Consider the following 51,096-nt stretch of genomic DNA (forward strand, 5'->3'; position numbering starts at 1 on the left):
AGCGGACTGGTACTAATCGGCCGAGGGCTTGATTTTAGAGTAATTACTTCGAAGTGAATCTAATCTTCTTTCTGTGTGGAGTTTTGAGGGAGCATGCAAATGCAAACTCAGTAAGACAATCCGGTGACGATAGCTGTGGGGTTCCACCTGTTCCCATCCCGAACACAGCAGTTAAGCCCACATACGCCGAAAGTACTTGGCTGGAAGCGGCCTGGGAGGATAGGTAGTTGCCGGTTAATCAAAAAGAAAAGCATCCGTGAAAACGGGTGCTTTTCTTTTTGGTTGCCGGGGCATCTAAGCGAACTAAATGAGTTGATATATGGTAAGATAATATTTTTTAAGTCTATCGTACATAAAGCTAGTTTATAGCAGCGTCCTTCCCTGACATCCGCGTCAAAACAAGAGCTCGCTCAGCTCCTGCGCAGCCAGCTGAAAGGGAAATACGGAAACTCGCTGCGCTCAGACAACCGTATTCCTAATCCTTCCAGCTGGCCACGCAGGCCCTGCGGACCGCTTCGCTCGCAAAAGTTTTGCCGCGGACGCCGAGGCGCGGACGTTAGGCATAGCATCCGGTCTCCTCTGAAAACAGCCATGGATGGCAAAGCGAAGGACGGGAGGGATAGGTAGCGGGACATCTAAGCTGACTAGATGAGTTGATATATGGTATGTTAATATTTTTTAAGTCTATAGTACATAAAGCTAGTTTATAGCAGCGTCCTTCCCCGTCATCTGCATCAAAACAAGAACTCTCTCAGCTCCTGCGCGGCCAGCTTCGCTCGCAAAAGTTTTGCCGTAGACGCCGGGCGCGGACGTTAAGCTGCAGTCTGTGAATTGATATGCCTTCCTTGTTAAAAAGGGGTGCGCGAAGCGACGGTGAGATTGAATGTTGTTTGGCTTGTTCTAGTTTGTGACGTTTTTGTTACAAACTATAGATAAAGAAGGTGTTTGTAAAGCTGTCCCGAATTATATATAAGTCATAGAGTTATCATATTGGCAGACGGAGTGGTACCGTGAACAAGCTAGAATATATTCGAGAGCAACTGCAAGAAGGGCTACGACAGCGAGAGGTAAAGTTGTTGCAAAAAGGTTATTTTCGCGCGGCCGTGGTGGTACCGATATTGGAAATGCATGGTGAACCAGCGGTTCTCTTTCAGGTGCGCTCTAGCCAAATGGCATGGCAGCCAGGGGATATATGTTTTCCCGGCGGGCGAGTGCAGCTGGATGAGACGCCTTGCCAAGCGGCTCGGCGAGAAATGGCGGAAGAGCTGGGCATAGATGAAGATTGTCTAGATTTAGTAGGTGAGCTTCCGGAAGTGGCGAGCCCAATTGGCGTATGGCTGCATCCTTATGCGGGGGTGCTTCAAGATTGCAAGGAGTTGAAATTGCAATCAGAGGAAGTAGCGGAGACCTTTTGCATACCGCTTGCCGAACTGTTGGCAATGACGCCGGAAGTAGGGCGGATGGAAATGGCTACAAAACCGATGCCTGGGTTTCCGCATCATTTGTTGCCGGAGTATTCCAAAGAGTGGCGGCGTCGGGGAGAGTATGACGTTTATTTTTACGTTTGGAAGGAAAGGGTCATCTGGGGCTTGACGGCGCAGGTGCTAAAAAACTTTCTGGATGTGTACCGTAAAGCGTTGGTATAAAAATAAAACCGCCGCGAAAGCGGCGGTAAGTTTCTTAGGGATGCGATGGTAAAGTTGCAATTTGCCAGTCTTGGCCGTGAATGAAGTCGTTGTAGATTTCTGTGAGACTTTCAAAGACAGAGGCGCGTTTGATAGTTCGTTTTCTTGTGAGAACAGCAAATTTGAACCAATTTCCTTCGCGGGATAGCTGGACCAAGGTTTGGTTGATGCGCAACAAAATGCTTTTGCTGGGAGACTGCAAGAGGGCGTCTTCCAACTTACGGACGGCAGGTCCGTCAAGAGGCGGGAGCACGCGGGCTGTAGTTTCTTTCATGACGCATGCACTTCCTTATTTCATATTGGGAACCTCGTATATTGGTTCCGTAAGGCTTGGAAGTATTATACCATAGCAGCGCATTTCTTTCATTTGAGAAAAACGTTGCGAAACGAAAGAGCAAGGATGTTGATTGAGAATAGCACAGCTAGAGAGACGCTGTTTAATTTTCAGATAAAATAGATTTTTAGAGTATAATTCATGATAAGTGTAAAAAATGCAGAGTCTGAGGAGGTAATTAAATGCAAACAAAGGTGATCGTAGTAGAGGGGATGAGCTGTGGTCATTGCCAGCAGGCGGTGGAAACAGCGGCCTTGGCTGTTGCAGGCGTTCAGAAGGCGGCAGTGAATCTAGCGGATAAAACGTTGACAGTGACGTATGACGAGGGAAAATTTCAGCTGACCGAACTTGTTTCGGCAATTGAAGACACAGGGTTTGAAGTGGGACAATCTTGACGGTGATGAGGCTTTTTTGATATAGTAAGGGAAGCCCCCGCGCGAGGGGGCTTCTTTTGTAATGGAATTTGCAGACAGCGCCGAAAGGAGGATTTGCTTCGTGCCTAATCTGGAGCAACGGTTGGAGCAGCGGCGTGTATCGAAAAATAGAGAGCAGAAAAAGAGTTTGATAAAATGGGCGGCGCTTTTTTTAGCAGTCTTTTTTCTTACGTTAGGAGTTGCCTTTCTCTGGTTTTCTTCTGGAGCCTTAAATGGAAACAAACAGAAAAAAGCAGATGACAAGTTTTTGGCATTTCAAGATAAGATCAATATTATGGTCATGGGTGTGGATGAACGGGCTGATGATGTAGGGCGTTCGGATACCTTGATGGTCCTGACAATTGATACGAAAACCAAGGGAGTTTCGATTATATCGATTCCGAGGGATTCACGTGTGAAAATCCCAGGACATGGCTATGATAAGATTAATCACGCCTATGCTTTGGGAGGACATTCCTTATCAAAGCAGGCGGTAGAACTGCTGTTGGGGGTCCCAATTGATCATTATATTATTGTCAACATAGCCGGGTTTAAGCGGATTGTAGACGCCGTGGGCGGCTTGGATATTGATGTAGAAAAACGTATGTATTACAGCGATCCCTGGGATGATGACGGCGGCCTGTTTATTGATTTGCAGCCGGGGATGCAGCATTTGGATGGCAAAACAGCGATTCAGTATGTACGTTATCGTGATGAAGAGGGGGATATTGGCCGTGTGGAGCGGCAGCAGCATTTTCTGCGCGCCTTATTGGATCAACTGGCAAGTCCTGGGGTGATCCCTCGCATTCCAGGGATTATTCAAAGCGTTAGCAATGCGGTAAAGAGCGATTTGTCGACAGCGGAGATGTTGAACTTGGCCAAAATTATCAAGGATGCTAAAGCGCAAGGGCTGCAATCCTATATGGTTCCCGGCAAGCCAGCGTATATTGAAGATATCAGCTATTGGCTGCCGGATATTGTCGCTGTGCGGCAGCATATGGCGCAGGTTTTGGGCGCTTCCGCCAGCGAACGTTATCAAGCGACTACGCGACAGGAAGCTGATGAATATGCTGGAACCTTACCGAAAAATGTAAAAGTAGTGGATGCACCGAAAAATCCAACGAGACCGAATGATACAACAAGAGCGAACGAGCCTGTGAGTCCGAAGACTCCGGCGGCGACTGGACGACTTCGTGTTAGCGTAGTCAATGGCAGCGGCAGTGCCGCTGCTGGAGATAGAATGGCGGCTCTCTTGCGGCGGCAGGGATTTGACGTAGTTGGCGTTTCTACGGGGACGTCCCGAGGTAACACCGTTGTTATCAGTAATTCAAATGACAACAGCGTTATAAATAGGTTAAATAGCTTGCCATTTGATTATGCGCTACAAATTAGCCGCAATGATGGTGGCAGCACCCAAGCGACAGTGATTGTCGGTAAGGATTTTGCCGAACGCTGATGGCTTCGGGGAGGTGTAGGACCATGGTTTTATACCCGATTAATCTGCAGTTGACCGATTGTCAGGTTCTGGTAGTTGGCGGAGGTCAAGTGGCGGAGCGAAAAATAAATACCTTGGTGGCTGCTCAAGCTGCCGTTACCGTTATCAGCCCGGAGCTTACGCCCGGGCTGCAGGTGTTGGTAAAAAGCGGAACGATTCGGTGGTGTCAACGCACTTTCGTGGCTGGCGATACAGAGCCTTTTTTTCTTGTGTTTTGTACTGCCAATCGGCGCGAGGTAAACCAAAGCGTGGCTAGGGAGGCTCGGGAACGAGGCAAACTCGTCAATGTCGCAGATGGGCCCGAGAAAGGAAATTTCAGTCTTCCGGCACAGGTGCGCCGCGGAGATTTGCTGCTGACTGTGTCAACAGGGGGGCAGAGTCCTGCCTTGGTGCGCAAGCTGCGTCAGGAGCTTGCGGAGCGCTACGGACCTGAATACGAAGAACTGCTTTTGTTGTTAGGACGCATTAGAGAAGAGATGAAGGAGCATTTTGCCACGTCTCGTGAGCGTGAGCTTTTTTGGCGCTCGGCTTTGACTGACGAGGTGCTTGACGACTTAAGGTCTGGAAATTTGAAAGAGGCGGAGGAACGAATTCGACATGCAGCTAGTGGTATTGGGACTCAACCATAAGACCGCACCTGTTGAGGTACGGGAATGTTTTTCTTTTTCCGAGGAGCAATTGCGCCTTGCTTTAAGACGCCTTAGGGATCAGGAGATAGTCGAAGAATGCGTGTGGCTGTCTACTTGTAACCGGACAGAATTATACGCCGTAGTCGAAGATGCGGAGGAAGCCTATGAGCCTCTGAAAGAGGTGATGACGCGTATGGCTACGGGGCAGCAACGCCCGGATGATTATGTCTTTTATCATTGCGATCAAGACTGTATTAATCATCTCTTTCGCGTGTCCTCAAGCTTGGATTCGCTGGTGATCGGCGAAGGGCAAATTTTGAGCCAAGTAAAAAAAGCGTATTCTATGGCGCGAGATGCAGGCACCACTAGTACGGTGCTGAATACGCTGTTTCACCGGGCGATTACGGTTGGTAAAAAAGTGCGGACTGTGACTCGCATTGCTTATAATGCCGTATCGGTAAGTTATGCTGCTGTAGAAATGGCGAAAAGCGTTTGCGGCGAGATGGAGAAAGTGAAAGTCTTGTTGTTGGGCGCGGGGGAAATGGGAGAACTGACCGCGAAACACTTAGTGGCCAGCGGCGTACAGACTGTATTTGTGTCGAATCGCCGTTATGAGCGGGCGGTGGATTTGGCGAAACGCTTTCATGGTGAGGCTGTTCCTTTCGAGTCCTTTTTGCAGCGAGCCGTTGATGCGGATATTATCATTACGTCCACAGGGGCGCCGCATTACATGATTCGTGCTTGGGATATGGCGCACATTATGCCGAAGCGACAAGGGCGGCCGATTGTATTAATCGATATTGCCGTGCCGCGGGACGTAGAGCCAGAGACAGCGGCCATTCAAGGGGTAACTTTGTATAATATCGATGATTTGGAAGCGGTTGTCGAATCCAATCTGCGCCTAAGAGAACAAGAAGCGAAAGCTGCTGAAGAAATTATTGAAAAAGAGCTGACTGAGCTTGTATCGAAGTTCCGCTATCTGTCCTTTCAGCCTGTTATGGCGCGTTTAGCGGACAAGGCGGAGCATATTCGTCAGCGGGAGATGAAGCGCGCCTTGACGAAGCTGCCGGATTTGCCACAGGAAGAGATGAAAATCATGGAGAGTATGTCGCGGATGATTATTCGCAAGATGCTGCGCGATCCCATGGTGCGTCTCAATCAGGCTGCTGGCAGCGAACAGGAAGAATACTATCTGGAAGCCATTCGGGAATTATTCAAATTGGACGCAATAGGAGAGGGGAAACATTGTGAGGCAAAGGCTTGTTATCGGTACGCGCGGCAGTAAGTTAGCTCTTTGGCAGGCGGAACACATTGCAGAACGTCTGCGGCAGGAGCATGCCGGGCTGGAAGTAGAATTAAAACGAATTGTTACGACAGGCGATAAAGTATTGGATGTGCCTTTGGCCAAAATTGGCGGCAAAGGCTTGTTTACAAAAGAGCTGGAAGTGGAAATGCTAAGCGGTCAGATCGACTTGGCAGTACATAGCTTGAAAGATATGCCGACAGAGCTGCCGGAAGGCTTATGCCTGGCGGCCATTACCGAAAGGGCTGACGCCGGCGATGCCTTAGTCAGCCGTGAGTATACGTCATTGGAAGCCTTGCCGCAAGGAGCCACGCTCGGAACGAGCAGTCTGCGGCGCAAAGCGCAGCTTTTGCGGTTGCGGCCGGACTTGCAGATGGTTGACCTGCGGGGCAATTTGGACACGCGATTGAAGAAAGTGCAAACAGGAGAGCTGGACGCCATTGTGCTGGCGGCAGCCGGACTGAAGCGTTTGGGCTGGGAGCAGGAAATCGCGGAAATATTAAAACCGGAAGTCTGTTTGCCTGCAGTGGGACAAGGCTGTCTGGCGGTGGAAGCGCGGGCTGATGATGCTGAGGTTTTGTCTTTGCTGGCATTTTTAAATCATAAGCCTTCGAGAGTGGCTGCAGAAGCAGAACGGGCTTTCTTGCGCGAAGTGGAAGGCGGCTGTCAGGTGCCTGTGGGCGTATATGCTCAGGAAGAGCAAGGAACGCTGACGGTTACGGCGGTTATTTTGACCTTGGATGGCAAAGAATGCTTAAAGGCCCAAAAATCGGGTTGTAACGAGGATGCAGCGCAGTTAGGCGTTGCTTTGGCCCAGCAATTATTGGCCGCCGGGGGCAAAGAGATTTTAGCGGAATTGATGCAAAGCGAGGGAGTATAGATGACACAGCCAACAGTGTATTTGGTCGGAGCCGGCCCTGGAGATTATAAATTGATTAGCGTGCGCGGTCTGGAACTCATTCAGCGAGCGGAAGTGCTGGTGTATGACCGACTGGCTGATGAGCGCCTGCTGGGGCATGCCAGAAAAGATGCGGAATTTATTTATGTGGGAAAAGCTTCCAGTAATCATGCCATGCGCCAGGAGGATATCAATCAGCTTTTGGTGGACAAGGCGAAGGAAGGCAAAGTGGTAGTCCGTCTTAAAGGCGGCGATCCTTTTGTTTTTGGACGCGGCGGCGAAGAAGCGCTGACCTTGCGCGCTGCCGGCATTCCTTTTGAAATTGTGCCTGGCATTACTTCGGCTATCTCGGTTCCTGCTTATGCGGGCATTCCGGTTACCCACCGAGGTATTGCCACTTCCTTTGCAGTAGTGACTGGTCATGAGGATCCTACTAAAGGGGAATCTTCTATGCGTTGGGATAAATTGGCTACAGGGACAGATACGCTGGTCTTTTTGATGGGCGTAGAAAACCTGCCTCATATTACGGCCAAGTTGATGGAACATGGACGCAGCGGTGAAACGCCGGCAGCGGTCATTCGCTGGGGTACTAAAGCGGAGCAGGAAGTGTTGGTGACGACTGTGGCGACGGCAGCAGCCGATGTGGCGGCAAAGGGTTTGACGCCGCCAGCTATCTTTTTGGTAGGGGATGTTGTTTCTCTGCGGGACGAATTGGCATGGTTTGATCAGCGCCCTTTATTCGGACAGAAGGTGTTAGTGACGCGGGCGCGCGAGCAAGCCAGCTTGCTTACGGCACGCTTGGAAGAATTAGGCGCTCAATGCGTAGAGGCGCCAGCTATTCAAATTCAACCGCCTGAAAGTTATGAGCCAATGGATGCGGCTATTCAGGAACTGCAAAGTTATGACTGGCTTATTTTTACCAGCGTTAACGGCGTAGAGTACTTCTTCAATCGTTTGGCGGAGCAGGGGAAAGATACGCGGGCTTTGGCAGCCGCCAAGGTAGCGGCTATTGGCGTAGCAACGGCGAGCAAGCTGGCGGCTTATGGAATTCAAGCGGATGTAGTGCCGGTGGAGTTTAGGGCGGAAGGTATTATTGAAGCCCTAGAGGGAAAAGTGAAGCCAGGTATGCGCGTGCTGATCCCCAGGGCTACCGTAGCCAGGGAATTGCTGCCGGAGCAGTTGCGCGCCCAAGGATTATCGGTGGATGTGGTCCCTGCGTACCGTACGGTAACCGCGAAGGCGGACGCTGAAGGTCTGAAAGCTTCCTTGGAAGCGGGAGATTTTCAATGGGTGACCTTTACAAGCTCTTCTACAGTAACGAATTTGTTGAAGCTATTGGGCGAAGATGGCGCAGCCTTGCTGAAAAAAGCGAAGGTGGCTTGCATCGGCCCGATCACGGCGGAGACTTGTTTGGAACATGGCATTGAACCGGACGTTATGGCCGGAGAATATACGATCAAAGGACTGGCGGAAGCCATTCTTACATTTTACGGCAAGGAGATGTAATTCATGTACCATCCGTATTTGCGTCCTCGGCGACTGCGCGTCAGCGAAGGCTTGCGCGCTATGGTGCGGGAGACGGTGCTTCACGTAGAGGATTTGGTATATCCGTTGTTTTTAGTACCTGGAGAGAAAATTAAAAAGGAAATTCCTTCTTTGCCGGGGCAATATCACTTATCAGTGGATCAAGCGGTGCTGTTGGCGCAAGAGGCATGGAATTTGGGGATTCGCTCGGTGCTGCTTTTTGGGCTTCCGTCTTATAAGGACGAGCAGGGCAGCAGCGCCTGGGACTTGCAGCAGCCGGTACAGCAGGCCATGACGGCGATTAAAAAAGCGTTGCCGGAGATGGTGGTTATTGGCGATGTTTGTCTTTGTGAATATACCAGCCACGGTCATTGCGGGCTGCTGGACGGCGAAACCGTGGATAATGACCCGACCCTGGCTCTTTTGGCCAAGGTAGCGGTCAGCCAGGCTCAAGCCGGTGCGGATATTGTCGCTCCTTCAGATATGATGGACGGTAGGGTGCAGGCCATTCGCGAGGCCTTGGATGACGCTGGCTTTGCGCAGGTGTCGATCATGAGTTATGCGGTGAAATATGCTTCCGCCTATTATGGGCCATTTCGGGACGCTGCGGATTCAACGCCGCAATTTGGGGACCGCCGCAGCTATCAAATGGACCCGGCCAATGCCAGGGAGGCGCTGCGCGAAGCGGCTCTAGATGCGGAAGAAGGAGCAGACTTTCTGATGGTCAAGCCGGCGTTAGCGTATCTGGATATTGTGCGTCAGGTCAAAGATACGTATTTGCTGCCTTTGGCAACCTATAATGTCAGCGGGGAATACGCTATGGTTAAGGCCGCAGCGCAGCAGGGCTGGATTGACGAAAAGAAAATTGTTTTGGAAACGCTGGTTTCGATGAAACGAGCCGGCGCTGATATTATTATTACGTATCATGCGATGGATGCAGCCAAATGGCTGCACGAGAATCAGTAAACAAAGGAGCGATAGTACCATGAGCTTTTCGTTGCAGCGATCCCAAGAAGCCTTTGTCGCCGCTAAAGCCTGCATTCCCGGAGGGGTAAACAGCCCGGTGCGTTCCTTTCGCAGCGTTGGCGGGGTGCCGCCGTTTATTGCGCAGGCGCAGGGCGCTTATATTGAAGACATTGACGGCAATCGGTATATTGACTACATTGGCTCCTGGGGACCGATGATTTTGGGTCATGCTCATCCGCAGGTTACCGAAGCGTTGGAAAAAGCAGTGCGAAAAGGAACCAGTTACGGCGCGCCGACGCTGCTGGAAACAGAACTGGCGGAAATGGTGCGGCATTGCGTACCGTCCATGGAACTGGTGCGCATGGTCAATTCCGGCACGGAGGCGACGATGAGCGTGCTGCGTTTGGCTAGGGCTTTTACCGGACGTAGCAAAATAGTTAAATTTGCCGGCTGCTATCATGGACATCATGATAGCCTGTTGGTCAAAGCGGGCTCTGGCGCGGCTACCCTGGGGGTTCCTGATAGTCCGGGAGTGACTGGCGAAGTGGCTGGTAACACGCTGACTGTAGAATATAATGATCTGCAGGCGCTGACTGCCGCTTTTGAAGCCAATCCGCAGGAAATTGCAGCTGTCATTATTGAGCCGGTGGCTGGTAATATGGGCATGGTGCTGCCGCGCGACGGCTATTTGCAGGGCGTGCGGGATTTAACCAGCAAATACGGCGCCTTGTTGATTTTCGACGAAGTCATGACCGGTTTCCGGGTGGCTCTGGGCGGAGCGCAAAGCGTCTATGGAATCAAGCCGGACTTAACTTGCTTAGGGAAAATCATTGGCGGCGGCTTGCCTGTTGGCGCATACGGCGGTCGCAAGGATATTATGGAATGCATTGCTCCGGCAGGGCCGGTTTATCAGGCTGGTACGCTGAGCGGCAATCCCTTGGCGATGACCGCCGGCATTGCCACGCTGCGTTTGCTGATGGAGACAAAAGGCTTTTATGATGAATTGTCCCGAAAGACGGCGACCTTGGCGCAAGGCCTCTATGGTCGAGCTGCCAAATATGCGCTGCCTGTGAGTACCTGCCATTTGGGCGGGATGTTCGGTCTCTTTTTCCATGCAGGACCGGTACTGGATTATCGGACTGCCCAGCAGGCTGATTTGGATGCCTTCTGCACGTACTTCCACACGCTGTTGGCGCAAGGAATTTACGTGGCGCCTTCGCAGTTTGAAGCGGCTTTTGTATCAGCGGCTCACAGCGAAAGCGATCTGGAACGGACGCTGAATGCAGCGGAGCACGCCTTTGCGGCGGTGATGGCTGTAAAAGATCATTTTCAGCCGTAAGAAGAAAGCAAGAAGAACTGTGAAAGCCTCGCAAGAGGCATCACAGTTCTTTTCTTATCTAAGGAGGAAACGTAATGAAAACAAGAGGAGAGTCGGAGGGCTGTCTGGTATTTGTTTACGGAACTTTGCAGTCTGGGCAAGCTAATGAGGCAGTAGTGGCTTCGTATGTGCAAAAGAAGTGGCGAGGGCACATTAACGGGAGGTTGTACCATCTTGCAGACCGCGGTTATCCGGCGGTGCTTCTTGAAGAAGAAGGCGTAGTTTGGGGAGAATGCCTGCAGCTTAAGAATCCAGAGAAGGCCTTGCAGGCGCTAGATGCGTTGGAAGAATATTTTGGAGAAGATGATACACGTAATGAATATGACCGCCGCCGCTGCCTTGTGTGCAGCGACGACGGTCAGGAATGGGAAGCCTATGTGTATGTCTGGCCTGAGAAGAAGGCCTTGCCCCAAAAGACGATTGTTTTGCCTGAAGGACGTTGGCCGGCTAAAATATAAATTCAGCGTCCGCCAACATGCCGGACTTGAAGGGAGAAGGAGTTTCGTTTGGGAGGGACACCTTAATTGGCTGGCGTTGTCCGGTTGCTCCGGCAGCGGAGGTTTCCAGCACTTCACCAGTGAAGGTTTGCCCCGGCAAATCACGTAGGACGAAATTTACGCTTTGACCGGTTTGCAGTCTGGGGGCGTCGCTTGTATCGACTCGGACGGTGAGCCAAAGTTCGGTATTGGAGATGACGGCCAGCAAAGGTTGACCGATGGCAACATTATCCCCGGCGCGAACGCTAAGTAAGGAAATAGTGCCGCTAGTTGGAGCAGTGACAATTTTTTGCTGTTCTAAAGCCTGTAAGGCCGCTAATTTCTGTTCCGCTTGCTGGATTTGCTGTTGAGCCATGCGAACTTCGTTAGGATCCGGGGGCTGATTAGGGGTTGTGATCATGGCCGGAGCGGCGCTGGCTGCCTGGCGGGCTTGTTCATAGGCGCTGGCGGCGCGATCACGGGCGGCGGCGCTGATGCCTCCTAGGGCATATAAATCCTGCATTTTTTGGTAATGCTGGGCGGCTTGTTCCATGCGCGCTACGGCGCCGCTGTCAACACTGCCGCCGGTTTGCAGCGGTTGACCGCGGCGGCCTTGGCTGACTTGCGCATAAAGTGCCCGAGCGGCGACAAGGGCGGCGGAAGCGTCTTCTTTTTGCTTATCTAATTCCGGAAACTGCAATGTGAGCAAGGGGGTTCCCTTTTCGACAACATCGCCGTCTTTGACGAGAACTTCTAAAATTTGTCCAGACGCCCGGGCTGTCTGGCTATAGAGAGCTCCTTGAATACGAGCGTCCGAGCTTTTTAAAGTAGAGGTGTTTTGGTACCAAAAATACACTCCTAAGGCTAAACCCATGGCTAAGAGAACAATCGTAAGCACCCGCAAAGCGAAAGCGGCGCGTGGTGACAATAAATCATCGCTATTGGTGTCTGACATGTAAATGCTCCTTTACTTATGCTGAATCGATGAATATAGAGTAGTGCGGCCTGTCCAATCTTTTGATTTCGGCGTAGCTTAGGCAGTTCCTGCATACAGGGTAAAAAAGTCATGATTTCGACACAATGCGGTGAAAGTATTGCTAAGAAGAGGCTCTTTAGCAGGGTTCATGTTATAATATAATAAGAACGAAAGCGTAAGCAGTACACCACACCGTGCTTGATTTTGCAGGCGTGCATGCGGAAATGAGGCGATACCTGCCATGTGGGTGAAAGTGCAAGACGACGTGGAGGCGGTTATGAAGCAAGCCCGAAAAATTCTTGAAGCTTTGACCCGGGAAGGCTGGCAAGCGTATATGGTAGGCGGTGCAGTGAGGGATTTGTTTCTCGGCGTTAATCACATTGACGTTGATATCTGCACGAATGCCAAGCCGGATGATATTCGCGCGGCGGCCCTCAGACATGGGTGGAAGACCAGTGACGTAGGAGCGAGATTTGGCAGTGTGCTGGTTATAATTTCAGGCATTCCTTATGATGTCACTACTTTTCGCCGGGAAGAATACGGGGAAGACAGTCACCGGCCTAAAAAAGTCGAATGGGGTGATTCGCTGCTAGAGGATTTAAGCCGCCGTGATTTTACAATTAATACTTTGTGCCTGGATGTTCACGGCGATTTATTTGATCCTTTTGACGGGCTGCGGGATTTGCGGTTAGGACGTATTCGGGCGGTAGGAGAAGCGAATGTTCGTTTTGCCGAAGATGGGTTGCGCATGTTTCGGGCCGCTCGCTTTATGGCGCAGCTAGGGTTTTCTTTGGATGCGGATATTTTTCCGGCGATTGTAGCCAATCGGGAGCGAGTGAGGGGCTTGTCCGTAGAACGGGTGCGCAATGAATTAGAGAAGACACTGCTGGCTAGGCATGCAGCGAAGGGCATTCATGTCTTGCGCATGACAGGGTTGCTTGACGAGACTTGTCGTGCAAAAGACGAAGGCGTGGAGCAGAACGTGCCTATTTTGCCCGAACTGATGCACCTGTATCAATTGCCGCAAAATCCCAAGCATCATCGTTTGAATGCTTGGCGTCATGTCCTGGATACTGTGGAGCGGATTGAACCGCAGCTGGCATTGCGCTGGGCGGCGCTGCTTCATGATGTAGCAAAGGGGCTGCCGGGAGTGCGAGGGGTAAACGCGCAAGGCGAGTGGACTGATCATCGCCATGATGTAGTGGGAACGGAACTTACAGACAACATAGTAAAACGATTGCGTGTAGATCCGCAGGTGGCTAAACGCGTAGTGTGGCTGGTTCGCAACCATATGCACGCGCCGGATTTATCACGCAAATCCGTGGTTCGCTGGCTGCGAAAAAGGGCGGCAGCGTTTCGAGACGTAGAGGAGTTGCGGCAAGCGGTAGAGCAACTGTTTGCTTTGTATTGGGCGGATGCGACAGCGACGCGCACTAAGCCGAACGATTCGCTAGAACAGTTATTGCAGCAAGTGGAGCCCATTTTGCAAGATACTCCCTTTTTTGTTTCGCAGTTGGCTATTTCCGGTGGCGATATTGCTGCGGAATTAGGTAGTGGACCGCAAGTAGGGGCGTTTCAGAGAAATTTGCTGTTGCGCATTCAAAGTGGAATGCTGAAAAATGAAGCGAACTCTTTGCGGCAGGCTTTGTTGTTGCGCAAGGAACGGCAAAAGCAATTGCAGTGATCTTCAGAGATTGCTATAATATAAGAATGAGATTTGCCAAAGAACAACAATGATGATGGTTTAAATAGTAGGAAGGACAGGTGCGAAGCATGGAGACAGCCTGGCTTCAGGATGGAGTCGCCTTTTTTCAAACATATGGGTTATGGGGGCTGCTGGCCGTGGCATTCCTGGAGTCTTTTATTTCACCCATTTTGCCGGATTTGCTGCTGATTCCCATGGCGCTGTCCAATCCGGATCAGGCGATTTGGTATGCCGTCTGGACAACCCTTACTTCAGTTTTAGGCGGTTTTATCGGCTATTACGGCGGGCACCGTTTTGGGGAGCCTGCTTTGCGGCGGATTGTTCCCGAGCGTCATTTAGAGACGATTCGCTGCTGGATGGAGAAATATGGCGCATTGGCAGTGTTTTTAGCAGCGATGTCGCCCATTCCTTATAAGTTTGTTTCAATTAGCGCTGGCGCTTTTCGCGTGAATTTAGGTTTGTTCTTCGTTTTTTCTTTTCTAGGACGAGCTAAACGCTTCTTGGTGGAAGGGTTGTTAATTTACTATTACGGCCCGCAGGCGCTGGCCATGTTTGAGAAGTACAAGACCGAAGCTATTGTTGGCTTCGTGCTGGTAAGCGTTTTGATGGTTCTTGGAGTGTATCTATTTCGCCGGCATAAAATGCAGGATCGTGTGGCAGTATCAGCAGAAGCTAGGAGGCAGGAAATATGAAGATTGACATAGGCGAAACAGCACTGCAGGGACGTGAATTGGATGCGGCGGCAGCCGTGGCTAGCGGCGCTTATTGCTGGGTTACGCATACCTTGCAGTTTAGCGCGGAAATGGCGGTAAAATGGCTGATGGCGAAAGAATCGCTGACTGCTTTTAAGGGCATGTACCGTCCTATGCGCGAAGAAGAATGGGATGATCTGAAGCATCGCCAAGACTATGCGGAAGAAGTGCCTTGCTTTTCTACGGATGAAGCGGCGGCGGAGAAGTTGGTTCTTCTTTTGCAGCAACAAGGACGGCAAATAGAAAGAAAGAACGTGGCTGAGGGAGTGGCTGCTATTTGCGGAGAAGTAGAAAGCGTTGCTGCTGCTTGGCCGGAAGCGGTGACTCGCTTAGCGTTGCATTTTAAAATTGCTGATTAATTTAATAAGGGAATATTGACGCAATTCAAGTCTTTTGCTAATGTTTAAATGAAAGAGTTGGACAAGCATGGCTGTTTGATGACAGTTCGGCTTGAAAGACTACCTTCCTTAGTTTGGACGTTTTTGACGTACAAACGAGGAAGCGGCGGCGCAAGGCAGCTGTTTTGACAGGCTAACCTGTTTCTTAGTGACGTGTTGTGCAGCACCTGAGCCAGGCAGGACTGCAACCAAGACGTTAGCATGGCTGTACGGGGTCGCAAAAAAAGCATTCGCAGAAGATGAGGTTCTGCGAATGCTTTTTTTTAAGCAAGGGAGAAGGAAAGAACAGGGAGGCCAAAAATGGACGCTAGCGCAACAAAATTGGATGCGAAAATGCTTGACTCGATTGTAAAACGAACCGTGGAAGCCATTGAGGAAAGCAAAAGCGAGATATATGAAGTGTATGAAGCAGCTTGCGGCGAGGTGGAAAAGCTGCGCCGGGATTTGCTGCGCCTGAAAGAAGAAGCGGCAACAACTATTGAGCGTGTGGATAAACTAGAGATCAAAGAGAAGCAAGCCCGCATTAACTTGATGGAGGTTAGTAAAAGTTTTCGCCAGTTTAGTGAAGAGGATGTTCGCAAAGCGTATGATATGGCGCGAGACTTGCAGGTAGAATTAGCGGTAGCTAGAGAATGCGAGCTGAATTTGCGCTTGCGCCGGGACGAAATGGAGCTGCGCTTGCGAACTTTGGAGTTGACGGCGCAAAAGGCGCAGCGTCTGGTTTCACAAGTTGGGGCTGTCTTAGGTTATCTGGGAACGCAGATGGATGATGTAGTGGAGCATATCGAATCCTTGCAGCAGACCCAGCGTTTGGGAGCGCAGATTATTCACGCTCAGGAAGAGGAACGGCGCCGCGTGGCCCGGGAAATTCACGACGGTCCGGCGCAGACGATGGCAAATTTGGTATTTCGTACGGAAATTTGCGAACGCATGGTAGATCGAGATAGTCAGCGAGCGAAAGCGGAGCTGGCGGATTTGCGGGAGCAGGTTCGTGGCTGCTTGCGGGAGGTGCGCAAAATTATTTGCGATTTACGCCCGATGTCCTTAGATGATTTAGGCTTGGTAGCGACGTTGAAAGGACTTTGCCAGAGTTGTCGGGAGCAGAGCGGCGTAGAAGCGCAACTGCGTGTGTTAGGCAAGGAAGTGAGTATGGACGCTTATCGGGAGACGGCGGTTTTTCGCATTGTACAGGAGGCCTTGCATAATGTGGAAAAGCATGCTAAAGCGAAGCAAGTCCAGGTGGTCATGGAATACCGTCCTAAAACATTGCAGGTCTTGATTCAGGATGATGGGCAAGGTTTTTCAATGGATGAAAAGATTTCCGATGAATGCTTCGGACTGCTGGGAATGCGAGAACGCGCCAACATTTTAAAGGGAGATTTGCGTGTTCAGTCTGAGCCCGGAGCAGGGACGCAACTGTTTTTGAAAATTCCGCTGGAAGAAACCGATGAATTAGAGTAATTACAAAATCCGAACGTCAGGACGGTCCTGAAAGAAGCATTCTTTTGGCAGGCCGTCTTTTATTTGTTGCACAACGTCATTTCCCAAAGGAAATGCCTAAATTTTTGGCGGTTTGTACAAGGTCTCCTTCAATGGGGACGGTTTTAAGCTCTCCAATGGCCATTGCTAAGGGGACGGATACTATTTCAGAGCCGTGCAGCGCAGTCATGCAGCCAAATTTTCCATCTAACAGGCATTGGACGGCCGCTGTTCCGTAGCGAGAGGCCAAAAGACGGTCGAAGGCCGTAGGTGAGCCGCCACGCTGCAGGTGCCCTAGGATGGTAACCCGTGTTTCCAAAGTAGTAAGCTCTTCAATTTCATGAGCCAAACGGTGGCTGACGCCTCCTAAACGCTGCGGATCAGGGCTGCCCTCTACTACGCGTTGGATGGTATAGTCGCCGCCCAGCGGTTTGGCCCCTTCGGCTACGACGATGATACTAAAACTTTTTCCGGAAGAACGACGCTTTTTGATGGCCGTGATGATTTTTTTGATATCATAGGGGATTTCGGGGATTACAATTACATCGGCTCCCCCGGCAATGCCAGCCTGCAAAGCAATCCAACCGGTGTAGCGTCCCATTACTTCCAAAAGCATGACTCGGTGGTGAGATTCGGCGGTAGTATGCAATTTGTCGAGGGCGTCTACGGCGGTAGTGACAGCAGACTCAAAGCCAAACGTGTAGTCTGTAGCGGATAAATCATTGTCAATGGTCTTGGGGACGCCGACTATGGGAACGCCTAAAGCGGCAAACTGGCTGGCAATATGCAAGGAGCCGTCGCCGCCGACGACGATAAGGCCGTCGATTTCCCATTGTTTCAAATGGTCCAGAACATCTTGGCTTTTATCGACATAGGCGCACTTTTCATTGCTTTTACAGGCATAAGAAAAAGGATTGTCTCGGTTGGTTGTGCCTAAGATGGTGCCGCCCCGATGTAAAAGACCGCTGACGCTTTGGAGCGTTAAACGCAAAGTGTTTCCATGAATTAAACCGGAAAAACCATTTTTTATGCCGGTGACTTTAATGTTATGCTGTGAGGCCATTTTAACAACGCTGCGGATCACTGCGTTTAGTCCGGGGCAATCGCCGCCGCCGGTAAGAATCGCTATATGTTTCATACAGATGCTCCTTTTAATGGTATACTGAACAAGAAGTTCTTCATAAATGTGAGGTTTTCCTCTGTTTATGTCAAGGATGATGAAATAGCGAGGAGAATATATGGGGCAAAACTGCTTGCCTTTGGTAAAGGCGCTAAAACAGTATATAGATGAGAATGCGTTACGCCTGCATATGCCGGGACATAAAGGCGGGCTGGGAGCGCCGGCGCCAGCGCAGGAACTGCTTGGTTCCAAATTATGGCAGGCGGATGTGACGGAGATCGACGGCCTGGATGATTTGCAAGAGCCGGAAGGCTGTATTGCTGAATCGCAAAGACTGTTGGCCGATCTGTATGGAGCGGCAGCTTCTTTTTTTCTGGTTAATGGCAGCAGCGTTGGTATTGCAGCGTTGCTTTTAACCTGCCTGCAGCCTGGGGATGAAATCCTGGTGCCGCGCAATGCACATCGTGCTGTCTTATCTGGCTTGATCGTATCCGGGGCTAAGCCGGTTTTTATACAGGTACGTCAGGACGAAGAAAGCGGCGTGCCCCTGGGGCTGGATGCAGCAGATTTTTTACAAGCCGTGGAGAAGCATCCCCAGGCTAAGGCTGCTTTTTTTGTTAATCCGACCTATCAAGGCGTAACCGGTGATTTAGGGACGATGATTCGAATTTGCCATAAGCATGGTCTGCTGTCCCTGGTCGATGAAGCTCATGGCGTTCATTTTCCGTGGCTGCCGAATGGCTCTTTGCCCATGGCTTTATCTAGCGGCGCAGACGCTTGCGTGCAAAGCGCGCATAAGCTGGCCGGAGCGTTGACGCAAAGCGCTTGGCTTCATGTGGGGCAAGGGAGCGGACTGGATACAGGGCGGCTGAAAAGCGCCTTGCAGTGGCTGCAGTCTTCTAGTCCTAGCTATCTGCTGATGGCCTCTTTGGACGCGGCGCGTTGGCAATTGGCCCAAGAAGGAAAAGAAAGGCTCCGCCGGCTTTGGGAGCGGGCGGAGCAGTTGCGCCGCCGCTGGCAAGCTTTGGCGGGCGTAGATATAGTTGGCGGCGTGGATGGAATTCTACCCAAACCATTTCAAATGGATATTACGAAAGTTACGCTGGCTGTACAGGGCTGGTCAGGGCATGCTGCAGCCGCCCAATTGAGGCGTCAGGGTATTGCAGTGGAATGGGCGGATGCACAGCGGCTGTTGCTGTTGCTGTCCCTGGCTGATGTTAAGCAGGACTGGGAGCGATTGGAACAAGCTTTGTCTCAACTAGTGCAGTTGCCGGCTCCTGGCGATTTTTCACAAAAAAATATAACGCTGCCGCCGGTCCCGCCGCAGCGGTTGACGCCGCGAGAAGCGGCGCTAGCAACGTATCACAGCGTATTGCTGTCAGAAGCGCAAGGGTTGATCGCAGGAGAAGCAATTACTCCCTATCCGCCTGGGATCCCCCTCGTTTTACCAGGAGAGGAATTGACGGCGGAAGTGCTTGCTTGGATTGAAGCCTGTAAGCGTCAAGGCCAGCATATGTCAGGCATGGCAGATACTACTTTGGAGACGATAAGGGTGGTATGGAAATGAGAAAAGGAAAACTTCTAATTTTAGAAGCAGGCGATGGCTGTGGTAAAGCTACGCAGACGCGTTTGTTAGTGGAGGCGCTGATCAAAGAGGGGCATAAGGTGCGTAAGGTGTCCTTCCCGAATTATGACAGTCCTGCTGCTGGGGCGATCAAGATGTATTTGGCAGGGGAATTTGGAAAACACGCGGCTGATGTCAATCCCTATGCGGCTGCTTCGTTTTATGCCGTTGATCGTTTTGCGTCTTATCATACGGACTGGGGCGAATTTTATCGCCAAGGCGGCATTGTTATCGCCGATCGTTACGCAACGTCCAATATGGTGCATCAAGCGGTCAAAGTGCCGCCAGGAGAGCAAAGAGAGGCTTTTTTGAAATGGCTGTGGGAGTTGGAATTTGAAAAATTCTCCCTGCCGGTGCCGGATGCGGTCTTCTTTTTGGATGTTCCGCCTGCGCTCAGTACCGCATTGATTGCCGCTAGAGAAAGCGAGCAGCGCAAACGGGATATTCATGAGCAAGATACGGCATATTTGGACGCGTGTTACTCTTTATACCGACAATTGGCTATACAATATGGTTGGCAGCAAGTGAACTGCGCTCCCCAAGGAAAATTGCGCTGCATTGAAGAAATTCACAGAGAAATTTTAAATAGAGCCTTGGAGCTTTGCTCTTGGGACCGTTAAAAAGAGCGACGGCCCATACGGGGGTGCTGCACCGGACGCAAAGAAAGACGGGCCGCTAAGCGAGCTGCTTCTTCTAAAGGAAGGTCTTGGCGTGATTCTTGAGATTCAAAAATACAGACGCCTGGTTCGCTACCCACTTCTCCTGCGGGCAAATAAACATACTCTTGATTTGTCGTATCTCCATAAATAATGCCGGCTAATAGTTCGCCGGCGATCATGCGGCTCATAAAAAGCCTCCTTTTTTTGCAGAATCGGACTAATTATAGCATAACTTGTTTAATAGGCATATTTTCTCCGACGAGATGATTCGATATAATATAAAAGTGTAACAAACTGGCTGCTGTTCATGGAATCGCTTGCCAGTGGTTCCATAAGGAGGATGAACGATGAAAATTGATCCGAGAGGCATTTCCTCCATTCCCTTGCCCAAGGAAAAAGAAAGCGGCCAGCGCGCCGAAAAAAGCGGGCGGAGTTTTTCCGCCAGTTTAAGCAAAGCCAATGACGACGGCTATATGGAACGCATGGGAAAACTGCTGGATGAAATTACGGCGCAAGGAGAGCAGTTAGGGCAAGTGCCGACCTATGGAGAACTAAAAAAGTACCGTCAACTGGTGCAACGCTTTGTAGGCGAAGCCGTAGGGCGCATGTACAATTTGCAATCGCAGACAGGATGGGACCGTTTTGGACGCCGGAAAGTATATACGCTGGTAAAACAGATCGATGAAAACTTATCCGGTTTGACGGAAGATGTGCGGCAGGGGCAGTCGCAGCAACTGGAAATCATGGGAAAACTGGATGCCATCCGCGGCATGCTGGTTGATCTTTATACATGATACTGCGCTGGGATTCTTTAAAGGGACAAGAGGCTGCGACAGCTGCCTTGCAGCAGATGCTGCGCCAGGAACAATCGCCCCATGCTTTTTTATTCACTGGTATTGAAGGAGTCGGCAAGAGGCTGGCGGCTAAGACGCTCATCGCAGCCTTATTATGCCAGGAAAACGACCGACCTTGCGGCATTTGCTCATCTTGTCGGCAGGTGGAACTGGAGGAGCACGGCCAAATGCAAGTGCTGCGGCCAGAGGGAACAGCCATAAAAATCAGCCAAATACGCGAGCTGCTGCCGCGTTTGTTGCTGAGCGGCGGTCAGTCGCGTTTTTTTGTGCTTATTGACGGCGCTGAACTGATGAATCAGGAAGCGGCCAATAGCTTACTAAAGATGCTGGAAGAACCTCCGGCAGGAGTTTATTTTATGCTGTTGGCGCAACGGTTAGAACAATTACTGCCGACGGTGCGGTCTCGTTGTTGCTTGGTACCGTTACAGAAGTTAGCGACGCCGCTTCTTAATGACATGCTGCAAAGTCGTGGCTTTGCGCCGGAAGCAGCCGCATTGGCCTCTAGCGTGGCTGCAGGCAGTTTGGGAGAGGCGTTGCGATTTTTAGAAGAAGGACGACAGACACTGAGGGATGAGGTATGGCAGGCGCTGCAAGCCAGCGGCAAGGCGGCTTGGCGCCTAGGAGAGCTTTGGGGGAAAGAGGAGCGGCCGAAGGTTCAACTGCGATTGCGCTATCTTTCCTTGCTGTTACGTGATATGCTGGTACTGCGGCAACAAGCGGCGATACCATTGTTTCATCCGGATTTGGAGAGAGACTTGTATCAGGAGTCTCAGCAGTGGACGGATAAAGGATTGACGCAGGCTTTGCATGCCGTTGAGGAGACACGCAGAAATATACGGTTTCACGCCGTGCTGCGGCTGGCCTTAGAGGCTTTGTGGCTTGCCGTGAGTGAAGCGAAGGAGGGTTCTGGTTTTTATGCCGAAGGTAATAGGCGTTCGTTTTAAAAAAGCGGGCAAGATTTATTATTTTGCTCCTAGCGAGGGAACACTGGCGTTAGGTGACGCGGTTATTGTGGAAACTGCTCGGGGGCTGGAATTTGGCGAAGTTGTCATACCGGTACGGGATGTGGAAGACGAAAGCGTAGTGCAGCCCTTGAAGTCGGTGCTGCGCAAGGCTAACCACAAGGATAAGGAAAAAGTCAAACAGAACAAGGCGAAGGAAGAGGAAGCCTTCAAGGTTTGTGAAAAAAAGATTGAAGAGCACAAACTGCCAATGAAATTGGTAGATGTAGAATATACATTTGATGTGAATAAGATCATTTTTTATTTTACCGCTGACGGACGAATTGATTTCCGGGAACTTGTTAAGGATTTAGCAGCTGTATTCCGTACGCGGATTGAACTGCGTCAGATTGGCGTGCGAGACGAAGCCAAAATGATGGGCGGGATAGGCTGTTGCGGACGGCCCTTGTGCTGCGCTACGTTCTTGGGCGATTTTGAACCTGTTTCTATTCGCATGGCCAAAGAACAAAATCTTTCTTTAAATCCTACAAAAATTTCTGGAATTTGCGGACGGTTGATGTGTTGCTTGAAGTATGAGAGCGATGGATATCGCAAATGCTGCAAGAAGGCGCAGCCTCCTAAAATAGGCAGTACCGTGATGACGCCGCAAGGCGAAGGTAAAGTGACTATTGTCAGTAATAACAAGCATATGGCGACGGTTGAATTGGCGGATCAGGGCGGTACCGTACAACTGTCCTGGGAAGAAGTGGCGGAAAAAGCATGATTGGCGTGCGCCTGCGCCGCTCGGAGCGGGTAGACGACTTAGGCCTGGGAGGGCTGCGTATTATACAGCATCCCAGGTCTTTTTGCTTTTCTCTGGATGCGGTATTGCTGGCGCATTTTGTACGGTTGCGGCCGCAAGACAAGGTGGTGGATTTGGGGGCTGGAAATGGCGCTATTTCCTTGCTGCTGGCGGCTCGAGGCGCTCGGACCGTAGCTGCAGTGGAATTGGATAAAGCAGCAGCCAGCCGGGCCGCGCGGAGTGTCCAATTGAGCCGCCGCAGCAGTCAAATTCAAGTGTATTGCGGCGATTATCGCCAGAAATTGCCGCAGATGCCAGGCGGTATTTGGGATATTGTGGTTGCGAATCCGCCTTATTTTCAGCCCGAAAGAGGGAAAGGCAGCGTAGAAAAGGGACTAGCTCGCCAGGAAGTGACGGCAACGTTGACTGACGTGCTGAAAGCAGCTCGACGTTTGGTTCGGTTTCGGGGGCGTGTGGCCTTGGTACATCGGGCGGATCGAATGGTGGATGTACTGACCGCGATGAGAGAGGCGAATTTGGAGCCTAAACGTTTGCAACTGGTGCAGCCCCGAGGGGCTGCTCCGGCGAACTTGCTGTTGATAGAAGGCGTACATGGCGGAAAGCCGGGGTTGGAGGTACTGGCGCCGTTGGCGGTATACGAGGCCGACGGTTCCTATACGGCTCAATTGTGGGCCTGCTATGAGACTGCGCCGACGCAGATTTAATGAAAACGAGGAGGATTGGCCATGCATACGGGGATATTGTATTTATGCCCTACTCCCATTGGCAATCTGGAGGATATTACTTTGCGCGCGCTGCGCGTGCTGCGGGAAGCCGATGTGGTAGCGGCGGAAGATACGCGTCATTCCCGCAAACTGCTCACGCACTTTGAAATTCATAAGCCCCTGGTAAGTTATCATGAGCACAATAAAGCGGAACGCGGCCCGGAGCTGTTGCAACGTCTGTTGGCGGGCGAAAGCATTGCTCTTGTTAGTGATGCAGGCATGCCTGGCATTGCCGACCCGGGAGCGGATCTTGTCAGGCTGGCGCTTGATGCAGGCGTGACGGTGATTCCGTTGCCAGGAGCCAATGCGGCATTGACTTCTTTGATTGCATCCGGGCTTTCTAGTGAGCAATTTCAGTTTTTAGGTTTTTTGCCCAAAACAACAAAAAAAAGAAGGGCTCTTTTGGAAGAAGCCTCCGCATATCCCGGGACACTGATCTTTTATGAAGCTCCCCATCGGTTATTAGCCACTTTAAAGGAATTACAAGGCGCATTTGGTAATCGCCAGGCTGTGGCTGTAAGGGAGCTGACCAAAAAATTTGAGGAATTTGTACGAGGCGATTTGGTTTCTATAGAAGCGCATTTTAAGATGGTTCCGCCGCGAGGAGAATTTACACTGCTTTGTGCAGGCGCCGTGCATAACGAAATAGAGGCGGCGCTTGAGGCTGATCCTGTCTTGAAGCTGGCCGAAGCGATAGCGGAAGTAGGGCGCTTAGTGGCGGCGGGTGAAAATAAAAAAGACGCTATCCGAATGATAGCGTCTCAAAAGAAACTGAGCCGTCGTGATTTGTACCAAGCCGTCATCAAAGAGACTGCAGAAACTTAAATGGCCTCTCCAACAGAAAGGGCACATTGTTTGCAGACATTTTTGCCGCGGAAATTGGTAATGCCGTCTGCACTGCCGCAAAAAATGCAAGCGGGCTCGTATTTGCGCAAAACAATACGGTCGCTGTCAACGTAAATTTCCAAAGCGTCTTTTTCGGCGATGTCAAGAGTTCTGCGTAATTCGATAGGCAGAACCACGCGACCGAGTTCATCCACTTTACGAACGATACCTGTAGATTTCATGAGATAAATCCTCCTTGCTCAATCTAAGAAAATCGACAAATGAGAGAATGTCTTTTATAATAGAAAAGGTTCTTCTCTCAATCTAAAATCAGCGTAACAAAAATGAAAAATCCTGTCAAATTAGAGAAATGTCACAAAAGGATTGTCAAGGGTTATTTTTTTACTAGCCTTTTTGATACAAAACACAGATAATTAAATGATTAATATTGCAAAAGTGTTTCAAAAGAAAACGACTAGCTGGAAACGTATTGGAAATTTAGGCTGAGAGTACTTTTGTGGGAGAATTTGACAAAAAACCAGTTTTTAAAAATAAGGAAGAAGATGACAAAAGAGAAAGGTTGGATGATCATGGAAACCAATTCTAAATACTATATTTCTACCCCCATCTATTATCCGAGCGATCGGTTGCATATAGGTCATGCATATTGCACCACGATAGCGGACAGCTTGGCAAGATATCAGCGGCTGGAAGGAAAAGAAGTTTTCTTTCTAACCGGTTCTGATGAACATGGGCAGAAAATCCAGCGTAAGGCCGAGGAAAAAGGTGTAACGCCTATAGGGTATGTTGATGGCATTGTTGCGTCTTTTCAGCAACTTTGGCGTAAACTGGGAATTTCCAACGATGATTTTATCCGGACGACACAGGAACGGCACCATAAAGTAGTGCAGCATATTTTTCAAACCATTTATGAGCAAGGCGATATTTACAAATCGGCTTATGAAGGCTGGTATTGCACTCCTTGTGAAACATTCTGGCTGGAGCGGCAATTGCAGGACGGAAAATGTCCGGATTGCGGGCGACCGGTGGAGGTCGTGCAAGAGGAAAGCTATTTTTTCCGTATGTCCAAATATCAGGACCGTCTTTTAAAACACATTGAAGAGAACCCGGATTTTATTCAACCTGCATCTAGACGCAATGAAATGATTAATTTTATCAAAAGCGGTCTGGAAGACTTGTGCGTATCTCGGACAACCTTTGACTGGGGTATTCCAGTACCTTTCGACAAAAAGCATGTGGTTTACGTTTGGTTTGACGCTTTATCTAATTATTTGACCGCAGCGGGTTATCTGGATAATCCAGAGAAATTTGCGAAGTTTTGGCCGGCGGATGTACATTTGGTCGGCAAGGAAATTGTTCGTTTCCACTCGATTATTTGGCCGATTATACTCATGGCCTTGGATTTGCCCTTGCCGAAAAAGGTCTATGGACATGGCTGGCTGGTGGTGGATGGCGATAAAATGTCCAAGTCTAAAGGCAATGTTATCGATCCGGTGGCATTGATAGATGAATTTGGCCCTGACGCCATCCGCTATTTCTTGTTGCGGGAAATTGCTCTTGGTAATGACGGGAATTTTTCGAGAGACGCTCTTATTGGGCGGATTAACGCTGATTTGGCTAATGATTTGGGAAATCTGCTCCATCGCACGCTTAGCATGATTGGGCGCTTTCAAGGCGGGAAGATCTTGCAAGGACATACCGAAGAAGCAGTGGATGCGTCTTTGCGCCAGCTGACGGAAAAAACACTGGCCGATTATCGCACTGCCATGGAAAAAATGGATTTAACCGAAGCTTTGAAATGTGTTTGGATTTTAATTGGCCGCAGCAATAAGTACATTGACGAAACTGCTCCATGGGCGCTGGCGAAGAATCCGGAGCAGGCGGATCGGTTGGCGGCGGTCTTATATCACTTAGCGGAGACCTTGCGTCAGACGGCGGTCTTAATTGCTCCTTTCCTACCGCACACGGCGCCGCGTATTTGGTCGCAACTGGGCTTGACCTGGGACTGGGCTTCTATTCGCATGACGGATATGGCTTGGGGCGGCCTGCCGGAGGGAACACAGGTAGCGGCGGCGGAACCATTGTTCCCTCGTATTGAGCTCGAGAAGGAAGAAATTGCGGCTGTAGAAATCCCTGCCAAGGCAAAGCAGGCGGCAGCGCAGCAGAAGGCGGCTCCTGCTGCGGAGAACGGTGAAATCTCCATTGATGACTTTGGCCGTATGGATCTGCGGGTAGCTAAAGTCATTGCCGCGGAAAAAGTACCCAAGGCGGACAAATTGCTTAAGCTAACGGTGGATTTGGGAGAGGAAACCCGCACTGTAGTTTCGGGTATCGCCCAGCATTATGAACCGGAAGCGCTTGTGGGCAAGCAAGTGGTATTGGTGGCTAACCTGAAAGCTGCGAAAATTCGCGGCGTTGAATCAAGAGGCATGGTGTTGGCTGCGTCTTGTGACGGTGCGCTGCAGGTTGTAGAAGTTCCCGGCATGGCTCCTGGAAGCAAGGTGAAGTAAGCATGCTTTTTGACTCTCATGCTCATTTGGATGATGAAGCTTTTGATGCTGACCGTAATGAAGTAATAGCCAGGTCGCTGGCAAACGGTCTGGTAGGGATGGTGAACCCCGGCGCCTGTATGAAAAGCTCTGCTGCCGCATTGGCGTTGGCGGAAGAACATGCGGCGATTTATGCAGCCGTCGGTATTCATCCGCATGACGCCGATTCGGCGGATGAGGGGGCTTACGAACAGTTGAGTCGTTGGTCGCGGCATCCTAAAGTTGTCGCGATTGGCGAGATTGGGTTGGATTATCATTATGATTTTTCGCCGCGTTCTGTGCAGCAGAAGGTATTTGTCAAACAACTGGAATTGGCTAAAGAGTGTGGTTTGCCGGTGATTCTTCATGACAGGGAGGCGCATGGCGATATTTTGCGTTTGGTCAAAGAAGCGGGCCGAGGCGTGCGCGGCGTTTTCCACTGCTTTTCAGGCAGCCTGGAGATGGCGAGGGAAGTGGTGAAGCTGGGCTTTTATCTTTCTGTAGGAGGAACGCTGACTTTTAAGAACGCAGCCAAACTTCCGGAGATTGTAAAAGAAGTTCCTTTTGAGCGATTATTGCTCGAAACAGACAGTCCCTATTTGACGCCGACTCCGTATCGCGGGCGGCGCAATGAGCCGTTGCATGTACGGCTAGTAGCGGAGAAAGTGGCGGAACTGCGCGGCTTGAGCGTGGAAGAAGTGGCTGAACAGACAACGGCCAATACGTATCGGTGCTTTGGTATTGCTTAGTAATCGCTTTAGGATTGAAAAAGAGGACGCGCCTTAGGGTGTGTCCTCTTTTTGTCAGTATAATGCAACTTTTTTCAACGCTCTTGACGATGACCTTCTAGGTAAGAGAGAATGTGAGTGGAAGATAATTCGCAGGAGGTATTCTTATGACGATGCTGGAACAGGTTCTGGCGGCTAATGAAAAGTTTATACATAGCTTGCCGCAGGCGTATTGCGAGTGTCATACCAATGAAGAAGGCTGTCCTTGTGGTGCAGGAGAGGTCAGTAAATATCCGAATCGGCAATTGGCGATTTTTACTTGCATGGATACGCGGCTGGTGGATTTTTTAGAGCCCGCTTTAGGTATCGAACGAGGTCAGGCTAAGGTGATTAAAACCGCTGGTAATACAGTGACAGGGCCTTTTGGGGCCGTTGTGCGCAGTTTGCTGATTGCCATTTATGAACTGGGTGTGCAGGAAATCATGGTGATTGGTCATGAGGACTGTGGCATGGCGCATAGTACGTCACAAGACCTAAAGACCAAGATGATTGCCAGAGGAGTGCATCCGAGTGCGATTAAGATGATTGAAGGCGATTTGGAACATTGGGTGGATCAGTTTCATAATCCGGTGGAGAATGTAAAGCAGACGGTTGCTGCGATTCGCAGCAATCCGTTAGTGCCGGTGGATGTGCCAATTCACGGGTTGCTCTTTGATCCAAAGACCGGCAAGGTAAACGTTCTAGTAGACGGTTATGAGGATATAAATTAATAAGAAAAAAGCGCCTCTGGCGAGGCGCTTGGCAGTTTAAACGTTACTTTTTCGAACGGCTGAGAAACTTGATGAATTTCGTGCTGGTGTCTTTGACTCGACGCAACGGATTGCCTAACGTGCGAGTCTTCGGTTTCATATCGCTCACAGAGCCGAAGTCGCCGCGGCGGATATTAGTGGTCTTGAGTTTGGTCGGCTTAAAATGCCGGCGTAATGTTTGTAGCGCTTTAGTCGGCAAGGCTGCTTCACTGAAAGTGAAAATATCAACAGCCGCATAGCCTAAGTGCGGATAAGTATGTACGCTGATATGGCTTTCCGTCAAAAGCGCAATGGCTGCGACTCCTTGAGGCGTCAGGGGGTGATCGGTGTATTGGAGAAGTGTTAATTGGCCTTCGGCAATAGCGGCTAAAACGGCTTGCTTGATATAGTCCCGATCATCAAGCAGCTCAAATCTGCAGCCATACATATCGGCTGTGATGTGCTTACCGATAACAGTCATTCGAGTTCACTCACTTTCCCTTTGCAACGTTTGGCATTGCCACTGTAAAAATAAGACCTGGTGAAAAGATATTCGAGTAAAAAAGCTCTAGCATGTACCTATGCATGATTTTTCATTATAGAGACGATATATACGGTTGTAAAGCTTTTTTCCAAGGGTGAATAAATTTTTAACATGTTTGTTGATTTGCTGCTTCGTATGCAGGAATTTTGCATTCAATCGTGAAATTGAAGAAAGAAAATATTAAAATAATGGTTCCATGAGCCAAAGGAGAGTCTGAAGATGACAACAAGATTGACGCAACTATTAGGTATCCAATACCCGATTTTACAAGGCGGTATGGCTTGGGTTTCGGAAGCTCGTTTGGCGGCTGCCGTTTCGGAAGCCGGCGGAGCGGGAATTATTGCTTCAGGGGGGCGTTCAGCAGAGTGGCTGGAAGAGCAAATTCACGAAGCTAGACGCTTGACCAATAAGCCTTTCGGCGTAAATGTGCAGCTTATGGCTGCCAATAAAGACGAATTGGTAGATGTTATCTGCCGGGAAAAAGTGGCTTTTGTGACTCTGGGCGCCGGTAATCCGGTACCTTTCTTTGAACGCCTGAAAGAAGCTGGCGTGAAGAAAATTCCTGTAGTGCCAAATGTAAAACTGGCTAAACGCGTGGAAGCGGCTGGCGCTGACGCGATTGTTGTAGAAGGAATGGAAGCTGGCGGTCACATTGGCGTGCTCACGACGATGGCGTTAATGACGCAGGTTATCCCTGAGGTTTCTTTGCCGGTAATCGTAGCCGGCGGCTTTGCCGACGGGCGGGGTCTGGCTGCGGCGTTGGTGATGGGAGCTGCAGGCGTGCAAATTGGCACTCGTTTTATGCTGGCGGAAGAATGCGCCGTCCATCCGAATTTCAAACAGCGTTTGATTGAAGCGGCTGACACGGATTCCGTGGTGACGGGCCAAACGATTGGCCATGCAGTGCGCGGCGTTCGTAATCAGTTTACAGATCTGTTTATTTCCATGGAATATAAACATCATCCGAAGGAAGAACTGGAAAAAATGGCTACAGGCACCAATCGCAAAGCGGCGGTAGACGGCGATGTAGAGCAAGGCATGGTCCAAGCTGGCCAGAGCTTGCTTCCTCTGAAACGGGTTCAGCCTGCAGCGGAAATCATCAGTGAAATTATGGAAGGCGCTCGTGAGGCTCTACACCGTGCGCCGACGCTATTGTAAGATAGAGAGAAAGATTGCTGTTGGGATACAAGGAGGAGAAGGGAATGCTGAATCAAATTGAAATTGCTCGCGGCGTGTATTATGTTGGCGCTGTAGATTGGAATTTACGGGATTTTCACGGTTATAATACACCTCGGGGGGTTACGTATAACGCCTATTTAGTGGTTGATGAGAAGATTTGCCTGATTGACAATGTCAAGGCTCCCTATACGGAGGAGTTGCTAGAACGCATCAGTCAGATCGTTGATCCTTCTAAAATTGACTATGTAATTACCAATCATGTGGAGCCGGACCATTCTGGTTCTTTGCCCAAGTTGATGGAACGGGCGCCCCAAGCCAAGGTCGTTTTAACCAATCAAGGCAAGGATGAAGTCATAAAGTACTACGGCAAGGAATACGATTTTATGACGGTTAAGCAAGGAGATGTGCTGGATATTGGCCGCAATAAGCTCCACTTCGTCCCGTTGCCGATGCTGCATTGGCCGGATTCAATGGCGACCTTTATGGAAGGGGAAAACATTCTCTTCTCGAATGATGCTTTTGGGCAGCATGTTTGTACGAGCAAACGTTTTGACGACGAAAATGAACTGCCGGTGGCTATGTATGAGGCGGCTAAATACTACGCTAACATTCTAATGCCTTTCGGCAAATTGGTTGTGCGCGCTTTGGACAAAGTGAGCAGCTTGCCTTTAAACATGATTGCTCCTAGTCATGGCTTGATATGGCGCAGCCATATTCAAGAAATTTTGGCGGCGTATAAACGTTGGGGCAGCGGGCAAAATCGTGATCGCGTTGTAATTGTATATGACACGATGTGGGGCAGTACGGAGCAAATGGCTCGGCGTATTTTGGACGGTGTAGCTTCGGCTGGAGTAGACGTGCGTTTGATGCGTATTTCTACTACGGAATTAAGCGATGTTGCCTTGGCGGTCTTAGAAGCAGGAGGGGTTATTTTAGGTTCCTCGGCAATCAATAGCGGCCCCTTGGCGACGATGGCAGCAACGGTATCGTATCTGCAAGGGCTAAAGGCGCAAAATAAACTTGGCGGTGCGTTCGGAGCTTATGGCTGGAACGGCGGCGCTCAGGAAAAACTGGAGGCAGGTTTAGCCGCCAGCGGCATTAACGCCCCGCTGCCGAGTCTCTTCTTGAAATGGACTGCTGATAAAGCAGAGTTGCAGCAGTGTTTTGAGTTTGGAAAACAGTTTGGCGAAAAAGTGAAAGAAGCAAACCGCAAAGACTGAACGTAAAGGAGGGCGAAAGCCCTCCTTTTTATTATTTGTAACGTAAAAATTACTTGCACAAAGTCAAAAAGTCAAATAAAATAAAGTCAAAAGATGAAACAGTACTTTGTTAAAGAAGTGTATGCTTTGCGGAAAAGGAGGTGCGGCGGCATGGGGAATTTGGCAGATGCTATTGAGCGTTTTATTTTACGCAAACTGGCAGCGGGAAGCGGCGGCATTATTGTCGTGCGGCGTAGTGAAATAGCCGAAGAAATTGCCTGCGCTCCTTCGCAGGTCACGTATGTATTGGGCACTCGCTTTACCATGGAACGAGGCTTTATTGTTGAATCTCGCCGCGGCTCCGGGGGCTTTGTGCGTATTGCTAAATTAGCGCTGCCGGTGCTGGCGGAATTGCCGGCGCCGCCGGAAGAAGCTTGGTCTCAGGAAGAAGTACAGTGGCGTATTCGGCAATGGGAGCAGCATCAGCTTTTGAGTGAGCGAGAAGCGGCCATTGTGCGCTACTTTATGATGCAATTTGCCGAACGGATAGAGGATGAAGAGCGAGGTCGCTTGTTGCGGGATGTGCTGCAGCGTTTGGCGGACTTGCCTCGCGAGGAGGGAATGTAATGTTGTGCGAGAATTGCGGCAAACGACCGGCAACGATTCGCATTGTGCAAATGATGGGCTCCGAAAAAGAAGAGCATCATTTTTGTGAAGTTTGCGCTCAGGGACAGTCGGCGCTTTCGGTTTTGGCTTTAAACGATCCGGCAGGTGCGGAGGACTTTCTGAAGCTGCTCTTGGCGGCGTCGCAACCGGAGGAAGTGCAGGAAGAAACGGTGCGCTGTCTTGAGTGCGGTTTGACGTATGAGGAATTTAGTCACAAAGGGACCTTTGGCTGTAGCGGCTGTTTTGACGCTTTTGAGGAAAAAATAGGGCCAATGGTGCGACGTATTCACGGTACGGCGCAGCATAACGGCAAAGTGCCAAGGCATACAGGGGCTGCTTTGCAAATGCGGCGTCACATTCAAGGGCTGAGGCAGCAATTGGAACAACATGTTCGGCAAGAAGAATATGAAGAAGCGGCTCGCTTGCGAGATGAAATTCGCAGTCTTGAAATGCAGAGCCAGCGTGGATAAGGTGGTGCAAGGCATGAATTGGCAAGAGTTATTGCGCAGTCCTCGCAGCGCCTGGGGAACGCTTGCAGGGCCGGAGGGAGATATCGCTTTATCAAGCAGGGTGCGTCTGGCGAGGAATTTTCAACGATTTGCGTTTCCTACTCGCGCCGACGAGGCGACATTGCAGCTGGTGCTACAGGTAGTAAAAGAAGCGCTGCCGCAGCTTAATCAGGCGGACGAGGCGGCATACGTATTTGTGCCGTTGGAAAACTTGTCGAAGCTGGAACGGAAAATTTTAGTAGAGAAGCATCTGGCAAGTCCCGATTTCGCCCAGTGTGCTGAAGGGCGAGCCTTGGTGGTAGGACGGGAAGGCGCCGTTAGTATTATGGTCAACGAAGAAGATCATTTGCGTATTCAAGCGGTAGCGCCAGGGCTGGATTTGGAACAGTGCCTAGTTCAGGCTAATGAGGTAGATGATCTGCTGGAAAGCCGCGAAGAGGTTGCTTTTCGTGAAGATCTAGGCTACTTGGCCTCTTGCCCGACCAATTTGGGAACCGGCTTGCGCGCTTCCGTGATGCTGCATCTGCCGGCTCTGGTGATGACAAAACAGGCCAGCCGGGTAATTTCGGCGGCTACGCAGTTGGGACTGGCAGTGCGAGGTCTTTACGGCGAAGGAACCGAAGCGGCTGGAAATTTATTTCAAGTTTCCAATCAACTGACGCTGGGGCCGAAAGAAGAAGAAATTATCGCTAATTTGAACGGCGTGGTGCAGCACATGGTGCATCACGAGCGTCAGGCTCGGTTGCGATTGTTGGAACAGGCGGAAGAGTCCTTGGCTGATCGCGTTTGGAGGGCCTACGGAGTAATGTGTCATGCGCGCAGTATGAAAGGCGAAGAAGCGCTGCGCTTGCTCAGTGATGTATCGCTAGGCGTAGATCTGGGCATCGTAACAGGGGTGGAAAAATCAGTGCTGCACAGTTTGCTAGTAAAGACTCGGCCTGGATTCCTTCATTCTTTAACAGGAAAGGAAACGATGACGGCGCAGGAACGAGCGGCGCTGCGGGCGGAAGTGATTCGGCATACGCTGGCGCAGGAACCAGAAAACGGGCAATAGAAACGAATTTTATTTTTAAAGGAGGTCGTTACAATGTTGAGTCGTTTTACCGAACGCGCTAGACGGGTGCTGATGCTGGCGCAGCAGGAAGCCATTCGCTTGGGGCACGATTATATAGGAACCGAGCATCTGCTTTTGGGATTGCTGCATGAAGGGGAAGGCGTTGCTTCGCGGGCCTTGACCTCCTTAAATATTAATTTGGAACGCATTCGTCGCCAAGTGGAAGAAACTATAGGTCGCGGCGACGGTACCAGCCGGGATATCAGTTATACGCCGCGAGCGAAAAAGGTCATTGAGCTATCAGGGGAAGAGGCGTTGCGTTTAGGACATCAGTATGTGGGGACGGAACATATTCTTTTAGGCCTGATTCGCGAAGGAGAAGGGGTAGCGGCGCAGGTGCTCACTGCCTTAGGGGCGGATCTTGGGCAGGTTCGGCAGCGAGTGATGGAACTATTGGGCGGCGGCTTTTACGCTTCCGGCAATGCTCATGCACAGGCGGTGGAGGATGAAGAAACGGATACGCCGCTGCTTGATGAATTTGGACGGGATTTAAACCAACTAGCTAAAAATGGAAAGATTGATCCGGTTATTGGTCGCAGCGGTGAGATTGAGCGGGTGCTGCAGATTCTTAGTCGGCGCACTAAAAACAATCCGGTGTTGATTGGCGAGCCAGGCGTTGGCAAGACGGCTGTGGCGGAAGGCTTGGCGCAGCGAATTGTTGATGCTAAGGTGCCGGAAACATTACGCGCCAAACGAGTCATCTCTTTGGACATGGCGGCGATGGTGGCCGGCACGAAATATCGCGGTGAATTTGAAGACCGGGTGCGCAAAGTAGTGGAAGAAGTGCGCGAAGCGGGCAATGTCCTTTTATTTATTGATGAGTTGCATACGTTGGTAGGCGCCGGCGGAGCTGAAGGAGCTATTGACGCCGCCAATATCTTAAAACCGGCACTGGCTCGCGGCGAGATCCAGGTGATTGGTGCGACAACCTTGTCGGAATATAAAAAGCATATTGAGAAGGATGCGGCTTTGGAACGGCGCTTCCAGCCGGTGAATGTCGGCGAACCCAGCGTAGAAGACGCCATCGCTATTTTGCAAGGAATTCGGGATCGGTATGAAGCGTTTCATCGGGCTAAAATTACGGATGAAGCCATTGAGGCAGCGGTAAAACTATCTCATCGGTATATTTCTGACCGATATTTGCCGGATAAGGCGATTGATTTGATGGATGAAGCGGCCTCGCGGGTGCGGCTAGGGGCGTTTTCCAAGCCGGAAGACGTAAAAGGCTTAGAAAAAGAGCTCGGACGTATTCAAGCGGAAAAAGAGGCGTCCATTATTGCTCAAGAATTCGAGCAAGCCGCTAAGCTGCGCGATCAAGAGCAAACTTTAAAAATGCAGCTGGAAGAAAAACAGCGTTCCTGGAAGCAGGGCGGCGGCGAGCGAATCGTGGTTTCGGCGGATGATATTGCGCAAGTTGTGGCAGGCTGGACAGGCATTCCTGTTAGAAAGCTGGCGGAAGAAGAGTCCGAACGGTTGTTGAAGCTGGAAGAGGTTTTGCATAAACGGGTCATCGGTCAAAACGAAGCGGTACAGGCTGTGGCTCGTGCGGTGCGTCGCGCTCGGGCGGGCTTGAAAGATCCGAAGCGGCCTATTGGCTCTTTTGTCTTCTTGGGTCCTACCGGCGTGGGCAAGACGGAGCTGGCGAGGGCCCTGGCGGAAGCGCTTTTTGGCGATGAAAACGCCATGATTCGCTTGGATATGTCCGAGTATATGGAACAACACACAGTTTCTCGTTTGGTGGGAGCGCCTCCTGGCTATGTTGGATATGAAGAAGGCGGTCAGGTGACGGAAAAAATACGGCGTAAACCCTATGCCGTGCTGTTGCTGGATGAAATCGAAAAGGCTCATCCCGATGTATTCAACATGTTGTTGCAAGTATTGGAAGACGGTAGGCTGACTGACGGGCAGGGGCGTACTGTTGATTTTAAGAATACCGTGATTATCATGACCTCCAATGTGGGCGCTAAACATTTGCAGCGTCAGGGTGGCGGTACTATGGGCTTTGTTACCGGCAATGAGAAGAAGAAAGACGATAGCGAAGGCAAAAAACGCGTGATGGAGGAAGTGAAAAAATTATTCCGGCCGGAATTCCTGAATCGCATTGACGAGTTGATTGTTTTCTCCAGCCTGAACGATGAAGAACTCAAACAGATTGTGGGGATTATGCTTGCCGACGTATCCAAACGCTTAGGTGAAAATGAGATTGCCCTGGAAGTCAGCGAGAAGGCGAAAGAGGAGCTGATTAAGGAAGGGCTGGACATCACTTATGGAGCCAGGCCGTTACGTCGGGCCATTCAGAAACTGGTTGAGGATGAAATCGCAGAGATGATGCTGCGTCGGGGCATTGGAGCGGGAGATACGGTGGCTGTTGACGCTGACGAAGCAGGGAAGCTCACTTTTGCGAAAAAAAACTAAAAAAGGTATTTACTCGGATTTTATAGCAGGAAATGACGCCAGGCGGCGCGAAAGCACTTTGGGTATGCCTTATCCAAAGTGCTTTCGGTATTTTGGGAGAGGCGTCAGGGAGGCAATTGATAGCAATGGCAAAAGATAAGATTCGTTATGTATGTCAGTCTTGCGGCTATGATTCAAGCAAATGGCTGGGAAAATGCCCGGAGTGCGGCGCCTGGAATTCTTTTAACGAGGAGGTGCTTCGCAAAGAGCCTAGCCGCCCTGGTTTGGGGAGCGTCACCGCAGCGGTATCTCGGCCATGTCCTATTACCGAGGTTGATATCAGCGCACTGCCTCGCATGTCTACCGGCAGCGGTGAAATGGATCGGGTTTTAGGAGGAGGTTTGGTGCCTGGGTCCTTGCTGCTTGTCGGCGGCGACCCGGGAATTGGCAAATCGACTTTGTTGTTGCAAGTGGCGGCGCATTTAAGCCAAGGCCAAGCGCCGGTACTCTATGTTTCAGGCGAGGAGTCGGCGGCACAAACTCGTATGCGGGCCGAACGATTAGGTCGTCTGCAGCCGCGATTATGGGTTCAGAACGAGACGAGGCTGGATGATATTTTGCGCACGGCACAAGAGTGCAAACCGGCTTTGTTGGTGATTGATTCCATTCAAACCATGTATTGTCCGGAATTGCCTAGTGCGCCTGGCAGTGTCGGTCAAGTGCGCGAATGCACCGGGCGATTGTTGCGGCTGGCTAAAGAAGAAGGAATTTCCATTGCTATTATCGGCCATGTCACTAAGGATGGCCAGATTGCGGGTCCGCGCTTGTTAGAGCATATGGTGGACGTGGTCTTATATTTTGAAGGGGAGCGCAGTTATACCTTTCGAGTGCTTCGGGCTATTAAAAATCGTTTTGGCTCTACTCAGGAAAGCGGTCTTTTTGCCATGGAAGAAGACGGGTTAGTCGAAGTGGAAAACCCCTCAGCCGTGCTGTTGGCGGAGCGACCGGTGAATTCGCCGGGATCCGTCGTTTTGGCGCATTTGGAGGGGGTGCGGCCCTTGCTGCTTGAAGTGCAGGCGCTTGTCAGTACTACCTGCTTTGGTATGCCAAGGCGGACCGCGGCGGGCTTTGATTATAACCGGACGCTGCTTTTGTTGGCAGTGCTGGAAAAACGGGTCGGGCTGGTACTCGGTGATCAGGATGTATATGTTAACACAATCGGAGGCATCCGCATGGCGGAGCCAGCGGCCGACCTGGCGGTAGCGGTGGCGATTGCTTCGAGCTTTCGCAATCGACCCGTTGATCCGCATACGGTGGTCATGGGCGAAGTTGGCTTAACCGGAGAAATCCGTATGGTCCCCCGGGCGGAATTGCGCATTCAAGAGGCTTGGAAAATGGGTTTTCGCCGCTTTGTTTTGCCTGCGGGCAATCTGTCGGCGTTAAAGCAGCGCAAGGCGGAAGCGGAGTATATTGGCGTTAGGCAGGTAGCGGAAGCGTTAGCCGCTGTGTTACAATAAACCGGTATGGCGATATTTTAGCAAGCCAAAGGAGGGCGTTCTATTGTTGTGGCAACATGGCATAAGAAATAGATGCAATAAACGAGAAAGGAGGCGAAAGCATGCTGGATAGAGTGTTGCGTTTTGTAATTACCGGCTTGGGCGTGATCGCAGGCCTTTTGACTATGGCGGAGTGGATTAATCAGGTGCTGGCGGTGTTGGTTAGTGCGGAAGTGTTGCGCATGGGCTTGTTCGGCAGTACGCTGGCTACAATTTTATCTTTGCTGGCCGGCGCATTTGTGGGCGGCTTGCTGGGCTTTTTGCTATCGCCGCTTTTAGTGCGTTATTTGTGGCGCATTAACGACTGGGTAGAAGCGCGGTTGAACAAGATGCCGTTAAACGATGTATTGGCGGGAGCGGCTGGTTTATCCATCGGACTTATACTTTCTAACTTAATTAGTTCTTCTTTTTTACCGATTCCGATTATTGGGAAATACATTCCTATCGTTTTGAGTATTTTTTTGGGCTATTTAGGTATGAATATTGCTGTGCGCAAGCGGGATGAGTTAGGCTTTTTGGTGTCTTATTTGCCATGGCTGAGTAAAGGAGAAAAGGCGCCCAAACAGCAGGTGCCGCAAGCAGATGTTTGTGCGCCGAAGATTCTTGATACAAGTGTCATTATTGACGGACGTATTGCAGATATTTGTCAAAGCGGCTTTGTAGAGGGCCGGCTATTGGTGCCGATTTTCGTCTTGGAAGAGCTGCAGCATATTGCGGATTCTTCAGATCCTCTAAAACGCAATCGAGGCCGCAGGGGGCTTGATATCTTAAATCGTATGCAGAAGGAATTGGGGCTGGCGGTGCAGATTGATAACCGCAATTACGAAGAAATTGCGGAAGTGGATTCGCGGCTAATTCAATTGGCAAAAGAAACCAGCGGCAAAATTTTAACCAATGACTTCAATTTGAATAAGGTTGCTGTGCTGCACGGGGTCGCCGTTTTGAATATTAATGAGCTGGCCAATGCAGTCAAGCCGGTAGTGCTTCCTGGCGAAGAAATGCATGTGCATTTGGTGAAGGATGGCAAAGAATTCGGCCAGGGAGTGGCGTATCTCGACGACGGCACGATGATTGTTGTCGACGGCGGGAAAAAGTATGTAGGAGAACATTTGGAAGTATTGGTAACGTCGGTGCTGCAGACTGCGGCGGGACGCATGATTTTTGCTAAGTTAAAGAATGGAGAAAGAGGCGCTTAAAGCATGAATATAGCTGTTTTGGCTGCGGCAGGACAGGGACGGCGCATGGGCGGGGGGAGCAATAAGGCTTTTCTCCCGCTTCTTTCACGTCCTATGCTTTTGCGCAGTGCGCAGGCTTTGTCGGCCAGCAAGAAAATTGACGAAATGATTATCGTAGCGGCGCCGGAAGAAGAAGCTGAGGTCAGGCGCATCCTGTCGCAGGATGCCAGGTTAAAGCCATGGCAGATAGTAGCTGGCGGCAGTGAAAGACAATATTCCATTGCGAATGCCCTTAAGGCTCTGCCAGATGGAACGAATTATGTGGCGGTGCATGACGCGGCGCGGCCGCTGGTGCTGTCGGAATCGGTCGATGCCGTAGTGGAAGCGGCGCAGCGGCTGCGGGCGGCTGGCTTGGCTGTTCCTGTTAAGGATACAATTAAAGAAAGTAATACAGAGGGGTGTGTAGTGGCGACTCCCCCAAGGGAACGCTTATGGGCTATGCAGACGCCCCAAGTATTCGAAGCGGCGTTGTTGCGCCAGGCCTACGATCAGGCTGCGGCGGAAGGATTTTTAGGGACCGACGACGCTTCGTTGGTAGAGCGCTTGGGAGTATCTGTGCGTTTGGTTCAGGGCGAGTACAGCAATCTAAAGGTCACGACTCCAGAGGATGTGATCGTGGCGGAAGCTATATTGCAGCAGCGCGGGGGGGAACGGCAAGTGGAGTGGAGAACAGGCATGGGCTATGATGTGCACCGCTTGGTGCCGGGACGCAAGCTGATTTTGGGCGGTGTAGATATTCCGCATTCGCTGGGCTTAGACGGTCATTCTGATGCAGATGTATTATTGCATGCTTTGAAGGATGCGCTCTTAGGCGCGGCGGGCCTGGGTGATATTGGCCGTCATTTTCCGGACACAGATGAACAGTATCGCGGCATTTCTAGCTTGCTGCTGTTGGAGAAGGTGCAGACTTTGCTGGAACAGGCAGGCTGGGCGGTCAATAACGTAGATGTAACCGTGGCGGCGCAAAGGCCCAAACTGGCCCCGCATATTCCGCAAATGGTTAAAAACGTAGCGGCGGCGCTGAAAGTCTCTGAAGAACGCATCAATATCAAGGCCACCACAACAGAAAAACTGGGCTTTGTAGGAACCGAAGAGGGCATGTCCGCTTATGCGGTGGCTATGCTTAGAAAATAGAAAAAGACGCTAAAAACCCCCTGCGCCGAAGGCGCAGGGGGTAGAGTATCTTCAGCTTATCCTGGCAAAAATGAATCGAACATAGGGGAGCCTACGCGTCCGAGATAAATGGCGCAGCCGGTGCTGACTAGGCTAAGAACGATTAAAGCAACTATATTAGAGGGGGAAAAGCCATTGGCTAAGTAAAGCCAGAGCATTAGGCACGATAGGCCTTGAAAGACGGCGCCCACGAGTATTTTGCTTTTTAAAATAGGCGTTTTAACCGTTTTGAAGCGCAATTTGCCATCGTACAGCCCGGTGATAAAGCCGAAGAATACCGAAAATGGCAGAGCGATCAAAGATATTTTTGCTACAATGAGAAACTCATTGCGCAGTGGCTCGGCAACAAGAAAAGAAAGGCCTAGCATGGAGACGATGAGCGCCATGAAAACCTGAGGGAAGTGTACGGCAATAGGATGAAAATGTTGATCGAGCAGAAATTTTCGTTGAGGTGAAATTTTTTTGGTATACGGCTCGAATACGGTTTTGGGCAGATTGCACGCTGGACAAACATCTTTTAAATGGCTTTCATCCATGATGTAACCGCAAGCTTTGCATCGGATGTAGGTTTTCATAGGAATCCCCTCCTTTGTTTCTGCCTTGTTTACTGGGAACGTTATATAAGGAAAATTCTTTGTGACGATCTATTTTCCTGCAAATAATTTCTTCATACTTGAAATTATTTATAGAGCGGAAAACGGAGCTTGAAATCATAAAACTGTACGTGAAAAGGAATGGCTTTTGCACAAACGAGAGGAATCTGCTATCATAAAAGAATAATTTGGCTTAAAAGGACGTTGTTGGAGGGAATTTTGATGGTAGAGAAAGAAATTCGGCTGCGTTTTGCGCCGAGTCCTACAGGACCGTTTCATATCGGCGGCGCTCGTTCCGCGTTGTTCAATTGGCTGCTGGCCCGCAAGCACGGCGGCAAGCTGGTGCTGCGTATTGAGGATACGGATTTGGAGCGTTCCACCAAGGAGTCGGAGGAAAATATTAAAGCGGCTTTGCGGTGGCTGGGGATGGACTGGGATGAAGGGCCGGAAGTGGGGGGGCCTTACGGGCCTTACTATCAAACGCAGCGTTTGGATATTTACCGGCAGTATACGGAGCAACTTTTGGCTTCCGGCCAGGCATACCACTGCTATTGCACGGAAGAAGAGCTGGAAGCGGAACGTCAGGCGATGTTGGCTAAGGGAGAAACGCCCCGCTACGGCGGACGCTGCCGTAATCTTTCGGAAGAAGAGAAAAAGGCTATGGAAGCCGCTGGACGCAAGCCGGTAGTGCGCTTTCGCGTTCCTGAAGGACAAGAAATTGTTTTTCAAGATATGGTTCGTGAAACAGTCCGTTTTGAATCGTCCGGCGTAGGTGATTTTGTTATCGTCAAATCAGACGGCATTCCCGTATATAACTATGCTGTAGTCATTGACGACATGTTGATGAAAATTACCCATGTTATTCGGGCTGAAGAACATTTGTCCAATACGCCGCGCCAATGGCTTCTTTATAAAGCTCTTGGTTTTGAAGCGCCGCAATTTGGACATATTTCGCTGATTTTGGGTAAAGATCGCTCGAAGATGAGCAAACGTCACGGTGCGACTTCGGTGGACCAATATCGCCAACTTGGCTATTTGCCGGAAGCCATTGTGAATTTCTTGGCTCTTCTGGGTTGGGCGCCTCCTGGAGAGGAAGAACTTTTTACCAGCCAGGAGTTGATTGAAAAATTCTCTATGGATCGAGTGGCGAAAAATCCAGCCGTGTTCGACGTGGACAAGCTAAACTATATTAATGCTTGCTACTTGAAGAAGCTGACCTTGGCGGAACTTACCGACTTGGTGCTGCCGCATCTGATCAAGGCTGGTTATGTACAGGAGTCACTGAATGAAGAGCAGCGAGCCTGGGTCGAGCAGATGGTAGAAGCCTTGCGGGATTATATCAGCTATGGCGCGGAAATTGTCGAACATGCGGCTGTTTTCTTTCAAGATGAGATTGACTTTGAAAACGAAGATGCTCACGAAATTTTGCGTGATGCCGATGTGCCTCCAGTAATGGACTTGTTTAAGACGAAACTGTTGGCGTTGGAGACCGTAGATGCGCCTGCTGTGAAAGCCTTGCTGAAAAGCATTACGAAAGAATTGAAGCTGGGTGGTAAAAAGGTATTTATGCCGGTGCGCGTAGCCTTGACCGGGTGTATGCACGGACCAGAGCTCATTCATATTGTACCGCTGATTGGGCGGGAACGTACGTTGGCTCGGATGGAGCGCATGTTGGCAAAAATCTGATTGACAGCGGTGCCGGAACGGGATATACTGCAGGCAATACGAATAGATGACGGCGAAGAACGGAAAAAGTACGCAGAAACGTCCTTACAGAGAGTGGATGCCTAGGTTGAGAGCATCTGCAGGCAGCGGTCAGCGGAAATGCGTCCGGGAGCTGGGGAGAGCTAAACTCTTCACGGGTGCGCCCGTTATTGCGCTTAGAGGGATGGCAAGTGCTGTCCAAGCAGAGTGGAACCACGGAACCACCGTCTCTGTCAGGAGATGGTGGTTTTTTTACGTTGTTTTTTAGAGTAGAGAAAGGAAGAAAATTCATGTTCAAACGCATCAAGCAAGATATCCAAGTTGTTTTTGAACGCGATCCGGCTGCGCGGAGCGTGTTAGAGGTCCTTCTGTGCTACTCCGGCCTGCATGCGATTTGGATGCATCGAATTTCGCATCGCTTGTTTTTGAAAGGCTGGATTTTGGCAGCGCGTCTGATTTCTAATTTTGCCCGCTTTTTAACAGGCATAGAAATCCATCCTGGTGCAACCATTGGCGAAGGTTTGTTTATTGACCACGGCACAGGCATTGTTATTGGCGAAACCGCTGAAATCGGCGATAATGTCACCTTATATCAAGGCGTTACTCTTGGCGGAACAGGCAAGGAGAAGGGAAAGCGCCATCCTACGGTGGGAAATAATGTAGTTATTGCCAGCGGCGCGAAAGTGCTGGGCTCATTTAAGGTAGGAGATAATTCTAAAATCGGCGCTGGTTCGGTAGTTCTCAAGGAAGTTCCGCCCAATTCGACTGTAGTGGGCATTCCTGGCCGCATTGTTTGGCATGAAGGGCGTCGGATTGACAATAACCAGACCGTAGATCTTATTGATTTGGATCATAACGACTTGCCGGATCCGATTGTAGAAATGATGATGTGCATGCAGCGCAATATGCACCGTATGGAAAAACGTCTTGGCGAATTAGAAGAGGAGTTGAAGAAACAATGAATTTGCGTGTGTATAATACCTTGACTAAACAGAAAGAAGCCTTTGTTCCGATAGAAGAAGGAAAAGTTAAAATGTATGTTTGCGGCGTTACGCCGTACAATCATCCTCATATTGGCAACGCTAGGCCATTTGTGACCTGGGATGTCATTCGCCGCTACTTGGAGCATCAAGGCTGGGAAGTGATGCATGTGCAAAACTTCACCGATGTGGATGATAAAATTATTCGGACCGCCAATGAAGAGCAAGTACCGTGGCATACTATTTCCGAGCGCTATATCGCCAGCTATTTTGAAGTGATGGATAAGCTGAATGTGCGCCGGGCGGCGATCTATCCTAAAGTATCTACGCACATGCAAGAGATCATCGACATGGTAGCCAAGCTGGTGAAAGACGGTTTTGCCTATGTCGTTGACGGCGATGTGTATTATGCGGTGGAAAAGTTTGAGGATTACGGCAAGTTGAGCGGCCGCTCGCTGGACGATATGAAAGCCGGCGCTCGGGTCGAAGTAGACGAACGCAAACACCATCCCATGGATTTTGCATTGTGGAAAAGCGCCAAGCCAGGCGAGCCTTCGTGGGAAAGTCCGTGGGGGGCGGGACGGCCTGGCTGGCACATTGAATGCTCGGCCATGTCGCATAAATATTTGGGTGAACAGTTTGATTTTCATGGCGGCGGCAGCGATTTGATTTTCCCGCATCATGAAAACGAAGTGGCCCAGTCGGAGGCCTTTACAGGGGTAACTCCTTTTGTGCGCTATTGGCTTCATAACGGCTTTATTACGGTAAATCAGGAAAAAATGAGCAAGTCTCTGGGGAACTTCTTCTTGGTTCAGGATATTTTGGCGCATTATGCCCCGGAAGTGCTGCGCTTTTTCATTCTCTCCACTCACTACCGCAGTCCTTTGGACTTCAGCGACGAACGCCTGACCGAAGCGGAACGGGCTTTAGAGCGCTTAGCTACAGTGAAACGCAATTTGGCGGAGCTAGCGGCTGCTGCGGCGACGGACTGTGGCGGCGCTGGCGCTGATCAACTGTTGGCGGCGGCGCAGAAAGCGAAAGAAGAATTTTTCGCAGCCATGGATGATGATTTCAACACGGCTTTAGCCATTAGTACGTTCTTTACCTTCGGTAAAGAAGTTAATTCGTATCAGACGCTGATAGCTTCAGGCAAAGAAGCGGTTTCTAGCAAAGCGGTAAACGAAGCGACGGCTCTCTTTGCTCTGCTGGAGGACGTGCTGGGCATTGTGCCTGCGGCGACGGAAAGCGCAGGCGAAGATAACGGTCTGGTAGACGGCTTGATGGAACTGGTGCTGGAACTGCGGCAGCAGGCCCGGCAGAATAAGGATTGGGGTACGGCGGATCGTATTCGGGACGCTTTGCAGGAGTTGGAGGTTGTCATTGAAGATTCTCCGCAGGGAACGCGGTGGAAGCGCAAATGAAATTTTCGCAGTTTCAGTTTTTAAAAGAGCGCTTGCTTCAAGACGCCGGGGGCGAACCGGCCTTGACTGAGGCGGCTCATCCTTTGGTTTTGGCGTATGTAGGAGACGCATACTACACTCTTTATGTAAGACTGCGTCTGCTTGAAAAAGAACAGCGCCAGGTGCGGGTGGTGCACGAAGCGGGTATGCGGTTGGTTTCGGCTGTATATCAGTCTAAAGCCTATGAGGCGTTGAAAGAAGACTTAACAGAAGCGGAAGGAACCGTAGCCAGAAGGGGGCGGAACACGAAAGCCTCCGTGCCGAAAAGCGCCAGTGTCAAGGAATACCGCCAGAGCACGGCGTTAGAGGCTTTGTTTGGCTATTTACTGCTATCCGGGCAGGAGGAACGCCTGGAGCAATTGGCGAAGCAATCTTTTGAGATTGCTTTTGCCGCTTTGCAGGCCGGAAAGGAAGGAAAAGACGAATGCAAGTAAAATTGATGCAATATACTCCGGAACCGGAACGGACGGTAGCCATGGCGGCCCGCCTGTGCTACTCGGCTGTCGGCGCAGAGGAACTGGCGGAGAAAATGAGCCAGTCTCAAGTGGCAGGCCTTGTGAGCAAGATTGTCGAGCTGGGGCATTTGTCAACGTTGGAACATGTAAACTTTACCTTTGCAGTGGAGGGAATCTCAAGGGTTTTGAGCCACCAATTGGTGCGTCATCGTATTGCTTCCTACTCGCAGCAGTCGCAGCGTTACGTGGGAGAACATGATTTTGAAGCCATTGTCCCGCCAACCATTGCGGCGCGTCCGGAAGCTGCGCAAAAGTTTACGGCCTTGATGGCGCAGATACGCACTGCTTATGAAGAATTGACCGACTTGGGGGTTCCTAAAGAAGATGCGCGGTATGTGCTGGCTAATGCAACGGAAACAAAAGTGGTCATTACCATGAACGCTCGTACGTTGTTACATTTTTTTTCGCTGCGTTGCTGTATGCGGGCGCAGTGGGAGATTCGGGCGATGGCGGAAGCGATGTTGAAAGAAGCGCGCCAGGCGGCGCCGCTGCTTTTTGCTAAAGCAGGGCCTACTTGCCTATCGGCCGGCTATTGCAGTGAAGGCAAAATGAGCTGCGGGCGGGCCAAACCGTTACCGGCGCAAAGTTAAGGAGGCTGAGCAATGGGAACTGTGGCCGTAGTTGGCACTGTATTTGTTGACTGTAAAGGCTTTGCGCAAAAAGCCTATAATCCCCAAGGGCGCAATTTGGGACACATAGAGTTTTTTCATGGCGGCGTGGCGCGAAATGTCGCGGAAAATTTAGCGCATTTGGGAACGCAAGTACGTTTTGTCAGTACCGTTGACGAAAGCGCTCTAGCGGAGGACGTATGCAGCCGCCTGCGGGCTGCTGGGGTTGATATGCAATGCGTACCGGCAGTAGGCCGGGGCATGGGAATGTGGCTGGCTGTTTTGGGGGCGAATGGCGATCTCTTGGGATCTATTTCCCAGATGCCGGATTTAACGGCTCTGAGCGAGCTGATACAAGAACAGGGAACTGCGTTGCTGGAAAAGACGCAGCATGTGGTGCTGGAGCTAGACTTGAATGCAGCCTTGACGCTGCGGGTGCTGGAATTGGCCGCAGAGCAAGGGGTGCCGGTGCATGGTATTCCGGGCAACTTGTCTGTTATTTTGGAAAAACCCGATATTTTGCCGAAGTTAGCTTCCTTTATTTGCAATGACGTTGAGGCAGGCAGACTGCTGAAGCGGGAATTGTCGGTGCTGGAACCGGAAGAAATCGCCCGATATCTTCGCGCGTACGTGGACGCCCAGGGGCTGCAGTCCATGGTCATTACGCTGGGCGCTCGAGGGGCGGTTTATTATGATGCAGTGCGCCAAGACATGGGATATCAGCCTGTCTTTAGGACCGATGTGGTTGATTCCACCGGTGCTGGGGACGCCTTTTTCTCCGGCACGGTCTATGGCTTGGCTGCGGGAAAACCCTTGGGGCAGGCAGTTGTCTGCGGTACCCAGGTTGCGGCTTGGACCATTGCGTGCGCAGAAAACACCTGCCCTGATTTGCCGAAAAGAAAAGGAGCTTCGGCGCTTTTTAGAAAGTGAGGACTACAATGGAAGATGTGATTGCCGGACGTAACAGCGTTGGTGAAGCGCTAAAAAGCGGTCGGCCCTTAAATAAACTGCTCATCGCCAAAGGTGAGCGACAGGGTTCTCTTAGAGAATTAGCGGGAATGGCTAAGGATAAAGGCATTTTGGTGCAGGAAGTCGAGCCGCAGCGTTTAGCGCAGCTGGCTCCAGGACAGCGGCATCAAGGCGTAGTGGCGATGGCCTCGCCGGTAGAGTATGCGGAAGTGGAAGATATTTTAGCAGCGGCTGAAGCTAAAGGAGAAGCTCCTTTGATTGTGGTGCTGGATGAACTAGAGGATCCGCATAATTTAGGAGCTGTTTTGCGTAGTGTTGATGCTGCCGGTGCTCACGGCGTCATCATACCTAAGCGCCGTAGCTGTCCGTTATCGACAACGGTAGCCAAAACGTCCGCCGGCGCGGTGGAGTATGTGCCTGTTGCCAGGGTGGCCAATTTAGCGCAGACTCTGGATAAGTTGAAAAAAGCGGGCGTTTGGGTTGCAGGCTGCGACATGGATGGCATGGAAAATTATTTTGAAGCCTCTCTTAAGGGACCGCTGGCGTTGGTAATCGGCGGTGAAGGAAGAGGCCTGGGACGTCTTGTTAAAGAACACTGCGATTTTTTAGTGCGAATTCCCATGCAGGGACATGTGAATTCGCTGAATGCGTCGGTAGCCTGCTCGCTGGTTTTATATGAAGCGGTGCGGCAGCGGCTGCAATAGGGCGGTTTGCAGATGCAGTCTTGCTTGACGCTGGCCGCAGGAATACGGTATAATTTTTTTACTGGTAGAAGTGCGGTTATTGATGAGGGATTATTGTAGGGCACGCCCTCGAAACACCTTGAGCAGTCGTCGCCAGAAACACCGTTAGGTTAGATGGGAAGGCTCGAATGAAGGAACAAGGAAAAACTGGGGGGCGATCGCATGCGGTTTCATTCGCAAAATGATTTGTACGGCGTATTCGAAAATATGACCGACGAAGAAATCGTCATCGATGCAAAAGAAAAAGAAAATTCCATTGCACTTGACTTTCTAATCAATAAATACCGGAACTTCGTAAGAGCCAAGGCCAGATCATACTTTTTGATTGGCGCGGATCGCGAGGATATTATCCAGGAAGGCATGATTGGTTTATATAAGGCTATTCGTGATTTTCGCGGCGATAAGCTGTCGTCGTTCCGGGCTTTTGCAGAACTTTGCGTTACCCGCCAAATTATTACGGCGATAAAGACCGCTACGCGGCAAAAACATATCCCGCTGAATTCCTACGTTTCTCTAAATAAACCAATTTATGACGAGGATTCCGACCGGACGCTGCTGGATGTGCTTTCTGGTTCGAAAATTTCAGATCCGGAAGAACTTGTAATCAGCCGGGAAGAGTTCAGCGACATTGAAGAAAAAATGGGCCAGATTCTAAGCGACTTGGAATGGAAAGTTCTTATGGCGTATTTGGACGGCAAGTCTTATCAGGAAATCGCCGTAGAACTGGATCGTCATGTGAAATCGATCGACAACGCTTTACAGCGGGTCAAAAGGAAACTGGAACGATATTTGGACAATCGAGGTGAAGATGGGGATGCCATAAGCCGCACCCTTCCGACACGGGAGCTGGGCGTGGAATTTTTGGGACCTGATTTTCGCGATAAGACATGAACCTGGCTCCCCGACTGGGGAGCTTTTGCTTTGCATCTCTTTTGCTAGGAAGGAAAGGGTTTTCTTGCGAGGTTGTCGAACGTAGACCTATAAATGTATGAGCAGGAACTTTGAATTTTAGGAACTTCACAACAGGGATTTGTAGAAAAAGAAAAGACCAAATTGACAGAGTGCGGTAGAGTGAAGAACTGTTGAAATAGGTCGGTGAATTAAAAAAAGGGGGAAATAAGATGGCCATTGTACAACAAATTGTGGAATGTGTTCATGATGCGGCCCAAACCACGGATAAAATGGTATTGCTCATCGGCGCTCCTGGCAGCGGGAAGAGCAAGATTTTGCGAGAACTAGCCAGTATGCGCGGTTGGAAATATGTTGAAGGTAAAGAGATATTGCCGAAGGAATGGCGGCCGACGGCGCATGCGTCGCGGCAGGCGGAAGCGGTGCGGACGACAACCAAGGCGTTGGCCGCACTGGAAGCAGAGGTAGTGCTGCTGGATAATATGCGGAATTTTTTTGCCGCCGAACTGGACTTGCAGCCGGTAGAATTGCTGCGGGCGATTAGCAAAAAACAGACGTTATTGGTGGCCTGGCCAGGAGAATACCATGAGGGTGTGATTTCGCACTTGCGGGGCGCAACTGGCGAGCGTTTAGAGTATCCTTTGACCGATATTACGGTCATTCAAATCGATTAAAAATCCTAAAAAGTGCGGCGGAAGCCGCGCTTTTTATTTTTGTGTCGTTGACGGTGGATTCGATGAAGGGTAATATAAGGTGGTATTCTTACAACAAGGAGGCCTTTTTGTGGAAAATTTGCTTATTGCGGTGCTCATTGGCGTGGTGGAAGGGGTTACTGAATTTTTACCGGTTTCGTCGACTGGGCATATGATTTTAGCGGGCCATTTGATAGGATTTGAAGGCGAAGTGGCCAGCGTCTTCGAGGTGTTTATCCAACTTGGCGCTATTTTATCGGTACTGTTTCTCTATCGGGAGAAATTTGCAGCTATGATGCCGCGCAAGGGGAGAAGAAGCGGTTTTCGCTCGAATTTGCAGTGGCAGCACGTTGCCGTAGGCATTGTGCCGGTTATGGGGGTAGGTTATCTCTTGCACAAGGCGATAAAAACCTACTTGTTTTCTCCCTTTACCGTTATTATCGGCTTGGTAGTGGGCGCCATTTTGATGTTGGCAGCTGAAAAATGGGCTCAACTGCGTCGGCCTAAAACGCGTGATGTAGATGAAATAACCTTGATGCAAGCCTTTTGGGTGGGGCTGTTTCAAATTTTATCTCTTTGGCCTGGCTTTTCACGCTCTGGTTCTACCATTTCTGGAGGATTGTTTGTAGGGCTCAGTCGTAAAGCAGCTGCTGATTTTTCTTTTATTATTTCCGTGCCTCTAATGTTTGTGGCATGTATTTATGATTTGCTGAAAGTATGGGGACAGTTGAATGCGGATCATTTGGTTATGATTGGCGTTGGTTTTGTTACGGCCTTTGTAGTAGCCTATGCTTCAGTAGTATGGTTTTTGCGCTTTTTGAATCAATCAACGTTGGCTTCTTTTGCGTATTATCGCTTTGTATTGGCAGCGGTGAGTTATTACTTCTTTTTCGTCAGTTGAAATTAGTATGAAATTAAGTCTTTACAAGCGCCTGGAGACGTGATAATATACATAAGCGTCGAGCCGGTGATGGTCCTGGCCTTCGAAACCGCAGCAAGAAAAAAGCGGTTGACAGGGAAAAGGAAATGATGTACAATCAATTTCGTCACTGAGGGGCGCGGCAGAAACGCTGGCGTAGCTCAATTGGCAGAGCAGCTGATTTGTAATCAGCAGGTTGGGGGTTCGATTCCTCTCGCCAGCTCCAAAATTCCATATTGTACCGTGGAGAGGTTCCCGAGTGGTTAAAGGGAGCAGACTGTAAATCTGCCGGCTCTGCCTTCGAAGGTTCGAATCCTTCCCTCTCCACCACTAATGACGCGGGGTGGAGCAGTTGGTAGCTCGTCGGGCTCATAACCCGAAGGCCGCAGGTTCAAGTCCTGCCCCCGCAACCAATGGTTTGACGCTGATGTAGCTCAGTCGGTAGAGCGTATCCTTGGTAAGGATAAGGTCACCGGTTCAAATCCGGTCATCAGCTCCATAATATTAGGCGGCGTAGCTCAGTTGGCTAGAGCATGCGGTTCATACCCGCAGTGTCCGGGGTTCGAGTCCCTGCGCCGCCACCAGTACTGGCATGAAACCGCGTAATCGCGGTTTTTTCTTTTTTTCTCAAAAGCAGCAGGATTTTCCACTGCCAGAGCGAAAAAGAATAATCGTACTTTCGCTAAGTAAGGCTAAGTAAGCTGGCGAAAACTCTTTTTAAAGGAGAGAAGTAGAAGAATGGCAAAACAAAAGTTTGAAAGAACCAAACCCCATGTGAACATTGGTACCATCGGTCACGTTGACCATGGCAAAACGACTCTAACCGCAGCCATCACAAAGGTGTTATCCAAAACCGGTGGCGCTCAGTTTATGGGTTACGACATGATCGACAAGGCTCCGGAAGAGCGCGAACGCGGTATTACGATCAACACCGCCCACGTAGAGTACGAGACGGCTAACCGTCACTACGCTCACGTGGACTGCCCCGGCCATGCTGACTATGTTAAAAACATGATTACCGGTGCTGCGCAGATGGACGGCGGCATTCTGGTGGTAAGCGCCGCTGACGGCCCGATGCCCCAGACCCGCGAGCACATCCTGCTGAGCCGCCAGGTTGGCGTGCCGGCGCTGGTTGTATTCTTGAACAAAGCTGACATGGTTGACGATCCGGAACTGATGGAACTGGTGGAAATGGAAGTTCGCGAACTGCTCTCGAGCTACGAATTCCCCGGCGACGACATCCCGGTCATCAGCGGTTCCGCGCTGAAAGCGTTGGAAGGCGAAGCAGAGTGGGAACAGAAGATCCTTGATCTGATGGCGGCTGTTGACAGCTACATCCCGACTCCTGA

51 protein-coding genes, 5 tRNA genes, 1 rRNA gene, 1 pseudogene and 1 other annotated feature are annotated in these 51,096 nt (G+C 50.4%); of the genes and pseudogenes, 51 read left to right on the top strand and 7 right to left on the bottom strand.

Annotation, left to right across the window (positions count from 1 at the left end; genetic code table 11):
* Positions 1-119 precede the first annotated feature (119 nt).
* Both rrf and C508_RS0114870 read left to right on the top strand, forming a co-directional pair.
* Positions 120-236, top strand: a 5S ribosomal RNA gene (rrf, locus tag C508_RS0114860).
* 774 nt (positions 237-1,010) lie between these two features.
* Positions 1,011-1,646: an NUDIX hydrolase gene (locus C508_RS0114870; protein WP_018704366.1), complete on the top strand. Its 636-nt coding sequence runs from the start codon at positions 1,011-1,013 to the stop codon at positions 1,644-1,646.
* 34 nt (positions 1,647-1,680) lie between these two features.
* On the opposite strand, the gene C508_RS0114875 is transcribed toward C508_RS0114870, so the two are convergent.
* Entirely contained in the window at positions 1,681-1,959 is a 279-nt protein-coding gene (locus tag C508_RS0114875; protein WP_018704367.1) for a hypothetical protein, read from the bottom strand.
* Positions 1,960-2,201: 242 nt separating this feature from the next.
* Between C508_RS0114875 and C508_RS0114880 the strand changes: the two genes are divergently transcribed.
* The 9 genes from C508_RS0114880 (at position 2,202) to C508_RS0114920 (ending at position 11,083) form a co-directional block, all read left to right on the top strand.
* On the top strand, positions 2,202-2,414 hold the full coding sequence (locus C508_RS0114880; protein ID WP_018704368.1) for a heavy-metal-associated domain-containing protein: 213 nt from the start codon (positions 2,202-2,204) through the stop codon (positions 2,412-2,414).
* Between the two features lie 100 nt (positions 2,415-2,514).
* Positions 2,515-3,888, top strand: coding sequence for an LCP family protein (locus C508_RS0114885; RefSeq protein WP_018704369.1), 1,374 nt, complete (start codon positions 2,515-2,517; stop codon positions 3,886-3,888).
* Positions 3,889-3,911: 23 nt separating this feature from the next.
* A complete protein-coding gene (locus C508_RS0114890) occupies positions 3,912-4,556 on the top strand; it encodes a precorrin-2 dehydrogenase/sirohydrochlorin ferrochelatase family protein (protein ID WP_018704370.1) in 645 nt (214 codons plus the stop codon).
* Entirely contained in the window at positions 4,525-5,841 is a 1,317-nt protein-coding gene (gene hemA, locus C508_RS0114895) for a glutamyl-tRNA reductase (protein ID WP_018704371.1), read from the top strand. Before C508_RS0114890 ends, hemA begins: the two co-directional genes overlap by 32 nt.
* On the top strand, positions 5,804-6,739 hold the full coding sequence (gene hemC, locus C508_RS0114900; protein ID WP_018704372.1) for a hydroxymethylbilane synthase: 936 nt from the start codon (positions 5,804-5,806) through the stop codon (positions 6,737-6,739). The genes hemA and hemC overlap by 38 nt, the downstream gene beginning before the upstream one ends.
* Positions 6,740-8,263 carry a uroporphyrinogen-III C-methyltransferase gene (gene cobA / locus C508_RS0114905; RefSeq protein WP_018704373.1) on the top strand — a complete coding sequence of 508 codons (1,524 nt, stop codon included), beginning with the start codon at positions 6,740-6,742 and terminating at the stop codon, positions 8,261-8,263.
* 3 nt (positions 8,264-8,266) lie between these two features.
* Positions 8,267-9,247, top strand: a complete 981-nt coding sequence (gene hemB / locus C508_RS0114910; protein WP_018704374.1) for a porphobilinogen synthase — start codon at positions 8,267-8,269, stop codon at positions 9,245-9,247.
* A 19-nt stretch (positions 9,248-9,266) separates the two neighbouring features.
* Complete coding sequence (gene hemL / locus C508_RS0114915; protein WP_018704375.1) at positions 9,267-10,586, top strand: glutamate-1-semialdehyde 2,1-aminomutase; 1,320 nt, start codon at positions 9,267-9,269, stop codon at positions 10,584-10,586.
* Positions 10,587-10,660: 74 nt separating this feature from the next.
* Positions 10,661-11,083, top strand: coding sequence for a gamma-glutamylcyclotransferase family protein (locus C508_RS0114920; protein WP_018704376.1), 423 nt, complete (start codon positions 10,661-10,663; stop codon positions 11,081-11,083).
* On the opposite strand, the gene C508_RS0114925 is transcribed toward C508_RS0114920, so the two are convergent.
* Positions 11,073-12,056, bottom strand: a complete 984-nt coding sequence (locus C508_RS0114925; RefSeq protein ID WP_018704377.1) for an HlyD family secretion protein — start codon at positions 12,054-12,056, stop codon at positions 11,073-11,075. The two genes, C508_RS0114920 and C508_RS0114925, sit on opposite strands and share 11 nt — an antisense overlap.
* Before the next feature lie 262 nt (positions 12,057-12,318).
* On the opposite strand from C508_RS0114925, the gene C508_RS0114930 reads away from it, so the two are divergent.
* The 4 genes from C508_RS0114930 (at position 12,319) to C508_RS0114945 (ending at position 16,393) form a co-directional block, all read left to right on the top strand.
* Positions 12,319-13,761, top strand: a complete 1,443-nt coding sequence (locus C508_RS0114930) for a CCA tRNA nucleotidyltransferase (RefSeq protein ID WP_018704378.1) — start codon at positions 12,319-12,321, stop codon at positions 13,759-13,761.
* 89 nt (positions 13,762-13,850) lie between these two features.
* On the top strand, positions 13,851-14,474 hold the full coding sequence (locus C508_RS0114935; protein WP_018704379.1) for a YqaA family protein: 624 nt from the start codon (positions 13,851-13,853) through the stop codon (positions 14,472-14,474).
* Complete coding sequence (locus C508_RS0114940) at positions 14,471-14,893, top strand: hypothetical protein (protein ID WP_018704380.1); 423 nt, start codon at positions 14,471-14,473, stop codon at positions 14,891-14,893. The genes C508_RS0114935 and C508_RS0114940 overlap by 4 nt, the downstream gene beginning before the upstream one ends.
* A 339-nt stretch (positions 14,894-15,232) precedes the next feature.
* Entirely contained in the window at positions 15,233-16,393 is a 1,161-nt protein-coding gene (locus tag C508_RS0114945; protein ID WP_018704381.1) for a sensor histidine kinase, read from the top strand.
* A gap of 76 nt (positions 16,394-16,469) precedes the next feature.
* Here C508_RS0114945 and C508_RS0114950 read toward each other — a convergent pair whose 3' ends face one another.
* The gene (locus C508_RS0114950) at positions 16,470-17,549 is read right to left on the bottom strand and encodes a 6-phosphofructokinase (protein ID WP_018704382.1); all 1,080 of its coding nucleotides are present in this window, start codon (positions 17,547-17,549) and stop codon (positions 16,470-16,472) included.
* A gap of 100 nt (positions 17,550-17,649) precedes the next feature.
* Between C508_RS0114950 and C508_RS0114955 the strand changes: the two genes are divergently transcribed.
* Both C508_RS0114955 and C508_RS0114960 read left to right on the top strand, forming a co-directional pair.
* Complete coding sequence (locus tag C508_RS0114955; RefSeq protein ID WP_018704383.1) at positions 17,650-19,098, top strand: aminotransferase class I/II-fold pyridoxal phosphate-dependent enzyme; 1,449 nt, start codon at positions 17,650-17,652, stop codon at positions 19,096-19,098.
* Positions 19,095-19,775 (top strand): dTMP kinase, encoded by a 681-nt coding sequence (locus C508_RS0114960; RefSeq protein ID WP_018704384.1) that lies wholly within the window; start codon positions 19,095-19,097, stop codon positions 19,773-19,775. The genes C508_RS0114955 and C508_RS0114960 overlap by 4 nt, the downstream gene beginning before the upstream one ends.
* Here C508_RS0114960 and C508_RS0114965 read toward each other — a convergent pair.
* Positions 19,772-20,002: a hypothetical protein gene (locus C508_RS0114965; protein ID WP_018704385.1), complete on the bottom strand. Its 231-nt coding sequence runs from the start codon at positions 20,000-20,002 to the stop codon at positions 19,772-19,774. The genes C508_RS0114960 and C508_RS0114965 overlap by 4 nt on opposite strands.
* Before the next feature lie 159 nt (positions 20,003-20,161).
* Between C508_RS0114965 and C508_RS0114970 the strand changes: the two genes are divergently transcribed.
* From C508_RS0114970 to rsmI, 5 genes are read left to right on the top strand one after another with little or no spacing between them, the layout of a single operon-like run.
* Positions 20,162-20,608 carry a YaaR family protein gene (locus C508_RS0114970; RefSeq protein WP_018704386.1) on the top strand — a complete coding sequence of 149 codons (447 nt, stop codon included), beginning with the start codon at positions 20,162-20,164 and terminating at the stop codon, positions 20,606-20,608.
* Positions 20,605-21,612 (top strand): DNA polymerase III subunit, encoded by a 1,008-nt coding sequence (locus tag C508_RS19645; protein WP_018704387.1) that lies wholly within the window; start codon positions 20,605-20,607, stop codon positions 21,610-21,612. Before C508_RS0114970 ends, C508_RS19645 begins: the two co-directional genes overlap by 4 nt.
* Positions 21,584-22,393, top strand: coding sequence for a PSP1 domain-containing protein (locus C508_RS0114980; RefSeq protein ID WP_018704388.1), 810 nt, complete (start codon positions 21,584-21,586; stop codon positions 22,391-22,393). The genes C508_RS19645 and C508_RS0114980 overlap by 29 nt, the downstream gene beginning before the upstream one ends.
* On the top strand, positions 22,390-23,136 hold the full coding sequence (locus C508_RS0114985) for a tRNA1(Val) (adenine(37)-N6)-methyltransferase (protein WP_018704389.1): 747 nt from the start codon (positions 22,390-22,392) through the stop codon (positions 23,134-23,136). Before C508_RS0114980 ends, C508_RS0114985 begins: the two co-directional genes overlap by 4 nt.
* 21 nt (positions 23,137-23,157) lie before the next feature.
* Positions 23,158-24,021, top strand: coding sequence for a 16S rRNA (cytidine(1402)-2'-O)-methyltransferase (gene rsmI, locus C508_RS0114990; protein ID WP_018704390.1), 864 nt, complete (start codon positions 23,158-23,160; stop codon positions 24,019-24,021).
* On the opposite strand, the gene C508_RS0114995 is transcribed toward rsmI, so the two are convergent.
* Positions 24,018-24,263: an AbrB/MazE/SpoVT family DNA-binding domain-containing protein gene (locus C508_RS0114995; RefSeq protein ID WP_018704391.1), complete on the bottom strand. Its 246-nt coding sequence runs from the start codon at positions 24,261-24,263 to the stop codon at positions 24,018-24,020. The two genes, rsmI and C508_RS0114995, sit on opposite strands and share 4 nt — an antisense overlap.
* A gap of 321 nt (positions 24,264-24,584) precedes the next feature.
* Here C508_RS0114995 and metG point away from each other — a divergent pair, with 321 nt between their 5' ends.
* From metG to C508_RS0115010, 3 genes are all read left to right on the top strand, one after another.
* Positions 24,585-26,552 (top strand): methionine--tRNA ligase, encoded by a 1,968-nt coding sequence (gene metG, locus C508_RS0115000; RefSeq protein WP_281167293.1) that lies wholly within the window; start codon positions 24,585-24,587, stop codon positions 26,550-26,552.
* 2 nt (positions 26,553-26,554) lie between these two features.
* Entirely contained in the window at positions 26,555-27,319 is a 765-nt protein-coding gene (locus C508_RS0115005) for a TatD family hydrolase (protein WP_018704393.1), read from the top strand.
* A 146-nt stretch (positions 27,320-27,465) separates the two neighbouring features.
* Complete coding sequence (locus C508_RS0115010) at positions 27,466-28,068, top strand: beta-class carbonic anhydrase (protein WP_018704394.1); 603 nt, start codon at positions 27,466-27,468, stop codon at positions 28,066-28,068.
* A gap of 43 nt (positions 28,069-28,111) precedes the next feature.
* On the opposite strand, the gene speD is transcribed toward C508_RS0115010, so the two are convergent.
* On the bottom strand, positions 28,112-28,567 hold the full coding sequence (speD, locus tag C508_RS0115015) for an adenosylmethionine decarboxylase (protein ID WP_018704395.1): 456 nt from the start codon (positions 28,565-28,567) through the stop codon (positions 28,112-28,114).
* A 282-nt stretch (positions 28,568-28,849) separates the two neighbouring features.
* Between speD and C508_RS0115020 the strand changes: the two genes are divergently transcribed.
* The 10 genes and pseudogenes from C508_RS0115020 to ispF all read left to right on the top strand — a co-directional run bounded on the left by C508_RS0115020 (position 28,850) and on the right by ispF (position 39,616).
* Complete coding sequence (locus tag C508_RS0115020; protein WP_018704396.1) at positions 28,850-29,788, top strand: nitronate monooxygenase; 939 nt, start codon at positions 28,850-28,852, stop codon at positions 29,786-29,788.
* Between the two features lie 44 nt (positions 29,789-29,832).
* Positions 29,833-31,029: an FprA family A-type flavoprotein gene (locus C508_RS0115025; protein ID WP_018704397.1), complete on the top strand. Its 1,197-nt coding sequence runs from the start codon at positions 29,833-29,835 to the stop codon at positions 31,027-31,029.
* A gap of 150 nt (positions 31,030-31,179) precedes the next feature.
* Positions 31,180-31,635 carry a CtsR family transcriptional regulator gene (locus C508_RS0115030; RefSeq protein WP_018704398.1) on the top strand — a complete coding sequence of 152 codons (456 nt, stop codon included), beginning with the start codon at positions 31,180-31,182 and terminating at the stop codon, positions 31,633-31,635.
* A complete protein-coding gene (locus C508_RS0115035; protein ID WP_018704399.1) occupies positions 31,635-32,144 on the top strand; it encodes a UvrB/UvrC motif-containing protein in 510 nt (169 codons plus the stop codon). Before C508_RS0115030 ends, C508_RS0115035 begins: the two co-directional genes overlap by 1 nt.
* Before the next feature lie 13 nt (positions 32,145-32,157).
* Positions 32,158-33,237 (top strand): protein arginine kinase, encoded by a 1,080-nt coding sequence (locus C508_RS0115040; protein ID WP_018704400.1) that lies wholly within the window; start codon positions 32,158-32,160, stop codon positions 33,235-33,237.
* A gap of 33 nt (positions 33,238-33,270) precedes the next feature.
* On the top strand, positions 33,271-35,712 hold the full coding sequence (locus C508_RS0115045) for an ATP-dependent Clp protease ATP-binding subunit (protein WP_018704401.1): 2,442 nt from the start codon (positions 33,271-33,273) through the stop codon (positions 35,710-35,712).
* 125 nt (positions 35,713-35,837) lie between these two features.
* On the top strand, positions 35,838-37,208 hold the full coding sequence (radA, locus tag C508_RS0115050) for a DNA repair protein RadA (protein ID WP_018704402.1): 1,371 nt from the start codon (positions 35,838-35,840) through the stop codon (positions 37,206-37,208).
* Positions 37,209-37,309: 101 nt separating this feature from the next.
* A complete protein-coding gene (locus tag C508_RS0115055) occupies positions 37,310-38,443 on the top strand; it encodes a PIN/TRAM domain-containing protein (protein WP_018704403.1) in 1,134 nt (377 codons plus the stop codon).
* A 3-nt stretch (positions 38,444-38,446) separates the two neighbouring features.
* Positions 38,447-39,109: pseudogene (ispD, locus tag C508_RS21035) on the top strand (2-C-methyl-D-erythritol 4-phosphate cytidylyltransferase); the annotation flags it as partial.
* A gap of 48 nt (positions 39,110-39,157) precedes the next feature.
* Entirely contained in the window at positions 39,158-39,616 is a 459-nt protein-coding gene (ispF, locus tag C508_RS21040) for a 2-C-methyl-D-erythritol 2,4-cyclodiphosphate synthase (protein ID WP_245257874.1), read from the top strand.
* Positions 39,617-39,672: 56 nt separating this feature from the next.
* Here ispF and C508_RS0115065 read toward each other — a convergent pair whose 3' ends face one another.
* Positions 39,673-40,230, bottom strand: coding sequence for a rubredoxin-like domain-containing protein (locus tag C508_RS0115065; protein WP_018704405.1), 558 nt, complete (start codon positions 40,228-40,230; stop codon positions 39,673-39,675).
* Between the two features lie 240 nt (positions 40,231-40,470).
* Here C508_RS0115065 and gltX point away from each other — a divergent pair, with 240 nt between their 5' ends.
* The 16 genes from gltX to C508_RS0115145 all read left to right on the top strand — a co-directional run.
* On the top strand, positions 40,471-41,934 hold the full coding sequence (gene gltX / locus C508_RS0115070) for a glutamate--tRNA ligase (RefSeq protein WP_018704406.1): 1,464 nt from the start codon (positions 40,471-40,473) through the stop codon (positions 41,932-41,934).
* 46 nt (positions 41,935-41,980) lie between these two features.
* Positions 41,981-42,187 (top strand) — a binding site (T-box leader).
* Positions 42,188-42,209: 22 nt separating this feature from the next.
* Positions 42,210-42,914, top strand: coding sequence for a serine O-acetyltransferase (gene cysE, locus C508_RS0115075; RefSeq protein WP_280641790.1), 705 nt, complete (start codon positions 42,210-42,212; stop codon positions 42,912-42,914).
* Positions 42,911-44,353, top strand: coding sequence for a cysteine--tRNA ligase (cysS, locus tag C508_RS0115080; RefSeq protein ID WP_018704408.1), 1,443 nt, complete (start codon positions 42,911-42,913; stop codon positions 44,351-44,353). Before cysE ends, cysS begins: the two co-directional genes overlap by 4 nt.
* Positions 44,350-44,826 (top strand): Mini-ribonuclease 3, encoded by a 477-nt coding sequence (locus C508_RS0115085; protein WP_039797597.1) that lies wholly within the window; start codon positions 44,350-44,352, stop codon positions 44,824-44,826. The genes cysS and C508_RS0115085 overlap by 4 nt, the downstream gene beginning before the upstream one ends.
* On the top strand, positions 44,817-45,497 hold the full coding sequence (gene thyX, locus C508_RS0115090; RefSeq protein WP_018704410.1) for an FAD-dependent thymidylate synthase: 681 nt from the start codon (positions 44,817-44,819) through the stop codon (positions 45,495-45,497). The genes C508_RS0115085 and thyX overlap by 10 nt, the downstream gene beginning before the upstream one ends.
* Before the next feature lie 12 nt (positions 45,498-45,509).
* Positions 45,510-46,445, top strand: coding sequence for a PfkB family carbohydrate kinase (locus C508_RS0115095; protein ID WP_018704411.1), 936 nt, complete (start codon positions 45,510-45,512; stop codon positions 46,443-46,445).
* Positions 46,446-46,453: 8 nt separating this feature from the next.
* Positions 46,454-47,188, top strand: coding sequence for a 23S rRNA (guanosine(2251)-2'-O)-methyltransferase RlmB (gene rlmB / locus C508_RS0115100; RefSeq protein WP_018704412.1), 735 nt, complete (start codon positions 46,454-46,456; stop codon positions 47,186-47,188).
* 201 nt (positions 47,189-47,389) lie between these two features.
* Entirely contained in the window at positions 47,390-48,118 is a 729-nt protein-coding gene (sigH, locus tag C508_RS18845) for an RNA polymerase sporulation sigma factor SigH (protein ID WP_018704413.1), read from the top strand.
* Positions 48,119-48,348: 230 nt separating this feature from the next.
* Positions 48,349-48,810, top strand: coding sequence for a BREX-3 system P-loop-containing protein BrxF (gene brxF / locus C508_RS18850; RefSeq protein WP_018704414.1), 462 nt, complete (start codon positions 48,349-48,351; stop codon positions 48,808-48,810).
* Between the two features lie 109 nt (positions 48,811-48,919).
* The gene (locus tag C508_RS0115115) at positions 48,920-49,729 is read left to right on the top strand and encodes an undecaprenyl-diphosphate phosphatase (protein ID WP_018704415.1); all 810 of its coding nucleotides are present in this window, start codon (positions 48,920-48,922) and stop codon (positions 49,727-49,729) included.
* Positions 49,730-49,897: 168 nt separating this feature from the next.
* Positions 49,898-49,973: transfer RNA gene (locus C508_RS0115120), tRNA-Thr, on the top strand.
* 19 nt (positions 49,974-49,992) lie between these two features.
* Positions 49,993-50,077 (top strand) — tRNA-Tyr (locus C508_RS0115125).
* A gap of 7 nt (positions 50,078-50,084) precedes the next feature.
* Positions 50,085-50,160, top strand: a tRNA-Met gene (locus C508_RS0115130).
* A 10-nt stretch (positions 50,161-50,170) separates the two neighbouring features.
* Positions 50,171-50,246, top strand: a tRNA-Thr gene (locus C508_RS0115135).
* Positions 50,247-50,254: 8 nt separating this feature from the next.
* A tRNA-Met gene (locus tag C508_RS0115140) sits at positions 50,255-50,331 on the top strand.
* A 154-nt stretch (positions 50,332-50,485) separates the two neighbouring features.
* On the top strand, positions 50,486-51,096 hold a 611-nt coding region (locus C508_RS0115145; RefSeq protein WP_018704416.1), incomplete at its 3' end, for a GTP-binding protein.

It is taken from the genome of Anaeromusa acidaminophila DSM 3853 (assembly GCF_000374545.1).
Taxonomy (GTDB): Bacteria; Bacillota; Negativicutes; order Anaeromusales; family Anaeromusaceae; genus Anaeromusa; species Anaeromusa acidaminophila.

Coding starts and splice junctions, on each gene's coding strand:
- C508_RS0114965 (WP_018704385.1), bottom strand. CDS start 20,002: ATGAGCCGCATGATCGCCGGCGAACTATTAGCCGGCATTATTTATGGA.
- rsmI (WP_018704390.1), top strand. CDS start 23,158: ATGCATACGGGGATATTGTATTTATGCCCTACTCCCATTGGCAATCTG.
- C508_RS0115095 (WP_018704411.1), top strand. CDS start 45,510: ATGGGAACTGTGGCCGTAGTTGGCACTGTATTTGTTGACTGTAAAGGC.
- gltX (WP_018704406.1), top strand. CDS start 40,471: ATGGTAGAGAAAGAAATTCGGCTGCGTTTTGCGCCGAGTCCTACAGGA.
- C508_RS0114875 (WP_018704367.1), bottom strand. CDS start 1,959: ATGAAAGAAACTACAGCCCGCGTGCTCCCGCCTCTTGACGGACCTGCC.
- sigH (WP_018704413.1), top strand. CDS start 47,390: ATGCGGTTTCATTCGCAAAATGATTTGTACGGCGTATTCGAAAATATG.
- C508_RS0114880 (WP_018704368.1), top strand. CDS start 2,202: ATGCAAACAAAGGTGATCGTAGTAGAGGGGATGAGCTGTGGTCATTGC.
- C508_RS0114995 (WP_018704391.1), bottom strand. CDS start 24,263: ATGAAATCTACAGGTATCGTTCGTAAAGTGGATGAACTCGGTCGCGTG.
- brxF (WP_018704414.1), top strand. CDS start 48,349: ATGGCCATTGTACAACAAATTGTGGAATGTGTTCATGATGCGGCCCAA.
- C508_RS0115005 (WP_018704393.1), top strand. CDS start 26,555: ATGCTTTTTGACTCTCATGCTCATTTGGATGATGAAGCTTTTGATGCT.
- hemL (WP_018704375.1), top strand. CDS start 9,267: ATGAGCTTTTCGTTGCAGCGATCCCAAGAAGCCTTTGTCGCCGCTAAA.
- C508_RS0115085 (WP_039797597.1), top strand. CDS start 44,350: ATGAAATTTTCGCAGTTTCAGTTTTTAAAAGAGCGCTTGCTTCAAGAC.
- C508_RS0115030 (WP_018704398.1), top strand. CDS start 31,180: ATGGGGAATTTGGCAGATGCTATTGAGCGTTTTATTTTACGCAAACTG.
- C508_RS0115045 (WP_018704401.1), top strand. CDS start 33,271: ATGTTGAGTCGTTTTACCGAACGCGCTAGACGGGTGCTGATGCTGGCG.
- C508_RS0114970 (WP_018704386.1), top strand. CDS start 20,162: ATGAAAATTGATCCGAGAGGCATTTCCTCCATTCCCTTGCCCAAGGAA.
- hemA (WP_018704371.1), top strand. CDS start 4,525: ATGCAGCTAGTGGTATTGGGACTCAACCATAAGACCGCACCTGTTGAG.
- rlmB (WP_018704412.1), top strand. CDS start 46,454: ATGGAAGATGTGATTGCCGGACGTAACAGCGTTGGTGAAGCGCTAAAA.
- hemB (WP_018704374.1), top strand. CDS start 8,267: ATGTACCATCCGTATTTGCGTCCTCGGCGACTGCGCGTCAGCGAAGGC.
- C508_RS0114925 (WP_018704377.1), bottom strand. CDS start 12,056: ATGTCAGACACCAATAGCGATGATTTATTGTCACCACGCGCCGCTTTC.
- C508_RS0115035 (WP_018704399.1), top strand. CDS start 31,635: ATGTTGTGCGAGAATTGCGGCAAACGACCGGCAACGATTCGCATTGTG.
- C508_RS0114920 (WP_018704376.1), top strand. CDS start 10,661: ATGAAAACAAGAGGAGAGTCGGAGGGCTGTCTGGTATTTGTTTACGGA.
- C508_RS0114940 (WP_018704380.1), top strand. CDS start 14,471: ATGAAGATTGACATAGGCGAAACAGCACTGCAGGGACGTGAATTGGAT.
- C508_RS19645 (WP_018704387.1), top strand. CDS start 20,605: ATGATACTGCGCTGGGATTCTTTAAAGGGACAAGAGGCTGCGACAGCT.
- C508_RS0115020 (WP_018704396.1), top strand. CDS start 28,850: ATGACAACAAGATTGACGCAACTATTAGGTATCCAATACCCGATTTTA.
- C508_RS0115040 (WP_018704400.1), top strand. CDS start 32,158: ATGAATTGGCAAGAGTTATTGCGCAGTCCTCGCAGCGCCTGGGGAACG.
- C508_RS0114950 (WP_018704382.1), bottom strand. CDS start 17,549: ATGAAACATATAGCGATTCTTACCGGCGGCGGCGATTGCCCCGGACTA.
- C508_RS0114980 (WP_018704388.1), top strand. CDS start 21,584: ATGCCGAAGGTAATAGGCGTTCGTTTTAAAAAAGCGGGCAAGATTTAT.
- cobA (WP_018704373.1), top strand. CDS start 6,740: ATGACACAGCCAACAGTGTATTTGGTCGGAGCCGGCCCTGGAGATTAT.
- radA (WP_018704402.1), top strand. CDS start 35,838: ATGGCAAAAGATAAGATTCGTTATGTATGTCAGTCTTGCGGCTATGAT.
- speD (WP_018704395.1), bottom strand. CDS start 28,567: ATGACTGTTATCGGTAAGCACATCACAGCCGATATGTATGGCTGCAGA.
- C508_RS0114960 (WP_018704384.1), top strand. CDS start 19,095: ATGAGAAAAGGAAAACTTCTAATTTTAGAAGCAGGCGATGGCTGTGGT.
- C508_RS0115065 (WP_018704405.1), bottom strand. CDS start 40,230: ATGAAAACCTACATCCGATGCAAAGCTTGCGGTTACATCATGGATGAA.
- ispF (WP_245257874.1), top strand. CDS start 39,158: ATGGGCTATGATGTGCACCGCTTGGTGCCGGGACGCAAGCTGATTTTG.
- cysS (WP_018704408.1), top strand. CDS start 42,911: ATGAATTTGCGTGTGTATAATACCTTGACTAAACAGAAAGAAGCCTTT.
- C508_RS0115010 (WP_018704394.1), top strand. CDS start 27,466: ATGACGATGCTGGAACAGGTTCTGGCGGCTAATGAAAAGTTTATACAT.
- metG (WP_281167293.1), top strand. CDS start 24,585: ATGACAAAAGAGAAAGGTTGGATGATCATGGAAACCAATTCTAAATAC.
- C508_RS0115055 (WP_018704403.1), top strand. CDS start 37,310: ATGCTGGATAGAGTGTTGCGTTTTGTAATTACCGGCTTGGGCGTGATC.
- C508_RS0114930 (WP_018704378.1), top strand. CDS start 12,319: ATGTGGGTGAAAGTGCAAGACGACGTGGAGGCGGTTATGAAGCAAGCC.
- C508_RS0114945 (WP_018704381.1), top strand. CDS start 15,233: ATGGACGCTAGCGCAACAAAATTGGATGCGAAAATGCTTGACTCGATT.
- C508_RS0114935 (WP_018704379.1), top strand. CDS start 13,851: ATGGAGACAGCCTGGCTTCAGGATGGAGTCGCCTTTTTTCAAACATAT.
- C508_RS0114985 (WP_018704389.1), top strand. CDS start 22,390: ATGATTGGCGTGCGCCTGCGCCGCTCGGAGCGGGTAGACGACTTAGGC.
- C508_RS0114955 (WP_018704383.1), top strand. CDS start 17,650: ATGGGGCAAAACTGCTTGCCTTTGGTAAAGGCGCTAAAACAGTATATA.
- thyX (WP_018704410.1), top strand. CDS start 44,817: ATGCAAGTAAAATTGATGCAATATACTCCGGAACCGGAACGGACGGTA.
- C508_RS0114890 (WP_018704370.1), top strand. CDS start 3,912: ATGGTTTTATACCCGATTAATCTGCAGTTGACCGATTGTCAGGTTCTG.
- C508_RS0115025 (WP_018704397.1), top strand. CDS start 29,833: ATGCTGAATCAAATTGAAATTGCTCGCGGCGTGTATTATGTTGGCGCT.